Annotated in this window: 60 protein-coding genes (2 of these 60 running past the window's edge); 26 read left to right on the forward strand and 34 right to left on the reverse strand. The window is 51.7% G+C overall.

Annotated features, from left to right (window positions below):
• The 12 genes from Abin_RS10790 to Abin_RS10845 form a co-directional block, all read left to right on the forward strand.
• Nucleotides 1–476 carry the 3' portion of a phosphoadenylyl-sulfate reductase gene (locus Abin_RS10790; protein WP_048847073.1) on the forward strand. Its footprint begins 211 nt before the window's first position, so only the last 476 of its 687 coding nucleotides appear in the window; its start codon lies off the left edge, out of view; its stop codon occupies nt 474–476.
• 63 nt (nt 477–539) lie between these two features.
• Nucleotides 540–1,334 (forward strand): sulfate adenylyltransferase subunit CysD, encoded by a 795-nt coding sequence (gene cysD / locus Abin_RS10795; protein ID WP_048846767.1) that lies wholly within the window; start codon nt 540–542, stop codon nt 1,332–1,334.
• Between the two features lie 27 nt (nt 1,335–1,361).
• Entirely contained in the window at nt 1,362–3,242 is a 1,881-nt protein-coding gene (gene cysC / locus Abin_RS10800; protein ID WP_048846769.1) for an adenylyl-sulfate kinase, read from the forward strand.
• Between the two features lie 196 nt (nt 3,243–3,438).
• A complete protein-coding gene (gene cysT / locus Abin_RS10805; RefSeq protein ID WP_048846771.1) occupies nt 3,439–4,290 on the forward strand; it encodes a sulfate ABC transporter permease subunit CysT in 852 nt (283 codons plus the stop codon).
• Nucleotides 4,287–5,090, forward strand: coding sequence for a sulfate ABC transporter permease (locus Abin_RS10810; protein ID WP_048846772.1), 804 nt, complete (start codon nt 4,287–4,289; stop codon nt 5,088–5,090). Before cysT ends, Abin_RS10810 begins: the two co-directional genes overlap by 4 nt.
• Nucleotides 5,087–6,160, forward strand: a complete 1,074-nt coding sequence (locus Abin_RS10815; RefSeq protein WP_048846774.1) for a sulfate/molybdate ABC transporter ATP-binding protein — start codon at nt 5,087–5,089, stop codon at nt 6,158–6,160. The genes Abin_RS10810 and Abin_RS10815 overlap by 4 nt, the downstream gene beginning before the upstream one ends.
• A 150-nt stretch (nt 6,161–6,310) precedes the next feature.
• Nucleotides 6,311–6,646 (forward strand): DUF2849 domain-containing protein, encoded by a 336-nt coding sequence (locus Abin_RS10820; protein WP_048846777.1) that lies wholly within the window; start codon nt 6,311–6,313, stop codon nt 6,644–6,646.
• 30 nt (nt 6,647–6,676) lie between these two features.
• On the forward strand, nt 6,677–8,371 hold the full coding sequence (locus Abin_RS10825; protein WP_048846779.1) for a nitrite/sulfite reductase: 1,695 nt from the start codon (nt 6,677–6,679) through the stop codon (nt 8,369–8,371).
• Nucleotides 8,358–8,846 carry a DUF934 domain-containing protein gene (locus Abin_RS10830; protein WP_048846781.1) on the forward strand — a complete coding sequence of 163 codons (489 nt, stop codon included), beginning with the start codon at nt 8,358–8,360 and terminating at the stop codon, nt 8,844–8,846. The genes Abin_RS10825 and Abin_RS10830 overlap by 14 nt, the downstream gene beginning before the upstream one ends.
• A 50-nt stretch (nt 8,847–8,896) precedes the next feature.
• Nucleotides 8,897–10,882: a glycosyltransferase N-terminal domain-containing protein gene (locus Abin_RS10835; protein ID WP_255319268.1), complete on the forward strand. Its 1,986-nt coding sequence runs from the start codon at nt 8,897–8,899 to the stop codon at nt 10,880–10,882.
• On the forward strand, nt 10,882–11,880 hold the full coding sequence (gene lpxK / locus Abin_RS10840) for a tetraacyldisaccharide 4'-kinase (protein ID WP_048846785.1): 999 nt from the start codon (nt 10,882–10,884) through the stop codon (nt 11,878–11,880). Before Abin_RS10835 ends, lpxK begins: the two co-directional genes overlap by 1 nt.
• Nucleotides 11,877–12,788, forward strand: a complete 912-nt coding sequence (locus Abin_RS10845) for a lysophospholipid acyltransferase family protein (RefSeq protein ID WP_048846786.1) — start codon at nt 11,877–11,879, stop codon at nt 12,786–12,788. The genes lpxK and Abin_RS10845 overlap by 4 nt, the downstream gene beginning before the upstream one ends.
• Nucleotides 12,789–12,801: 13 nt before the next feature.
• Here Abin_RS10845 and Abin_RS10850 read toward each other — a convergent pair whose 3' ends face one another.
• Complete coding sequence (locus Abin_RS10850; protein WP_255319269.1) at nt 12,802–13,695, reverse strand: glucosamine inositolphosphorylceramide transferase family protein; 894 nt, start codon at nt 13,693–13,695, stop codon at nt 12,802–12,804.
• Between the two features lie 141 nt (nt 13,696–13,836).
• Here Abin_RS10850 and Abin_RS10855 point away from each other — a divergent pair, with 141 nt between their 5' ends.
• Nucleotides 13,837–14,634: an inositol monophosphatase family protein gene (locus Abin_RS10855; protein ID WP_048846789.1), complete on the forward strand. Its 798-nt coding sequence runs from the start codon at nt 13,837–13,839 to the stop codon at nt 14,632–14,634.
• A gap of 95 nt (nt 14,635–14,729) precedes the next feature.
• Complete coding sequence (locus tag Abin_RS10860; RefSeq protein WP_048847075.1) at nt 14,730–15,599, forward strand: lipid-binding SYLF domain-containing protein; 870 nt, start codon at nt 14,730–14,732, stop codon at nt 15,597–15,599.
• 64 nt (nt 15,600–15,663) lie between these two features.
• On the opposite strand, the gene mltG is transcribed toward Abin_RS10860, so the two are convergent.
• The 10 genes from mltG to Abin_RS10910 all read right to left on the reverse strand — a co-directional run bounded on the left by mltG (nt 15,664) and on the right by Abin_RS10910 (nt 24,931).
• A complete protein-coding gene (gene mltG, locus Abin_RS10865) occupies nt 15,664–16,665 on the reverse strand; it encodes an endolytic transglycosylase MltG (protein WP_084593594.1) in 1,002 nt (333 codons plus the stop codon).
• 42 nt (nt 16,666–16,707) lie between these two features.
• Nucleotides 16,708–17,994 (reverse strand): beta-ketoacyl-ACP synthase II, encoded by a 1,287-nt coding sequence (gene fabF / locus Abin_RS10870; protein WP_084593607.1) that lies wholly within the window; start codon nt 17,992–17,994, stop codon nt 16,708–16,710.
• Nucleotides 17,995–18,072: 78 nt separating this feature from the next.
• Nucleotides 18,073–18,312, reverse strand: a complete 240-nt coding sequence (locus tag Abin_RS10875) for an acyl carrier protein (RefSeq protein WP_006557907.1) — start codon at nt 18,310–18,312, stop codon at nt 18,073–18,075.
• A 269-nt stretch (nt 18,313–18,581) separates the two neighbouring features.
• Entirely contained in the window at nt 18,582–19,325 is a 744-nt protein-coding gene (gene fabG, locus Abin_RS10880; protein WP_048846792.1) for a 3-oxoacyl-[acyl-carrier-protein] reductase, read from the reverse strand.
• Nucleotides 19,326–19,344: 19 nt separating this feature from the next.
• Entirely contained in the window at nt 19,345–20,289 is a 945-nt protein-coding gene (gene fabD, locus Abin_RS10885; protein ID WP_048846794.1) for an ACP S-malonyltransferase, read from the reverse strand.
• A 164-nt stretch (nt 20,290–20,453) separates the two neighbouring features.
• Complete coding sequence (locus Abin_RS10890) at nt 20,454–20,975, reverse strand: YdcF family protein (protein WP_048846796.1); 522 nt, start codon at nt 20,973–20,975, stop codon at nt 20,454–20,456.
• 26 nt (nt 20,976–21,001) lie between these two features.
• A complete protein-coding gene (locus Abin_RS10895) occupies nt 21,002–22,255 on the reverse strand; it encodes a class I SAM-dependent methyltransferase (protein ID WP_048846798.1) in 1,254 nt (417 codons plus the stop codon).
• A gap of 18 nt (nt 22,256–22,273) precedes the next feature.
• Entirely contained in the window at nt 22,274–23,023 is a 750-nt protein-coding gene (locus tag Abin_RS10900; RefSeq protein ID WP_048847079.1) for a glycine betaine ABC transporter substrate-binding protein, read from the reverse strand.
• A 278-nt stretch (nt 23,024–23,301) separates the two neighbouring features.
• Nucleotides 23,302–23,658: a hypothetical protein gene (locus Abin_RS10905; RefSeq protein ID WP_048847081.1), complete on the reverse strand. Its 357-nt coding sequence runs from the start codon at nt 23,656–23,658 to the stop codon at nt 23,302–23,304.
• Nucleotides 23,659–23,869: 211 nt separating this feature from the next.
• Nucleotides 23,870–24,931 carry a lipid A deacylase LpxR family protein gene (locus tag Abin_RS10910; protein ID WP_048846800.1) on the reverse strand — a complete coding sequence of 354 codons (1,062 nt, stop codon included), beginning with the start codon at nt 24,929–24,931 and terminating at the stop codon, nt 23,870–23,872.
• A gap of 371 nt (nt 24,932–25,302) precedes the next feature.
• Here Abin_RS10910 and Abin_RS16060 point away from each other — a divergent pair, with 371 nt between their 5' ends.
• Complete coding sequence (locus Abin_RS16060; RefSeq protein ID WP_084593595.1) at nt 25,303–26,019, forward strand: cold-shock protein; 717 nt, start codon at nt 25,303–25,305, stop codon at nt 26,017–26,019.
• A 126-nt stretch (nt 26,020–26,145) separates the two neighbouring features.
• Here the strand turns inward: Abin_RS16060 and smpB are convergent, their stop codons facing one another.
• From smpB to Abin_RS10935, 4 genes are read right to left on the reverse strand one after another with little or no spacing between them, the layout of a single operon-like run.
• Complete coding sequence (smpB, locus tag Abin_RS10920; RefSeq protein WP_048846802.1) at nt 26,146–26,643, reverse strand: SsrA-binding protein SmpB; 498 nt, start codon at nt 26,641–26,643, stop codon at nt 26,146–26,148.
• A complete protein-coding gene (dapA, locus tag Abin_RS10925) occupies nt 26,643–27,533 on the reverse strand; it encodes a 4-hydroxy-tetrahydrodipicolinate synthase (RefSeq protein WP_048846803.1) in 891 nt (296 codons plus the stop codon). Before dapA ends, smpB begins: the two co-directional genes overlap by 1 nt.
• Before the next feature lie 10 nt (nt 27,534–27,543).
• Nucleotides 27,544–28,440 carry a prephenate dehydratase gene (locus Abin_RS10930; RefSeq protein ID WP_048846805.1) on the reverse strand — a complete coding sequence of 299 codons (897 nt, stop codon included), beginning with the start codon at nt 28,438–28,440 and terminating at the stop codon, nt 27,544–27,546.
• A 4-nt stretch (nt 28,441–28,444) separates the two neighbouring features.
• On the reverse strand, nt 28,445–29,179 hold the full coding sequence (locus Abin_RS10935; protein WP_048846807.1) for a 3-deoxy-manno-octulosonate cytidylyltransferase: 735 nt from the start codon (nt 29,177–29,179) through the stop codon (nt 28,445–28,447).
• Between the two features lie 150 nt (nt 29,180–29,329).
• On the opposite strand from Abin_RS10935, the gene Abin_RS10940 reads away from it, so the two are divergent.
• From Abin_RS10940 to Abin_RS10955, 4 genes are all read left to right on the forward strand, one after another.
• A complete protein-coding gene (locus Abin_RS10940; protein WP_048846809.1) occupies nt 29,330–29,857 on the forward strand; it encodes a c-type cytochrome in 528 nt (175 codons plus the stop codon).
• Nucleotides 29,854–30,648 carry an inositol monophosphatase family protein gene (locus Abin_RS10945; protein ID WP_048846810.1) on the forward strand — a complete coding sequence of 265 codons (795 nt, stop codon included), beginning with the start codon at nt 29,854–29,856 and terminating at the stop codon, nt 30,646–30,648. The genes Abin_RS10940 and Abin_RS10945 overlap by 4 nt, the downstream gene beginning before the upstream one ends.
• Nucleotides 30,649–30,748: 100 nt before the next feature.
• Entirely contained in the window at nt 30,749–32,002 is a 1,254-nt protein-coding gene (serA, locus tag Abin_RS10950) for a phosphoglycerate dehydrogenase (protein ID WP_048846812.1), read from the forward strand.
• A gap of 22 nt (nt 32,003–32,024) precedes the next feature.
• Nucleotides 32,025–33,521, forward strand: coding sequence for a YifB family Mg chelatase-like AAA ATPase (locus Abin_RS10955; protein WP_048846814.1), 1,497 nt, complete (start codon nt 32,025–32,027; stop codon nt 33,519–33,521).
• Nucleotides 33,522–33,524: 3 nt separating this feature from the next.
• Here the strand turns inward: Abin_RS10955 and metC are convergent, their stop codons facing one another.
• Both metC and Abin_RS10965 read right to left on the reverse strand, forming a co-directional pair.
• On the reverse strand, nt 33,525–34,739 hold the full coding sequence (metC, locus tag Abin_RS10960) for a cystathionine beta-lyase (protein WP_048846815.1): 1,215 nt from the start codon (nt 34,737–34,739) through the stop codon (nt 33,525–33,527).
• 4 nt (nt 34,740–34,743) lie between these two features.
• Entirely contained in the window at nt 34,744–35,586 is an 843-nt protein-coding gene (locus tag Abin_RS10965) for a sulfurtransferase (RefSeq protein ID WP_174766821.1), read from the reverse strand.
• A 306-nt stretch (nt 35,587–35,892) separates the two neighbouring features.
• On the opposite strand from Abin_RS10965, the gene Abin_RS10970 reads away from it, so the two are divergent.
• Nucleotides 35,893–36,981 carry an AI-2E family transporter gene (locus Abin_RS10970; protein ID WP_048846819.1) on the forward strand — a complete coding sequence of 363 codons (1,089 nt, stop codon included), beginning with the start codon at nt 35,893–35,895 and terminating at the stop codon, nt 36,979–36,981.
• A 1-nt stretch (nt 36,982) separates the two neighbouring features.
• A complete protein-coding gene (locus tag Abin_RS10975; protein ID WP_048846821.1) occupies nt 36,983–37,690 on the forward strand; it encodes an endonuclease/exonuclease/phosphatase family protein in 708 nt (235 codons plus the stop codon).
• Here the strand turns inward: Abin_RS10975 and cls are convergent.
• Entirely contained in the window at nt 37,681–39,108 is a 1,428-nt protein-coding gene (cls, locus tag Abin_RS10980) for a cardiolipin synthase (protein WP_048846823.1), read from the reverse strand. The two genes, Abin_RS10975 and cls, sit on opposite strands and share 10 nt — an antisense overlap.
• Nucleotides 39,109–39,189: 81 nt before the next feature.
• Between cls and Abin_RS10985 the strand changes: the two genes are divergently transcribed.
• Nucleotides 39,190–39,558 carry a YraN family protein gene (locus Abin_RS10985; protein WP_258027425.1) on the forward strand — a complete coding sequence of 123 codons (369 nt, stop codon included), beginning with the start codon at nt 39,190–39,192 and terminating at the stop codon, nt 39,556–39,558.
• A 78-nt stretch (nt 39,559–39,636) separates the two neighbouring features.
• Here the strand turns inward: Abin_RS10985 and Abin_RS10990 are convergent, their stop codons facing one another.
• The 9 genes from Abin_RS10990 to purB all read right to left on the reverse strand — a co-directional run bounded on the left by Abin_RS10990 (nt 39,637) and on the right by purB (nt 46,424).
• Nucleotides 39,637–39,939: a hypothetical protein gene (locus Abin_RS10990; RefSeq protein WP_048846827.1), complete on the reverse strand. Its 303-nt coding sequence runs from the start codon at nt 39,937–39,939 to the stop codon at nt 39,637–39,639.
• Between the two features lie 74 nt (nt 39,940–40,013).
• On the reverse strand, nt 40,014–40,352 hold the full coding sequence (grxD, locus tag Abin_RS10995) for a Grx4 family monothiol glutaredoxin (protein WP_048846828.1): 339 nt from the start codon (nt 40,350–40,352) through the stop codon (nt 40,014–40,016).
• 36 nt (nt 40,353–40,388) lie between these two features.
• Complete coding sequence (locus Abin_RS11000) at nt 40,389–40,619, reverse strand: BolA family protein (protein WP_048846830.1); 231 nt, start codon at nt 40,617–40,619, stop codon at nt 40,389–40,391.
• Between the two features lie 24 nt (nt 40,620–40,643).
• Nucleotides 40,644–42,842, reverse strand: coding sequence for a phosphoribosylformylglycinamidine synthase subunit PurL (gene purL, locus Abin_RS11005; RefSeq protein WP_048846833.1), 2,199 nt, complete (start codon nt 42,840–42,842; stop codon nt 40,644–40,646).
• Entirely contained in the window at nt 42,839–43,540 is a 702-nt protein-coding gene (gene purQ, locus Abin_RS11010; protein WP_048846834.1) for a phosphoribosylformylglycinamidine synthase subunit PurQ, read from the reverse strand. The genes purL and purQ overlap by 4 nt, the downstream gene beginning before the upstream one ends.
• Nucleotides 43,537–43,908: a Rap1a/Tai family immunity protein gene (locus Abin_RS11015; protein WP_048846836.1), complete on the reverse strand. Its 372-nt coding sequence runs from the start codon at nt 43,906–43,908 to the stop codon at nt 43,537–43,539. Before Abin_RS11015 ends, purQ begins: the two co-directional genes overlap by 4 nt.
• Complete coding sequence (gene purS / locus Abin_RS11020; protein ID WP_048846838.1) at nt 43,908–44,147, reverse strand: phosphoribosylformylglycinamidine synthase subunit PurS; 240 nt, start codon at nt 44,145–44,147, stop codon at nt 43,908–43,910. Before purS ends, Abin_RS11015 begins: the two co-directional genes overlap by 1 nt.
• 29 nt (nt 44,148–44,176) lie before the next feature.
• Nucleotides 44,177–44,944 (reverse strand): phosphoribosylaminoimidazolesuccinocarboxamide synthase, encoded by a 768-nt coding sequence (gene purC, locus Abin_RS11025; RefSeq protein WP_048847085.1) that lies wholly within the window; start codon nt 44,942–44,944, stop codon nt 44,177–44,179.
• A gap of 130 nt (nt 44,945–45,074) precedes the next feature.
• Complete coding sequence (gene purB, locus Abin_RS11030; RefSeq protein ID WP_048846840.1) at nt 45,075–46,424, reverse strand: adenylosuccinate lyase; 1,350 nt, start codon at nt 46,422–46,424, stop codon at nt 45,075–45,077.
• A gap of 164 nt (nt 46,425–46,588) precedes the next feature.
• Between purB and Abin_RS11035 the strand changes: the two genes are divergently transcribed.
• From Abin_RS11035 to Abin_RS11050, 4 genes are all read left to right on the forward strand, one after another.
• On the forward strand, nt 46,589–47,200 hold the full coding sequence (locus Abin_RS11035) for a YjbE family putative metal transport protein (RefSeq protein ID WP_048846842.1): 612 nt from the start codon (nt 46,589–46,591) through the stop codon (nt 47,198–47,200).
• Nucleotides 47,201–47,272: 72 nt separating this feature from the next.
• The gene (locus tag Abin_RS11040; protein ID WP_048847086.1) at nt 47,273–49,237 is read left to right on the forward strand and encodes a lytic transglycosylase domain-containing protein; all 1,965 of its coding nucleotides are present in this window, start codon (nt 47,273–47,275) and stop codon (nt 49,235–49,237) included.
• The gene (locus tag Abin_RS11045) at nt 49,234–49,722 is read left to right on the forward strand and encodes a phosphatidylglycerophosphatase A family protein (protein ID WP_048846845.1); all 489 of its coding nucleotides are present in this window, start codon (nt 49,234–49,236) and stop codon (nt 49,720–49,722) included. Before Abin_RS11040 ends, Abin_RS11045 begins: the two co-directional genes overlap by 4 nt.
• Before the next feature lie 6 nt (nt 49,723–49,728).
• Nucleotides 49,729–50,253, forward strand: a complete 525-nt coding sequence (locus Abin_RS11050) for a CinA family protein (protein ID WP_048846847.1) — start codon at nt 49,729–49,731, stop codon at nt 50,251–50,253.
• 78 nt (nt 50,254–50,331) lie between these two features.
• Here the strand turns inward: Abin_RS11050 and Abin_RS11055 are convergent, their stop codons facing one another.
• The 7 genes from Abin_RS11055 to pdhA form a co-directional block, all read right to left on the reverse strand.
• Nucleotides 50,332–50,691 (reverse strand): hypothetical protein, encoded by a 360-nt coding sequence (locus Abin_RS11055; RefSeq protein WP_052948214.1) that lies wholly within the window; start codon nt 50,689–50,691, stop codon nt 50,332–50,334.
• A 134-nt stretch (nt 50,692–50,825) separates the two neighbouring features.
• Nucleotides 50,826–51,299: a type II toxin-antitoxin system RatA family toxin gene (locus tag Abin_RS11060; protein ID WP_048846849.1), complete on the reverse strand. Its 474-nt coding sequence runs from the start codon at nt 51,297–51,299 to the stop codon at nt 50,826–50,828.
• A complete protein-coding gene (gene lipA / locus Abin_RS11065) occupies nt 51,299–52,273 on the reverse strand; it encodes a lipoyl synthase (protein WP_048847090.1) in 975 nt (324 codons plus the stop codon). Before lipA ends, Abin_RS11060 begins: the two co-directional genes overlap by 1 nt.
• A gap of 137 nt (nt 52,274–52,410) precedes the next feature.
• Entirely contained in the window at nt 52,411–53,823 is a 1,413-nt protein-coding gene (lpdA, locus tag Abin_RS11070) for a dihydrolipoyl dehydrogenase (protein ID WP_048846851.1), read from the reverse strand.
• A gap of 13 nt (nt 53,824–53,836) precedes the next feature.
• The gene (locus Abin_RS11075) at nt 53,837–55,093 is read right to left on the reverse strand and encodes a pyruvate dehydrogenase complex dihydrolipoamide acetyltransferase (protein WP_048847092.1); all 1,257 of its coding nucleotides are present in this window, start codon (nt 55,091–55,093) and stop codon (nt 53,837–53,839) included.
• A 10-nt stretch (nt 55,094–55,103) separates the two neighbouring features.
• Nucleotides 55,104–56,477: a pyruvate dehydrogenase complex E1 component subunit beta gene (locus tag Abin_RS11080; protein ID WP_048846853.1), complete on the reverse strand. Its 1,374-nt coding sequence runs from the start codon at nt 56,475–56,477 to the stop codon at nt 55,104–55,106.
• A gap of 6 nt (nt 56,478–56,483) precedes the next feature.
• Nucleotides 56,484–56,666 carry the end of a pyruvate dehydrogenase (acetyl-transferring) E1 component subunit alpha gene (gene pdhA, locus Abin_RS11085; RefSeq protein ID WP_048846854.1) on the reverse strand. Its footprint extends 828 nt past the window's final position, so the window shows 183 of its 1,011 coding nt (coding positions 829–1,011); its start codon lies off the right edge, out of view; the stop codon is at nt 56,484–56,486.

The following is a 56,666-nucleotide window of genomic DNA, read 5'->3' on the forward strand; positions in this document are numbered from 1 at the left end:
CACTTGCTTACCGCTCGGAGTTGGCGCGCTTTCTCGGACTGACAAATGTGCAGGATATCAAGCCATATCTTGCTCAGGTGAAGGACCGTGACCCTACTGGTGAGTTGTGGGCTTTTGACCCGGATGCCTGCTGCCAGTTGCGTAAAGTAGAGCCGCTTGATGCAGCCACCCTCTCCTTTCCTGTGTTGGTTACAGGGCGTAAGCGGGGGCAGGCCTCCACTCGGGCCGCTTTGCCTGTGGTTGAGGAAAAACCTGATGGGCAGGTTCGTTTAAACCCGCTGGCGTCTTGGTCTGCTGATGAAATTACGGATGAAATGAAGCGTCGCGGGCTGCCGCCTCATCCTCTTGTCTCAAAAGGTTACCCTTCTATCGGGTGTGCTCCGTGCACGCGGCCGGTGGGAGAAAATCAGGATGCACGTTCGGGGCGCTGGGCCGGTCTGTCAAAGACCGAATGCGGCATCCATACGGCCAGCTAGCAAAGCGCTGGATATTCCACCATGAAAAACAGTAATTCCCCACAGACAGGTTTTGAGAGCACTATGGACCATCTTGATCAGCTTGAAGCGCAAAGCGTCTTTATCCTTCGCGAGGCCTATCGCAAGCTTCGTCCTCTGGCCATGCTATGGTCATTGGGGAAAGATTCAAATGTAATGGTCTGGCTGGCCAAGAAAGCATTTTTGGGCCGGGTTCCCTTCCCTGTCATGCATGTTGATACAGGTAAAAAATTCCCTGAAATGTACAATTTTCGGGATGAATATACCAAAAGATGGGATCTGGATCTTCTGTTGGGTACATGCCCGCCCGTAGAAGAAATGGACCCGTCGCTTCCGCCTGCAGCCCGGTCAGCGGCACGGAAGACCGCTGGTCTGGCAGCTATGATTGAGAAGCACAAACTTCAGGGGGTTATTGCCGGTATTCGCCGTGATGAGCAGGGTACGCGTGCGAAAGAACGCGTTTTCAGTCCGCGTGGTGCCAGCCATAAGTGGGATATCCGTAATCAGCCGCCCGAATTCTGGGATCAATACGCGACCCCTCATGAAGAAGGTATGCATATCCGTGTGCATCCTCTGCTGGCTTGGCGTGAAATTGACATCTGGCGCTATATTGAGCGCGAAGGTATCCCGCTGGTTGACCTCTATTTTGCCAAAAACGGCAAAAGATACCGGTCGCTTGGCGATCAGGATATTACCAATCCGGTAGAAAGCAACGCGTCCACGCTGGCGGAAGTCATTGCTGAACTGGAAACTACCCGCACATCTGAACGCTCAGGCCGCGCTATGGACCATGAGTCTGAAGACGCTTTCGAGCGTCTGCGTGTTGCTGGCTATCTCTGATCATTTGGTGCGGACGGGAATATATTCATGAGCAAATCTGTTACCGCATCTCAGGATGCAGCAACCCCAATTGTTATTGTCGGTCACGTTGATCACGGTAAGTCCACGCTTATCGGCCGCCTGTTGCATGACACCGATAATCTGCAAGACGGCAAAGTGGCCCAGATTATTGAGTCCTCTAAAAAGCGTGGCCTGAAAATAGAGTGGAGCTTTTTGCTCGACTCTCTTCAGATCGAGCGTGACCAAGGTGTGACGGTTGATTCTACACGGATCCCGTTTCTGCTGAATGGCCGCGAATTTGTTATTGTCGATGCGCCGGGACATCGCCAGTTTTTGCGGAATATGATTACAGGTGCCGCAGATGCTGAAGCTGCTGTGCTGGTGGTTGATGCGGCAGAAGGTGCGCGTGAACAAACCCGCCGACATGCAATGCTGCTGCATCTTATTGGTATTCGGCATGTTATTGTTCTGCTGAACAAGGTTGACCTCCTTGATTTCGATCAAGAGCAGGTCAGGCAGGTTGAGCAGTCTGTGTCGGAACTACTGGCAAAGCTTGATCTTGAGGCCGCTTTGTTCGTTCCTGCCTCGGCCCGTGATGGTGACAATATCGCTGCACGTTCGGAACGTATGCCGTGGTATGATGGCCCAACCCTGACCGAAGCGCTGGCACAGGTTCCTTCACCCGCATCCCGTGCCAATCTGCCCCTGCGCCTGCCGGTTCAGGATGTTTATCGTTTCAATGATAAGCGTTACGTTGCAGGTCGCATTGAGCGTGGGCGTGTCCGTGTTGGCGATACTGTCATTATCGGCACACAAAAGACACCTGCTCGCATTGCTTCCATAGAAAGCTGGCATACTGCGCCGCAACTGTCGGCTATTGCAGGTCAGTCTGTTGCGGTCACACTTGAACCAGACGTGATACCAGACCGTGGGGACCTTCTGCACTTACCCGATGCAGCACCAGTTGAAGCGTCCCGTATTCGTACGCGTCTTTTCTGGCTGCGGCAGGAGCCGTTACGTGTCGGGGAAAGCTTCAAGCTACGCCTTGCCACAGCCGAGCATGCCGTAACCGTCACATCCATTGAATCTGTGTTGAATCTGGATGATCTGACTGAGCAGCCTGGCGAGGAAGTTCCGGCCGAAGGCTTTGCGGAAATTACGCTTTCTGCCTCTGAAAATGTCCAATTTGATCCGTTTGCCCCTGGCACAGCGGATGGACGGGGTGTTCTGGTTGACCGGCAGCAGAGGATTGTTGGTGGGGCGCCGTTAATTGGCCCAGCCGAAATTGCAGTCGGTGAGAAGGTAATTCACCCCAGCGCCAGCACCGTTACCGTGCAGGATCGGGAGCGGCAGAAAGGCCAGCGTGGAACAGTCTTCTGGCTGACTGGATTATCTGGCGCAGGCAAAAGCACCTTGGCACGCGGAGCGGAAGCCGCCCTGTTCTCTGCTGGGCTGGACGTGACCGTTCTTGATGGCGACACATTACGCACTGGCCTTTGCAAAGACCTTGGTTTTTCTGAAGCTGACCGGACAGAAAATGTCAGGCGCGCTGCTGAGGTTGCTCGGATTTTGCGTGATGCGGGTCAAATCGTCCTCGTTGCTCTGATTTCTCCTTTGCAGTCAGACCGTGCATTGGCGCGGCAGATTGTTGGTGATGGCTTTGAAGAAATCTTTGTGGATGCTGATTTAAGCATTTGTGAGAAAAGAGACCCCAAAGGGCTGTATGCTGCGGCGCGGTCTGGTAAAATTAGTGGCTTCACAGGAATTGATGCGCCTTACGAAGCGCCACAATCCCCTGCCCTCCATCTGAAAACCGATGCTGGGAGTGCTGACAGTGCCGTAAAAACCCTTGCCTCTTTTGTAAAAGATACGGCCAAATTGACAGGGGCGGCTCGCGCGTCGTCCTGATCTGAACAAAAGACCCATTTCGGCAAGCGTATCTGGCATTCATCCTGTGTTGAGTGCCAGATGCGCTGCGCGGTAAGGAATTAAAGCCATGTCTGCTAGCGGGACGAAGCAGGGAGTGACGGTCCGTATGTGCAGTATAGGTCAACGGACCGAAAGCCATCTGGAATGGCAAAATAGCCAAGGCTTAGACTAGGCTATGCAACGTGCTTTTTCCAGTTTCGTCAGGGGCGGCAACTCGGCACTGCCGGGTTATAAGCTTTCTCTGGCCGCGACCCTGTTATGGACGGGGTTTTTCATAATCCTTCCCCTCATTGCTCTGACACTCCGCCCTTGGCAGGATGGTATTGGGGCTGTCGTGAATGAATTGCACGATACCCGGATGTTCGCGGCGCTATGGACCAGCTTTTCCAGCGCGGCTTTGGCCGCGTTATTCAACATCCCACTGGGAATGTTGCTGGCATGGGCGTTAGTGCGCGGAAATTTGCCAGGTAGCGGGCTTGCAAACGCATTGGTTGACCTGCCTTTGGCTCTCCCAACCGCCGTGTCAGGTATCACGCTGGCAACTTTATATGGTCCGCAGGGGTGGCTGGGCGCGCCATTGGCAAAACTTGGGATTGTCGTGGCCTACAGTAAACCCGGCATTGTTATCGCACTTATGTTTGTTGGCTTGCCCTTCGTAGTCCGAACCGTTGAGCCGGTCTTGAAAAATCTTCCACGAGATTTGGAGGAAGCTGCTGCTCTGCTGGGTGCCAGACCGTGGCAGATTATCACGCGGGTGGTTATTGCCCCTCTGGTGCCTGCGCTGATTACAGGATTTGGTCTGGCTTTCGCACGGGGCGTGGGTGAGTACGGGTCTGTGATTTTTATTGCGGGAAACCAGCCATTTCATAGTGAAATTGCGCCATTGCTGGTTGTCGTTCGGCTTCAGGAATTTGATTATTCTGGTGCCACGGCCATAGCCCTTATCCTGTTGCTCACATCTTTGCTGGCATTGGCGCTGGTTGGTCTGGCCCGGCGGAAATTCTCTGTCTGGGGAGACGGAGCATGAAGAAATATCTGCTCTGGGCTATAACGTGGGGGCTAATCGGCATCGTATTGCTTATGCCGCCAGCAGTCGTGGTGGTGGAGGCCCTGAAAAACGGTTTAGGTCCTGCTCTTGAGACGCTGAAAGATCCTGACGGTATTGCTGCAATCTGGCTGACGCTGGAAGTCAGTCTTGTCTCAATTAGCGTGAACACGATTTTTGGCGTTCTGGCTGCATGGTTGCTCACAAAATATCGTTTCCCTGGCCGTTCTGCATTGCTGGTTCTGGTTGAACTGCCTTTGAGTATATCTCCAGTGGTGTCTGGTCTGGTCTGGTTGCTGCTGTTTGGTGCACAGGGGTGGTGGGGGCCGTCGCTCGAGGCCGCGGGCATTCATATTGCTTTCGCTGTGCCCGGCATCATGCTTGCAACCCTGTTTGTCACCCTACCCTATGTTGTCAGGACGCTGGTTCCGTTGATGGAACAGCAAGGATGCGATGCCGAAGAAGCGGCCATGTTAGCGGGTGCCAATTTCTGGCAGATTTTGTGGCATGTCACATTACCAGGGGCTCGTGTTGCCCTGTTTTCAGGAATTCTGCTGACCACAGCGCGCGCTATGGGGGAGTTCGGGGCTGTGTCAGTAGTGTCAGGCCATATTCCGGGCCTGACGGAAACAATGCCTTTGCATATTGAAAGTCTTTATAATGGCTATCAGACCGTTGCTGCGTTCACCATGGCAACACTTTTGGCGGCAATGGCCATGAGCGCGGTTTTGCTGCGCTCTGCACCGGAATGGATTGCCCGGCGGCGGGGGGCACAGGCATGAGTGTTACGGTTCAGAAACTTGTCAGAACTGCTCCGGGTTCAGACCGCCAGTTGCTGAAATCGGTTTCTCTGGATGTGCCCACAGGGCATTTTGTTGCTCTGGTTGGTCCTTCTGGGGCGGGTAAAACAACATTGCTGCGCGCTATTGCGGGTTTGGATGTCTGTGATAGCGGCACACTGCTTCTGGATGGTCAGAAAGTAGAAACCATGCAGGACAGAGCCCGAAAAATAGGCTTTGTCTTCCAGAACTATGCTCTTTTTCCGCATATGACGGTGGCCCGCAATATCAGTTTCGGGCTGGATGTGCAGCCGCGTGGTTCTCGCCTTTCACGTCAGGACAGAGCAGCACGAGTGCAGGAACTGCTTGACCTCATGCAATTGCCGGATATGGGAGCGGCCTACCCTGCCCGTTTGTCTGGTGGTCAGAGACAACGTGTTGCTCTAGCGCGCGCATTGGCTTCTGGTCCGGGAGTCTTATTGCTGGATGAACCATTCGGCGCGCTGGACCCAATTGTCAGACGCACCATTCGAAGCTGGTTGAGATCTCTTCATGATCGCCTTGGGCTGACGACCATCCTGGTTACCCATGATCAGGAAGAGGCGCTGGAAGTTGCGGACCGTATTGTGGTGATGCAGCAAGGGTTAATCGTGCAGGATGCTGCGCCCGATATTCTGGATCAGTCCCCGGAAACAGCTTTTGTGATGGAGTTCATGGGAGAGGCCATCACATTTCGTGGCACACTCAACAACGGACAGTTTGTTCCTGATGAAGGTGGTGTTTTGCCATTTCCGGTTGCGGCACATCTAGAAAGCGGGCCGATTGACGCAATGATCCGGCCTTTTGAAATCGGAATAGTGTCCGCGGGGAATGCTGAAAAAATGCTGTCCCCCGTGTCGGTTGTGTCACATGGCGCACGTAACGGATACCGTCATTACCTTGCGCGGCTGACTGACCGTACCATTTCTGTTTCTGCTCCGGATTGGGGAAACGATAGCATAAATTTTGCAGAGGCTGGCGTGCTTGATATTAGCCGTGCCCGGCTTTTCAAAAACGGTCTTCGCGTGGTTTAGGTTATGATGCTGTTCCTCAAACGCATGTCGTGCCCGTAGATATACGCGTGGTCGGAGATTAAATCTCTATCAGGATTCGTGTTATCTTGTTATTGTCTTTTCCCGCATGTAAAATGCTGTTGCTTCGATTGTACGAAAAAGGTGCGTGCCATGGACCGCAGAAATAACCGCCGAGATGCAGAAGGATCGAGCGTTATCACCGCCAATCGCCTGCTTGATGGTCGGATTGTGTGGTTAGGCGAAGATGGAACGTGGGAGCCGCTTATCAGAAATGCCCGAATCTATTCTAATGCTGACATTGAAAATGCGTTGAAAGTTCAGGCAGATCGTGCCCAGCAGGATGAACTTGTGGGTGTTTATGGTGTTCAGGTGACACGTTCGCCCTCAGGTATCGTGCCTGTGACCAGTCGGGAGCGTATCCGCGCAGTCGGCCCCAGTGTTCACCCGGAATTTACGCCAGAATGGCAAGCTGTTGAAGCCGCCTGATTGTAGACGATTAACAAGGTCACTTTGAGAATGTCTCACGCCCCCCAGTCCGCCCTGCCCGTTGGCCATTATGCTTATGATGACGTTGACCGCACGTTTCTCAAGCAGCGTGTGGCGCAGTTTCGCGATCAGGTTGAGCGGCGTATTTCTGGCGCATTGACCGAAGATGAATTCAAGCCGCTACGGCTGATGAATGGCCTTTATCTTCAGTTGCACGCTTATATGCTCCGTGTGGCTATTCCCTATGGCGTGTTAAGTTCCAGCCAGATGCGTGCGCTGGCCCAGATTGCGCAACGGTATGACCGTGACTATGGGCATTTTACCACGCGTCAGAACATACAGTTTAACTGGATAAAACTGGAAGAAACCCCTGATATTCTGGGCCTTTTGGCGGACGCAGACATGCACGCCATTCAAACTAGCGGTAACTGCATCCGTAATGTCACAGCAGATCAGTTTGCGGGTGCTGCGGCCGATGAGGTGCTTGACCCGCGGGTCTATGCAGAAATTCTGCGACAATGGTCTACCCTGCACCCTGAATTTACGTTTTTGCCTCGTAAATTTAAGATTGCAATCTCCGGCAGTAGTCAGGACCGTGTTGCCGCCCGCTTTCACGATATTGGCCTGATGGCGCGTGAGGGCGAAAATGGCCGCCCTGTTTTTGAGGTTTATGTTGGAGGTGGTTTGGGCCGCACACCGGTTGTCGGCGTCAAATTGCGGGATGATCTGCCTGAAGAAGATCTGATCGCTTATCTGGAAGCGATCTTACGCGTTTATAATGAATACGGTCGGCGCGATAATATGTATAAAGCGCGGATCAAGATATTGGTGCAAGCCCTTGGTGTTGATGGATTCCGCGATCGTGTGAATGCCGAATTCTCTGCTATGGATAAGGCGCGTTACAAGTTACCTGAAACGATTGTTGAAGCCATTCGGTCCCGTTTTGGCGTTCCTGACTTTGAAGAAGCAGGAAACGGGCCGGAGAAACTTGTCCAGCAGCGTAAGGCTGACCGTGCATTTGATTTCTGGGTGCAGACCAACACCCATAAGCACAAACAGGCAGGATACGCGTCGGTTACGATTTCATGCAAACCTGCGGGTGGTATTCCGGGCGATGTTACATCCGCACAGATGAATCTGTTGGCTGATCTGGCCGATCAGCTGAGCTTTGGTGAACTTCGGATAACCCATTTGCAGAATGTTGTTCTGGGGCATGTCCGGCAGGATAAGCTTTATGATTTGTGGCAGGTGCTTGAACAGAACGGCCTAGGCACAGCCAATGTTGGTTTCATTACTGATATCATCGCCTGCCCCGGTTTGGATTACTGCGCTCTTGCGAATGCACGGTCTATCCCCATTGCGCAGAAATTGAGTGAACGGTTTGCAAGCCCGGACTTACAGCGTGAAATTGGCCCGTTGCGGTTGAATATTTCTGGCTGCATCAATGCCTGCGGTCATCATCATGCTGGCCATATTGGTATTCTGGGTGTCGATAAACGCGGACAGGAAGCCTTCCAGATTACATTGGGTGGTGCTGCTGATCAGGCTGAAGTGTCTATCGGTCAGATTATAGGGTCCGCTATGTCGGAAGATGAAACAGTCGATGCCATTGCCCGGATCATTGATACCTATCTTACCGTAAGGACAGCAGGTGAATCCTTCATCGAAACTTGCCGCCGTGTCGGCACGACATCATTCAAGGACGCAGCCTATGCCACTGCTTGAAAACGGCCAGCTTAAAGACGATAACTGGCAGAGTGTTGCGGACGGCGCAGCCCTTCCCTCTGGCGATATTCTGGTGCCTCTGTCACGCTTAGCGGAAGGGCTGGGACGAAATAATGAGGGCCGATTGGGTGTGGTTCTGCAAAGCGGAGACAGCGTAGATGCGCTGCGACAGGCTCTGCCACGTTTGGACTGTGTTCAACTGATTTTTCCCATTTTTCGTGATGGTAGGCCGTTCACACAGGCGCGTGCATTGCGAGAACATCTGCAGTTCAAAGGCGAAATCCGGGTCGGTGGTCACGTTCTGCCAGACCAGTATGAATTCCTGTTACGATGTGGGGTCAGCGCAGTCTTGTTGCGGGAAGATAGTGATCTTGCAGTTTGGCAAAAAGCGCATGATGCCTTTACCGTTGCCTATCAGCCTTCCGTTTTAGAGGAGCAGCCAGAAGGTTTTGCGTTGAGACGTAGGTTGTTCTAACGCGTAAAGCATGGTGAAAGAACGTAGTATCGTCTTTCATCAGGCTTGTTTTGCGTAATATTCTCATTTCCTGCATTCGTGCTTATCTAGGCTTCACGTTACGGACCACGCGCTGGACGCTTACTGTGGAGCCTGAGGCCCGGAAGCTGTTGACTGTGCAGGATGGCCATCCAGCCATTGTGGCCTTTTGGCACGAAGTGTTGCCTTTAACCCCAGCATTATGGTGGTGGGCGGAGCCTCAAAACCCTAGTTTACGGCTCAATGTTCTTATCAGCAAAAATCGGGATGGCAGACTGATAGCAGATGTCGTTTCACGGTGGCGTATATGGTCGATAGCAGGGTCTTCTGACGCACGCGGTAAGAACAAAGGTGGTGCAGCTGCTGTTCGGCGTATGCGCGCAAAACTGCGTGCGGGTGAACTTGTTGCGATTACGCCTGATGGCCCCAGAGGCCCCCGCAGAGAAGCGCAGCAAGGTGCCGTTGCTTTAGCCAAAATGGTTAAGATGCCGGTGGTTCCGATAGGGGCTGCGTGTTCAGGCATCCGATTGAAGTCTTGGGATAGAATGATTTTCCCGCTTCCTTTCGGTAAGGGTGAATTTGTCTGTGGCGCTCCGGTGTCTGCCCTTATGTCCGCAGATATTCCGATTGAGGAAGCCGCCGCCCAACTCTCTGACGCCATTACCAAAACTATGGATGCTGCTGAAAATGCGCTCTCTGAAAACTCAAATTCAATAAGATCTGCGCAAGAGACGGCTTTCTTCAAAACTCTTGATTTAAAACCGTCACGCATATGGGCGGGAACGTCGTCTTTCTTGGCACCAGTCCTTCCTTTTTTTCTGCGCTGGCGTCAGACCAGAGGGAAAGAAAACCCTGTTCGTGTTCGCGAGAAAATGGGCTTTGCATCGCTTGCTCGTCCCGCAGGGCCTCTTATCTGGTTTCATGCGGCCAGTGTTGGAGAAGTCATTTCCATTCTTCCCTTGGTCGAACAGTGTCAGGAAGACAATCGTTCTGTCACGGTGCTTATTACAACCGGCACACTGACTGCGGCGCAAACTGTGGCGCAACGGCTGCAGACACCGCGAGTGCTTCACCAGTTTCTGCCGTTAGATGTGCCGCGTTGGGGAAAAAGGTTTCTTGAGCACTGGCAGCCACAAGCCGCTGTATTTACAGAAAGTGAGCTCTGGCCCAACCTTATAGGCCTTTGTCACAGGCGCAACTTGCCCGTCATGTTAGTAAATGGGCGAATGTCAGCGTCTTCCTTGGCGGGCTGGCAGCGTGTGCCGCAGATTGCGCGCCGGATGCTGGAGCGTTTTGCATGGGTTGCTCCGCGCACCCAAGAAGATGCAGAACGTTTTGCGTTATTGGGTGCACGTACCATTTTGCCAGCGGGTGATATTAAGACAGCCGCTGCGGCGTTGCCGGTTGATCAGGCTATGTTGGACACCCTACGCACAAAACTGGCGGGGCGTTCGATTTTTCTCGCTGCGAGCACGCATGAAGGGGAAGAGGAAAAAATCCGGCAAACAGTTGAAAATCTGTCTGCTGATTATCCAGAAATATTAACGATTATTGTACCGCGCCACCCAGAGCGAGGTCATGCCATTGCTCAATTTTTCCCGCACGCTGCGCAGCGATCACAAGGACAGTTTCCAACAGGGAAAGACACAGTCTGGATATGTGACACGCTGGGAGAACTTGGCCTGTTTTATCGGCTGGCGGACTATGTGTTTATCGGAAATAGTTTGCCGGGTGTAAAAGGCGGAGGCGGAGGCCATAATCCTTTCGAGCCTGCCCGTCTGCACTGTGCCATCTCAACCGGTCCTTTAACGCAGAATTTTACAGATGCTTTCGCGCTTTTGGGGCCGAGCGTTGCAACAGTTACGAATGGGAATGAATTGGCAGCTTGGGTAAAGCGTATGCACACAAATACGGACCTTAAGCATGATGCAATGGACCATGCAAAAAAGGCAGCCTCTGTCAGCATGCAGCTTATTGTCACTCTGGCTGCACGTATTCTTCATGCGTTAAAAACATGATGTATGCTCCTCGCTTCTGGCAAAATTCAAACGTAACAGTTCTTTCGCAACTTTTGGCTCCTGCTTCGGCTTTTGTGGCGTTCTGCGCTGCCAGACGTCAGAAACAGAGTGGCTGGAAAGCACCCGTGCCCGTTCTATGCTGCGGCAATATAACCGTTGGCGGCACAGGAAAAACGACGGTAGCACTCGATATAATCCAGCGACTGCAAAAAAGGGGTGTTGCAGTCCATGCTCTTATTCGTGGCTACGGGGGAAACGTTAAAAATACGACGCGGGTCGATACAGCCAGGCATACCGCACAGGATGTGGGCGATGAAGCCCTTTTGCTGGCAGCCAAATGCCTCACATGGGTAGGTGGAGACCGCGTTGCTTCTGCTAAAGCAGCAATACAAGCTGGAGCACAATTTCTGGTTATGGATGACGGGTTTCAGAACCCGGGTTTGTCTAAAGACGTTTCTCTGGTGATTATAGATGGAGCCGTAGGGTTGGGAAATGGCTCTGTTTTACCGGCAGGACCTCTTCGTGAAACGTCGCAAAATGCTTTTGAACGCGCTTCTGCCTTCCTTCTTGTTGGGGAAGATCAGGCGGGGTTTATTCGTCATTACGGGGAACAGCTTTCACCAAAGGCGGTTTTGAGAGCAGACCTTCAGCCGATAAGTGCAGACATTAATGGCTTGAAAAACAGCCCTTGTGTCGCTTTTGCTGGACTGGGTCGGCCATCGAAATTTTTTGATGGGTTAAAAAAAGCTGGTGTTCGAGTGGTAGCGGCTGTCGCTTTCCCTGACCATTATTTTTATAAAACCAAGGATATGAACAAACTTCTTGCGCTTTCTACTCAGTATCACGGACAGCTTATCACAACACCTAAAGATGCCGCACGGCTTCCGCCTTCAACGCGTGCGCACATAAAAACAGTGGGGGTTGGTCTGGAGTGGGAAAATAGCGCAGAAATAGAGAATATGCTGAGCGAATTATTAACGAAGTATCATATTCTATGAGCTACTCGACTGTTTCTTTTGCAATGCAGATTGAGGCCGGATTGGCCAAAGGTTTGCTTGCTGCGTTCAAAAAAATGGGGCCAGTTAGGGCATCAGATTTTGCGGGGTGCGCCAGCCGTTTCGTTGGCCCACTTCTTCCTGTTTCGCGTATAGCTGATAAAAATCTTCAACTGGCTATGCCCGAACTAAATGCCACGCAACGAAAACGTATTGTTCGCGGTGTTTGGGAAAATCTTGGCCGCACAGTGGGCGAGCTCCCTCATCTTTCGACGCTTAAAGAGAATACACATTCCGGCCCAGGCTTCGAAGTTGTCGGTGCAAAGTATCTTGAGGAACAGGCGCGCAACGGTGGGTCCGTTCTTTTTATGTCCGGTCACATTGGAAATTGGGAAATGCTTCCGCCTGGGGTGGCACGGCACGGCACGCCATTTGCATCTTTCTATCGCGCAGCTGCTAATCCGCTAATTGACCAGATGATCCGCTCCCTACGTGATGCGGCCATGCAGCCTACCCCTACCCCGCTTTTTGCAAAGGGGGCTCGTGGTGCACGTGAAGCGCTCGCCTATGTATCTAAAGGTGGCAGACTGGGGATGCTTGTTGATCAGAAAATGAATGATGGTGTTGAAGCATCATTTTTTGGTCGTCCGGCTATGACAGCCCCTGCCCTTGCCGCAATGGCTCTGCGTTACCGTTGCCCCGTTATTCCTGGTTATGTGGAACGTCTCGGGCCTGCTCGGCTACGCATTATTGTTGAGGCGCCGCTCCAACTGCCAGATACGGGGGATAAAAAGCAGGATCTGACGCTGTTGGTTCAGATGATCAATGACCGGCTGGAACAGTGGATAAGGAAAAAGCCGGAAAGCTGGCTTTGGTTACATCGGCGCTGGCCAAAAGAGCTTTATCGCTAATTTCTTATCCCCCTTATTTACGCAATTTTTTGCGCAGCCAGCGAAAAGCATCATGGAAATGCCGTTCAGGCGAATGGCTGATACGCTTTGCATCCACTAACGTAACAGAACCCGCAGCGGAAAGTGTATGCAGACCGTCCGTCCACGGTGCGAAGCTTGGGGGGGCTTTCAGCGTGCTCTCAAGCGAGGTTTCACACCGTTGAGTGTCCAGCCCGGAAATTCGAACCAGTGAGATGCCGCCGCCGTAAGTCTGGGTACAGTCCTGTGTTGGTAGCAGAATGGTATCGCCGTCGATAATGGGCGTCCCACCAGGCCGCGCGCTCGCAACATCCACGCGAATAGGGTTTTGAGGATGCAGATGCCATTTACCGGTTAAACTATCGGCAAAGGCACAATGGAGTTCCGATTTTTTCTGCAAGGCTGTTCCGGGGGGGCTGAAAAACATCCACCACCGTCCCTGAAAATAGAGCGGCGAGGCATCAATAGCAGCCACGGGAAAAGAAAAAAGATCGTCCTTTTTCCATTCATCGGGGAAATTGGTTGCGCGATATAAACTTAATTTTCCAGAGCGATGGGCTTCTGGCAGCATCCAGAAATGACCTTCATGCTCCCCCACGACTGGGTAAGACAGATGCCAAGGCTCTGAAATTACCCGTTTTCTGTGCTTGAACGTTAACTCTGAATCGTAAACTAATACATCAATTTTGCCGCACTTGGTGCGATAGTCATAAGCTTCAGCAAATACATATAAATGATTTTGATGCCATATCCCGAACGGGTCGGCCAGAAAACGCATGCCATGATCGTTTCCTATCCATTGTACAGACAGACCATCGAGTGAGCCTGCCTGCAATATGGTAGAAAGCGGCGCACGGATAATGCCGCTCTGCCATTGATCTGTCCGCATGAATGGCAAAATTACGTGTCCTTGTTCTGAAACAGTGCGTCTTTATAAAACTGTAAGGGGAATACGCACAGGGGGTGTCGCCTCTTGGGCGTGTTCTGATTATGGTGCCTATCATTGTATTTGTTTCTGCCGGAGTTACTCATGTCGTCACCTAGCCCTGCTCTTGCCTATCGTCTGGAAGCCGCACGGGCTGTGGTTCATGATGCATCCCGTCTTGCCATGTCCATGCGTCCACCGCCGGGTGGCCCCGTGGCAACGCAGAAATCGGCGCAGGATTGGCTAACTGAAACTGATGGTGCGGTTGAGGCTTTTATTGCCTCCCGCATGAAGACGCTTTTCCCAGAAGATGGATTCCAGGGTGAAGAAGGCGGGGTCGCGCGCTCTGGCCAACTGCGGTGGGTGGTTGATCCGATTGATGGAACGTCCAATTATGCGCGGGGCCGTAGCCGGTGGTGCGTCTCCCTCGGTTTGCTGGATGGTGATGAACCGGTGGCAGGTGTTATTGAAGCTCCTGCTTTGAATGAAGTCTATACTGCACTACGGGGGGCTGGAGCCTTTTTGAACGGTAAGCCTATCCATGCATCTCCGGTAAAAGATCCGGCTAGTGCCATGATCGAAATGGGTTGGAGTAACAGAGTGCCAAAACCTGTTTTTATGGAGAAAATTGATGCCATTATGAAACTCGGCGCCATGCCGCGCTCCGGTGGTTCAGGGGCTTTAGCTTTAGCGGATGTGGCCTGTGGCCGTCTGGATGGCTACATTGAAATCGTCATCAACCTGTGGGACGTCGCGGCCGCTTTGCCTTTGCTGGCAGAAGCTGGTGCAAGGGTTTCACCTTTTCTGCGCGATGGAGGCCTGACAGGGGCGGCAACTATTTTGGCTGCAAACCCACACATTGCAGAAACACTGTCGCAGGCCGTCAATATTCCGCTTGCCTGACAAAATTCATGAACGGCAGGCGGGCCATTCTGCCGCCATAAAATCCTGCTTATTTTTCAGGCCTGTCTTTTCGGCCCATAATGGAGACCACCAGCATGCGGTCAGGTTACCGTTTTAGATTGTTTTCTTTCGCTTTGGGGGCTGCGACGGCTTTGGCCGGACTTTCGGTAAAAGCTGAAGCCGCAGACACGTCCCAGACACTTGTCGATAAAGCAGCGTTGACAGTGCAGGATATTTTTGTCGGGGCAACGGCGGAAAGTGCGGTTGCTGTGAATTTGTCCAAAGCCCGCGCTGTCATGGTCTGCCCATCCATTTTTCGCATGTCCATTGCGTTTGGTGGCGCAGGTGGTGGATGCGTACTGCTGGCTCGAGATGCTAGGGGCTCGTGGTCTGACCCGGCCTTCTATACGCTAAGCACTGCCTCCTTTGGTATTCAACTCGGTGTGCAGAATTCTCAGGCAATGTTCTTCGTTATGACAGATCGTGGCTTGCAGGCTCTTCTGGATAGCCAGTTTCAGTTTGGTGCAAATGCAGGGGTTTCTTTTGCAACCTTGAGCAGCAATGTGGAACGCGGAAACGCTGGCGCAAGAAATACGGATATTCTCGTTTCACAAAAATCCCAGGGATTGTTTGCGGGCGCAGCGCTGGGGGGCACAAAGCTGACCGTCAATAGCGATGCCAACCGTAAATATTATGGTCAAAGTGTTGGCCCAGAAGACATTGTCGTATCAATGCGTGTCAATAATTCTGGTGCAGATCCTTTGCGTAGCGTGTTGATGCGTTACGGTAAGTTGGCATCATCTGGTAACGCTTCTTCTAAAACGGGTTCAACGGCTGCGTTTCAACCAACAACGGCAGTTGATACCGTCCCAAACTATTCGGCTAGCAGTGCAACAAGCAGCGCTGGGACGGTAAAGCATGAAACGCTTGCGCCGCTGAAACCCACCAGCACAGCCCGCCATTAAAAATCGAAAAGGATGGAAGGTTATACCCTTCCATCCTTTTTCTTATGTCGGGATGTTTATAGTTTTAGCGCGCGATTGGGTTTTCTGTTTCTGAAGAATGAATTTGCTTCTGTCTGTATAAGCTCACATTCTTATTATGGTCAGCTAAGGTGTTGGCAAAATTATGCCCACCCACTCCATTTGCAACAAAGTAAAGTGCGTCTCCTGCGGCTGGATGCGCCACAGCCTGTAAAGATGACACGCTGGGAGAACAAATTGGGCCGGGTGGCAAACCGATTTGCATGTAAGTGTTATAAGGGCTGGGTGTCTGTAAATCAGCATGGGTCAAAGGCCGACCCAAAGGAGGATTCCCGTTTGTCACAGCATAAATAACCGTCGGGTCCGTCTGCAATTTCATGCCTTTTTGAAGTCGATTAATAAAAACCCGAGCAACAAGAGGACGTTCAGACGCTACGGCTGTTTCTTTTTCTACCAGAGACGCCAATGTAAGAAAGGCTTCCTGATTAGGGATTTCTTCAACTACGTCTCTACTCGTCCAGATTTTCTCAAGCTGATCATGCATCGCAGTCTGCGCCCGGCTGACAATTGCCGCACGCTTACTATTGCGCAGATAGCTGTAAGTTTCAGGCATGATGCTGCCTTCAGGCGTTAAAGGCGCATCCCCCGTCAAGAAGGGGGCCGATAGCAGCAAAGATTGAATTTGGCGAGCAGACAGTCCTTCTGGAATGGTAATTTTATGCAGTACGGGGCGACCGTGGCGTAATATTCCTAAAATACCCCGAATAGATATGTGTGCAGGAAAGTGTAACTCAGCGGCATGAAGCTGACCTTGATGCTTGGTGGCAAAAATGAGCCCAAGCGTTACACGTTCAGTCCACCAGCCAGCCGGTAAAACATCAGAATTTTGGAGGGTGTGAATTGTGCTCAGATAATCGCCATGTGGAATAACCACATCGGCGTCCTGAGGCAAAGGACCTGCTTGCGTGTAGTCCTGCCAAATCTTTAGTCCTGTTCCCCCTGCCCCGATAAGAAGCAGAAAGAACAGGATAACAAGAAGCTTGCGCATATCGTCTTCTCTTTCCCTTTTTAAAGGGAATGACTCGTTTTATCAGACGCCGCGCACAACCAAGCTGGCGTTCGTGCCGCCAAAGCCAAAGCTGTTGGAGAGAGCAACATTGATTTGGCGTTGCTGCGCTGTGTGCGCGACGCGATCAATAACACTTTCACGAGAAGGATTATCCAGATTCAGTGTGGGCGGTGCCACATTGTCCCGGATCGCCAGCATACAGAAAATAGCCTCAACTGCACCGGCCGCGCCCAGTAGGTGCCCTGTTGCAGATTTAGTGGAAGACATAGCCAGCTTGTTGGCATCAGCCCCAAAGAGACGTTCTACAGCTTCAAGCTCAAGATCATCCGCCATTGTGGATGTGCCATGAGCATTTACATAGTTGACGTCTGCCGGAGTAATACCAGCGCTTTTCAATGCAGACCGCATAGCGCGGAACGCACCGTAATGCCCCTCTGCTGGTGCGGTGATGTGATAGGCATCGCCTGACATCCCGTAGCCAACAATCTCGGCGTAGATTTTCGCACCGCGGGCTTTAGCGTGTTCGTACTCTTCCAGCACAACCACACCAGCACCTTCCCCCATGACAAAACCATCACGGTCTTTGTCCCAAGGACGAGATGCTTTGTCAGGCGTGTCATTGAAGCCGGTTGAAAGCGCGCGGGCAGAACAGAAGCCTGCAATCCCCAATGGGCAGACTGTCGCTTCAGCACCGCCTGCAACCATCACATCTGCATCACCAAACATGATAAGACGGGCTGCATCCCCAATAGCGTGAACGCCGGTTGCGCAGGCTGTTACCACAGAATGGTTCGGGCCCTGGAAACCATATTTAATGGAGACGTGACCGGAAACAAGGTTGATCAGCGCTGATGGAATGAAGAAGGGGGAAAGACGTTTGGCACGTCCTTCATGAACCGTGATCGAGGCATCGTAAATGGTCTGAAGACCGCCGATTCCCGAACCAATCATGACGCCAGTTGCGCATTTGTCTTCTTCAGTCTGTGGTTTCCAGCCGGAATCTTCCACAGCTTCAGTCGCAGCGACCAGCCCCATATGAATAAAGCGGTCCATCTTGCGCTGGTCTTTGACCGGCACCCATTCAGAAAGCGTCAGCTTTCCGTCTGATGCAGGGCCTTCTGGCACCTGACCGGCTACCTGCGCAGGTAGATCACTTGGGTCAAAATGCGTGATTCGACCAATCCCGCTTTCACCTGAAATCAGGCGTGACCATACATTTTCGACACCGAGGCCAAGCGGCCCCACCATGCCCATTCCGGTGACGACAACGCGTCTCCGGCCCGAATTTGCTCCGGCCGACTGCAACAAACCAGCCTGCTCCCCGCTTGAATCTGTTTGGTCCCTCAAGGAGCGAGGGACCTTGATACGAATGCTAAAAGGCCTGAATCAGGCAGCTTTCTGCTTTTCGATGTAATCAATCGCGTCTTTAACCGTAGCGATTTTTTCAGCAGCGTCTTCCGGAATCTCGACATTGAAGGCTTCTTCAAAAGCCATCACGAGTTCAACGGTATCAAGGCTGTCTGCGCCCAGATCGTCGATGAACGACGCTTCCGGTGTGACCTTGCTTTCCTCGACGCCGAGATGCTCGACCACAATTTTCTTAACCTTATCAGCGATTTCGCTCATCTGTCTCTGCTTCCTATATGCCCGGAATGAAATGGGGCAAGTTGTCTAGGCGCTTAATTTGCCAGCTTCCCGACTGCAGGGGAGAAGATGCAGAACGCATCTTCTTTGCAATCAAGGCTGCGGGCGCATAGCACGTTTCTTTGGTTCAAGCCAAGACGAACCGTATGAAGGTTCTTCCAGAATGGCAGATTGCACCAATTGCGGAGCCTGTCTGCCACATCTGAAAGTGTTTTGCACGACCTGTTGTGCGTTATACTTCAAGGCCGCCTTCAGATCATAGCCATACCACCATTAACATGCAGTGTAGAACCTGTAACCCAGCCGGCTTCGTCTGAACACAAATAAAGAACAGCCGCCGCGATGTCTTCCGGTTTGCCTAAGCGGCCCAAAGGAATTTGGCTTTGCAGCTTCTCTTTCTGGGCGTCAGGAAGAACATCGGTCATAGGAGTTACAATAAAGCCCGGAGCAACAACATTAACCGTTACACCGCGTGACCCGACTTCCTGAGCCAAAGACTTGCTCATGCCCACCATGCCGGCTTTAGCTGCTGAATAGTTTGCTTGACCAGCATTGCCTGTAGCCCCGACGACGGAGGCAATGTTGACAATACGTCCAGCACGTCGGCGCAGCATCCCTTTTAATGCGGCGCGGCAGAGGCGGAATGGGGAAGACAGGTCAACATTCAGAACCTGATTCCATTCATCATCTTTCATTCGCAACGCAAGGTTATCACGGGTTAGGCCTGCGTTATTGATCAGAATATCAACCGGTGCCCCAGCCTTTTCTTCGGCTTTGCCAATGAGAGCGTCTGCTTCAGCCGCGTCTGAAAGGTTGGCGACGACATATTCCGCACGAACGCCGCCCAGTGCGGCTACCTGCTCTTTAAGGGCTTCTTCACGTGTGCCAGACAGCACAACGGTTGCGCCTTGGGCATGCAGGGTCGCTGCAATCGCACTTCCGATGCCGCCAGATGCACCTGTTACCAGGGCGACTTTTCCATCAAGTTTGAACATAAACTGGTATTCCGTTGTTTTAGAAAGATTTTAAAAATTCTTCGATGTCTGCTGGTGTGCTAATTGAAAGGCTGCTGACTTCCGGATCAATACGACGGACCAAGCCAGAAAGAACTTTTCCTGCCCCAATTTCAACAAATGTATCAATGCCCATGCTGCCCATGGCTTCGACGCTTTCACGCCACCGTACACGACCTGTGACCTGCTTGATCAGATTATCGCGAATGGTATCTGCGTCAGTCGCTTTAGAAGCGGTGACGTTGGCAATGATAGAGACGATTGGCGCAGCAATTTCCGCCTTATGCAAAGCTTCGGCCATGACATCTTCTGCCGGACGCATCAGAGAGGAATGAAACGGAGCAGAAACAGGAAGCTTCAGAGCCCGCTTGATTTTCATTTCTTTTGCAAGAGCTACCGCTTTGTCGATAGCGTCCATTGCTCCAGAAATAACAATCTGGCCACCGCCGTTATCATTGGCAATTTCCAGAATGCTGCCTTTACCGGCTTCGGCGCAGATTTCCTGCACTTGCGCTAATGTGCCCCCAATAATGGCTGCCATTCCCCCCTCGCCCGCTGGGACGGCTTTCTGCATTGCCTGTCCACGCAGGCGCAGAAGGCGTGCGGCATCGGTCAAGCCGAAAGAGCGCCCTGCGGCTAGGGCCGCGTATTCACCCAAAGAGTGCCCAGCCAAAAGGGAGACTTTGCCTGCAAGGTCTAGCCCTCCCTCTGTTTCAAGCACGCGAATAACGGCCATTGAAACTGCCATAAGGGCTGGCTGGGTATTTTCAGTGCTGGTTAGTTCGTCGGATGGTCCTTCAAAAATAATTTTTGAAAGACGCTCACCGAGCGCATCATCGACTTCTTCAAAGACTGCACGTGCTGCGGGAAATGCCTGAGCAAGGTCGGCCCCCATACCAACAGACTGGCTTCCCTGTCCTGGGAAAACAAAAGCGTAAACTGCCATCTTACCTACTGTTTCTAAAGAATTTTCAGCGCAAATCGCGGTTGAAAATCATGAGACGCGCGAATGAGGAAAACAACAAAAAGAGCGTGCTAATTTAAGCACTTAAACTCTTGTGCGGTCAGGCATCCTCAAGCGAAAGAACTGTTAGGATACTCTTCCGGTTTCTAACGCACAATACGCCACAGCAGCACCAGTAGGGCGTCCCATGCGCAGGCAAGTGCTTCATGCGTAAGAATATAAAATTTCTGAAAAGCAGTTTTGCCTTGCAGGGATGCATAAGGAAAAGGAATTGCCTTGGTTTCCCATCCTGCAATTTTCATGAGAAGTAAGCAGCGAGGCATATGATACGGGCTTGTTGCAAGCATAATACTTTGGTTTTTAATGTTTTGTTTTTGAAGTATTTTTGAGCATGCAACAATGGAATCAAATGTGTCTGTAGCCGTTTGTTCGGCTATAATTTGACCGTCGGAAATGCCAGCGTTTTTGAGAAGTTCAGACATGACATCTGCTTCGGTTCGCCCCGCCTGAGGAACAGCGCCTGTCGGGATGTATAGTGCGTTAGGGCTGTTTTGGCCGAAAGACAAAGCTGCGTTAACGCGGTTTACAAGTGCAGGTGATGGCGACCCGTCAGGCCGTAAAGCTGCGCCAAAAATAATGATTGGTACACCTTTTCGGCGAGGGTTCATGGGGTGTTAAGGCCTTTAAGCTTTGCTCAAGCGGGTGATTGAAGCAGGACGCGGTTAAGGCTTAGCAAAATGGTAAACGTTTCTTGCCAGATTGCTTTGAATTTTTCGACAGCGACGCCTCTTGTTTCCAGAATGGCAGCAAGTTGCCTCACAGAGCGTTCGCCATCTATCAGTGGGAGAAGCCCTCTGGCTTGCGGAGGCAGAGGCACAGGGACAATCAAGGTGCCAAATGCAAAAGGAAGCGTATTGTCGGTTTGCATTTGCTTTGCCAGTTCTACGCCTGGGATTTCACGCATGACAGGGATTGCATCGAAATCCATATGGTCTGGCGGAGATTTTTTTTCTCCTTTTTTAACCACATACGCCACATGGGTGGCCATATTGCCAGTAAGCGCTTCAGCAACAATCGCTTTTTCGCGCCAAGTCAGTGTTTCAACGCGCTTGCGGAGCTTGGGGTCCGGCAAAAACAGTGCGGGATCATAGCGTGCTGGCTCCATCAGGCACGTCGGCTCAAGCTCTGCTCCCTGCAAAAGGTCTAGAAAGCTGCCTATAGAATAAGCATGGTCGCGTGGGTTGAGAAGTAGGTCATAAAGGCCGGCATCTCCACCGCTAAGGTGATCCCCAAAGTTACCGTTCTGCCGTAGCCATGCTGTCGCTGGCAGGGTCCGCATAATACGCTTGGCTACATCCAACCTGACTGAAGGGGTCTCTGTAAAAGGAGTCAGGTTCTCCAAAGCGTCCTGTAGCATGTAGACACCCGTTCGACCGTAGGGAGCATAAACCATCAGCCCCATTCCCCCTTCAGGGGCGAGATGATGTGTCAGGTTCTTCAGTGTTTCGGCAGGATTGGGGAGGTGATGGAGCACTCCGCAACAGTCAATGTAATCGAAAAGACCTAAGTTAAGCGGGCCAAGATCAGTTAGTGATCCTTCAATAAATCGTATGTTGGTTAACTGACGTGTTTCTGCCCGTGCTTGTGCAATAGCTAAGGCATGCTTTGATCTGTCTATGCACACTACTTCCCCGGCCCGTTTGGCACGGTCAAGTTGAGTGGCCAGCATAATTGCCCCGTCTCCCGTCCCACACCCAGCAACGAGAACACGGAGCGCTTTGCTGCGCGAACGACATGCAGCAAAGACCCAATAATCTATTTCTCGCAGATGGCTTGGGCTGCCAATAAGCAACCGACGTGTTTCATCCTGAGGGTTGCGTTCAGGATAAGGATAAGCCTCGTACTGGGCGGCGAGTTCGTTGTCTCGAGGGTCGTTGCTGGTGGGCATGGGCTTTCGTCTCTCGGATCAGCGTGGCAGCAATTTGCCTCGTTGCCAGGACTCTGCCGCTTCGTCAGCGGTTAGCCCTTCCGAACGCATGGCAAAATCCATTGCGTTTATGACTTTTGTGCTGAGCATAAGTTCGTCCAGCTCGTCCTGAAGGTCTCGGTCGAGTTCATCGGACAGGCCAGGACGAAGCAGCATCCGGGCATCCATTTCTGGTCCCATCCCGGCTTTCGGGTCCGTTAAGATACGGAAGCCGCCTTGATGGAAAAGAAAACATGGCTGCATCAGCGGCATAAGGACGCAGTCATTATTGCTCAAGGCATGAGAAAAAAAGGCAAGAGCAGCCTCATCTTCCAGAACGTTGATTGAAAACCCGACATCAAGGAGACCATAGGTTGAGGTCATGTGCTCAACCTGATCTTTCAAGGAAAGAGGAGTCGTGATCACGCGTGATAGCTGTGACCCAGCCTGCGCAACATCAGCAAGCGATGTTATGGAACTGTCTTCCTGAGAGATGCAGCAGCAGGCAGATGGGTTAAAAAGATGCCCCAGAGGCTGCACGCCATCAGACAAAAGGTCTGCATCCAGATCAGGCAGCCATGCGGAAATATAGAGATCTACTTCCCCATTTTTCAGCATTTCGCTTAAGGCAGATTTAGGGCCAACAACAATTTCTGGCTCGACATCATTTGCTTCCAGAACTCGGATGATTGCAGCCGCCGTTGCCTCATGCACGGTTGAGTCGGGATGGGCTAGCGTTAAAGTGGTCATATCATCTTCCTTCTGATCAGGCCGCATACCATGTAGTCAGACCTTGCAGCAGGAGAAAGACGCAGGCGCAATCCCTGAAATCAGGATGCTGCCACTTAAAGTGAAAAAATTATGGAAAAATTGATCGAAATTTTATCGATATAATTCGGCCTGCTTTATGTGGCAGATCAGCTAAAATTTTTCGGTGTTTTTGCGGCTCTCTTGAAACGCGAGGTTCTGCGCGAACTTAATCGATTTCAAGAGAGAGTTTAGTCGGAAGACGTTATGCGTGTGCGTGATTAGGCAGCAACAATTTTTTCAGGAAGAGGCAGAACTGGCCGGACCATATTTAATGCGTCAGCAAAAGACGCGAATTGGCCCAGTTGATGTTCCCGGATGGCGTCAACGAGGATCCATTTATTGCCACGAGAAAAGATCTTGTAAGCCGGATCGGCCGTTTCCCGAACCCAGATGACAATATATTCAGAAGAGTGACCCGGTTCGCGATCTGATGATCCAAAAACATCTGCATCGCATACGCCCATAGGCAACCCTGCTTCTACCCAGCGAGACAGATATTCCCGATGGCGAGACAGAATTTCCATCTGAAACGGAATAATTTTACAGGTCGAAGGTGTTTCGGTCATGCGCAGCATCAGATCTTCCATTCCCTTCAAATGCCAGAAGGCTCTCACTGGAATTGACTGTAAAATGCTCGTTTTCGCTGCGCCAATATAAAATGGGTTTAGACGCCTCAGAAAGAGGCAGAAACTTTATTCAGTGACGAAAAAACCACAAAAACTGAATGTCTGCACAAAAAATAAGTCTATTTTTTGTGCAGACGATTAAATTATATGCGACTTCAAGTTAAAACTTTGCTGAAACCATAAGCGATCCATAGTTGAAGAGACCAGACTTGGCGCCTTCAAACTGCTGAGTCTGCCAGACCTGACTATAGGAAACGCGCAGGCCATAGAACATGACGGCTAGGCCTGCATGAATTTCGCCAACATCCCATTTTTTGTTCACATGCAGAGAATTACTCCGCATCGTATTGCCTTGCAGGCTGGCGTCATACCCAACGGCTTCACCGGTTACGCCACCAAAGAAGTACCAAGCGAACCCGCGAGTTGCTTTGTAGGCGTCTGAGCCGTCAGTGCCAGCTGCCTGAATGGTTGGGACACCAAAATCACTATCGAGTCCCTGACCAATACGGATCATGTCGCCAATGCGACCATAAATTTGATAGTCACCAATTGCGGCGGCGGCAGATGGCAGCATGTCCAGTTCAATGCCAGCAACCTTGGCGAGCGGGAGTCGCCAGGTACGGCCGCCCTGCACCTGGAAAATGGGCTGGTTCTGAAGCTGGTGGCTCCATCCTTGGTTTTTGGTATCACCAATTGCGCCATGAAAGCCATTTTGAAGCTGGCGGCCTAGGCCAGCAGGTCCCATAACACCCACTTGAATGCCAAAAATACTGCGCGACGTATCTGTGTCATTAATAAGATTGATCGTGCCTAGCAAAACGCTGGCATAAGGGCGGTCACGTAATAAGCTTGTCTGTGGCTTGCCCGCCCCCCAAGGGTCAGGCGATTGGGTGTCACGCGGTGTAAAAATCATCTGCTGCAGGCCCATGCTGATACGCTGCACCCCTTCCCCCCAAATGGCTTTGTTAATTGCGGCTATGGGAGTCGGAAGAGTATCAGTGCCAGATGTCCAGTTCAGGCGTAGACCACTTGTATAGTATTGGTCTGACGTTCCATTGAGTGTGGAAACTGCATCATTTTCGCCTTGCAGCGTCCATGTGCCCTGCTTGTCCTGCAACGGGGTGGCTTTGGCGTCAGAAAAAGAGGCAAGAGCGCTACCTGCCATCAAGAGGGTCGTGACAGCGACATACCGTATGGAATACGGCTTCAGGGCAGCAAACATGATTTTCCTCTCACTCTGCGCAGGCAGGCGTCATTTTGTTTTTCTTTAGTTGATTGCGCAGCAACAAGAAACCCTGTTTCACGTATGTGCACTTTTGTGAGGATCCTGTGATCACTTCCTGACGTCATTCATGCGTCGGTCACAAGATTGTTATAAGCAGAAAAAGAGATGAAACAGAGGTTAGTTTCATGCTTTTCTATAGCGACACTACAGCCGGTATGCTACGGATTTTATCGGGTGTGGTTGCAGTGCTCAGGAAAGGGTGGGGTTTTGCTCAGAATTGAGTGGTTCGTCAACCCATTCCAACCACTTGCCCATTTTTCAATATCTGGAGAAGGCTAGGCCCTCTCCATGCTCCAGGATCAAGACCGTTGAGAAGTAACAGGACCGACCGCAGCTCTCGTTCTCCGCGCCGCGGCGGATTTGACGATGATTTTATGTCAACACCTTCCTATGGCGAACGCCCGGCCTTTGGCGGCGGTGACCGTGGTGGATTCGCTCCGCGTCGGCCTGCTGGCGGCGGCGCAGGTGGCCCTCAGGTTATCGCTTCCGGTCCGGAAATCGGTGCGACTGTCAAATGGTTCAACAGTGAAAAAGGCTACGGCTTTGTTGAACTGGCAGATGGTTCAGGCGATGTGTTCCTGCACGCAAATGCTCTCTCCCAGATCGGTCAGGATGGCGTAAGCCCCGGCGCGACGCTGGTTGTGCGCATTGGTCAGGGCCCGAAAGGCCGTCAGGTTGCAGAAGTTATTTCTGTTGACGAAAGCACAGCTCAGCCAGAACGTCCTCGTTCAGGTGGCGCAGGTGGTTTCGGTGGCGGCGCTCCGCGTGGTGGCTTTGCTCCGCGTGCACCTCGCCCTGCTCCGGACATGTCTTTTGCAGAAGAAATTCGTGGTACCGTAAAATGGTATAACGCAACGAAGGGCTTTGGCTTCATCACGCCAGATGGTGGTGGCAAGGACATTTTTGTTCACGCTTCTGCCCTTGAACGCTCAGGTCTTACGAGCCTCAATGAAGGCCAGACGGCAAATGTAAAAGTTGTTCAGGGTCAGAAAGGCCCAGAAGCAGCTTCTGTCGATCCGGCCTAAGTTTTTCACTATACTGAAAAACGAGAAAACCCCGCATATGCGGGGTTTTTTTTGTTTTAGTCAGAATTACATTAAATACTTTGGTGGAAAGGCCGGATAAAAGGGTGCGCTTCCCTCGCCTTTTAATTAGTAATCGCCTTTGCCCTTATTACGCAGCAGCCGCGCTTTGTCTCGTTGCCAATCACGTTCTGCTATCGAGTGGCGTTTATCCACATTCTTCTTGCCTTCGCCCAGCCCCAAAGTGACTTTTGCTACACCACGAGTATTGAAGTGGATATCGAGTGGCACAAGCGTAGCCCCTTCACGTGCAATCGCACCCAGATATTTTTCAATCTGTTTCCCGTGCATGAGCAGCTTGCGGGGCGCACGGGTATCGAAACGGGAGAGTACGCCGCCCTGATATTCAGGGATATAACTATTGAATAGCCACAGTTCTCCGTTTCGTTCTGCCGCATACGCTTCGGTAATCATTGCACGACCAAGGCGTAAGCTTTTAACTTCGGCACCCTTTAGAACCAAGCCAGCTTCAACGGTTTCCTTAATGAAGTAATTAAAGCGGCCTTTCCTGTTCTGGGCAGCAATACCATGAGAGATCATGGTATTTTTCTTCGGTTTTTGGGCCATTAATTTAACAATCCTACATCAACCAAAGCAGACCGAACGAGTTGACGTGAGGCTTCTGTCAGCGGTGCAAGCGGTAAACGCGTTGTCTCACCAGCGATGCCAAGCAGGCTTGCTGCATATTTTGCGGGCGCAGGATTACTTTCGCAGAACAATGCATCATGCAGAGGTAAAAGTTTGTCCTGTATGGCCACTGCATCAGCGGCTCGGCCTTCCTGCCACGCTTTCTGCACCTCTGCACACAATGCAGGGGCTATATTAGCGGTGACGCTAATGCACCCATCTCCGCCGGATGCCAAAAATGCAACAGCGGTGCCATCTTCACCTGAAAGTTGATTAAAGCGCTTTGTAACAGCCCGCCGCACTTGTAGCGGACGCAGCAGGTTGGCTGTGGCATCTTTAACGCCAGTGATATTACCGTGTTTTGCAAGCCGAGCCATTGTCTCGACCGTGATATCAACTACCGACCGACCGGGAATATTATACAGAATAACTGGAATGGAAATTGCATCTGCAACAGCCATAAAATGGCGGTACAAACCTTCCTGTGTCGGTTTGTTGTAGTAAGGGGTAACGACCAAAGCGGCTGATGCCCCAGCTTTTTCAGCATGTTTTGCCAGATCAATCGCTTCAGACGTACTGTTCGACCCTGCCCCCGCAATCACGGGTACACGGCCAGCTGATACCTTGATGGTTCGTTCAACAACGGCATGGTGTTCGTCATGCGACAGAGTGGGGCTTTCACCAGTTGTGCCCATAGCGCACAGACCTGATGTCCCTTCCTCAATCTGCCAATTCACCAGATTTTCGAACGCGTTAAAATCCAGACTCCCATCGCGATTCATTGGGGTAATAAGCGCAGTAATGGAGCCTGTGAATACTGTATCTAACATGAGCCGTCGTCTATCCTGCAATAGCGTCTGCACATCCTGAAGGCTGACCTTCAAGGGAAACGCCGATCATTTGCCGCCGGAAGGGCGACTGCTTGTAAACACCAAGAATCTTGGCATCTTCCGAGAAAAAATCAAGTTCAGCCAAAGCTTTGCCTAAAGCTTCTTCCTGTGGGTGGCCGTCAACATCCATTAGAAAGCGTGTGGCGGCAAACGTGCCTCCTGTCATATAGCTTTCCAGTCGCGTCATATTGACGCCGTTTGTCGCAAAGCCCCCTAACACCTTGTAGAGCGCTCCAGGGATGTTTTTGACGCTGAAGATAACGGTCGTCATGACATCGGGTATGCTAGGTTCGGGCCGATCAGCCGAAGAGGATGCAATATAGAAGCGTGTTGTGTTGTGCTTTGCATCCTCAACATTTCGCTGAAGAATTTCCAGCCCGTTTAACTGGGCTGCCAGTTCAGATGCAACAGCAGCTTCTTCTGGTTTGTTCCACAATGCGACAAGCTCAGCTGCGCCCGCGGTGTCAAATTCTACAACTGGCGTAAAATTGTGACTATTCAGCAAGTTGCAGATTTGGCCCATTGCAACGGGGTGAGTGTGGACCCGCTTTATATTCTCAATGCGGGCACCCGGAACGCCCAGTAAGCAATGTTCCACACGCTGAAAATGCTCCCCGACGATATACAGCCCGGAATTAGGGAGGAGTGTATGGATATCCGGTACCCGGCCGGCGAGACTGTTTTCGCACGCCAGCATGGCCAAGCTAGCCCTACCCTTGTGAACGGCCTCAATGGCTTCGGCAAATGTTTTGCAGGGCAAGGTTTTCCAGCCCGGCTTTGCCTGACGGCAGGCAAGGTCAGAATACGCTCCCGGGCGACCTTGGAAGGCAATTACCTTATTTGTCATCTCACTATGCTCCGAAAGCCTGACGGGCGCGTTCAAGATCTGCCGGAGTATCAACGCCGAACGGAGCAGACGCTATTTGTGCGCAGCCAATACGCATTCCAGCTTCTAGCGCGCGTAACTGCTCCAGCTTTTCGCGCTTTTCCAGGCCCGATTCTGGAAGGCTCACGAATTTCTTCAAAGCGTTTCTACGCCATCCGTAAACACCAACATGGTGCCAGATTGGCCCTTCACCCCACGGAATTGCATTGCGCGAGAAATAAAGTGCTGGCGCGCAGTCTGCCGCGCTTGAAAAGTGACAGGCAACTTTCACAACTGATTCAGCCTCTTTTTCTTCCTCTGACGAAACAGGAGCAACCAGAGTACCGACATCAAAAGACGCACCCTGCATCGCCCGCATAACGGCATGAAGGTGTTCTGGTGGGAATGTCGGCAAATCCCCCTGCAAATTGATGATGATGTCATGGTGTCCATCAGCATCCAGTTTCTCGGCAGCTTGCCAGACTCTGTCGGAACCCGAAGGCAAATTCGGGTCTGTCAAAATTGCAGTGCCACCAGCATGCAGAATAATATCGCAAATAGCTTGATCTGCCGCGGCTACAGCAACAGGCCCTATATCGGCCTTCATGGCGGCTTCCATGACCCTTACAATCATGGGTTTTCCGGCAATATCCGCAAGAGGTTTACCGGGAAGGCGTGTTGACGCCATACGGGCGGGGATGATGACAAGCGGGGAAACCATCAGCTTGCTCTGCAATTCGGCACGGAATATAGCCTTGAAACGCTGTGAAAACGTTGCCGTATACGGGCAAAGGGACAAGCTTCACACGAAGCGGCGCGTAGTTTAGGTAAGGCGCGAGCCAAACGCAACTGGAGGAACCAGGGGCCGCACATGGATAGCACGTTTCTTAATAAAGCGGCTTTTGCGGCTTTGCTCAGTTTTGGCGCTGTTTTTCTCTCATGGACGGTTGCTCAGGGAGTTATCCCTCATACGGAGCCGCTGCACCCAACGTTTTCCGTGCCGGATACAGAAAAAATCGCGATTGCTCCTTATATGGCGCAGGCCAACGCTATTCGCGGGGCTGATCTGGCGCAGCAAATCTGTTCCAGTTGTCACGCTTTTGTTGAGGGAGCATCCGATGGAGTTGGCCCAAATCTGTCAGGCGTTTCCGGACGGCATATCGCATCAGCTAAAGGATATGCGTATTCTGCGGCGCTTAGTGGACAAAACGCTCATATCTGGTCTGATCAGGCGTTGTCAGATTGGCTCAGCTCCCCTGCCCGCTTTGCTGCCGGAACCAAAATGTCTTTGATGGGGATATCGTCCCCTGCCCAACGCGCTGATATTATTGCGTATCTTCATTCATTAGGAGATAGCGGGTTACCGTCCTCTGTTTCCCCCCAGCAAGGTCCATCATGAGCACACAAGATCTGTCCGTTTTTCTGGATGTTGCCAACATGATGGCTGATGCGGCCCGATGTGTCATACGGCCATGGTTTCGCACATCCATTGGAGTGGTGGATAAATTAGATCAAAGCCCAGTCACGATTGCTGATCGGACCGCAGAGCGGGTCATGCGGGCTATTCTGGCAGAAAGACTGCCAGATCATGGTGTATTCGGGGAAGAATTTGGGCTTGAAAATGAGGTAGCCCAGTATCGCTGGTTGTTGGATCCGGTTGATGGCACCCGTTCTTTTGTAACAGGTCGCCCCCTGTTTGGTACTTTGATTGCATTGCTAAAAGATGGCGTACCTGTGCTTGGCCTTATTGATCAGGCTGTCACGGAAGAACGCTGGATTGGTGTATCCGGTCAGCCGACGCAGTTTGTTTCGCGCTTGGGTGGAAAAGCAGGCACACGGCGATGCAAAGAACTGGGTTTGGCTGAACTTTCCTGCACATCTCCCGAAATGCTGGAAATCGCGCCGCATCAGGGGTGGAAGACTCTGAAGAAGAGCGTCAAGCGCATGACGTGGGGGGGGGACTGCTATGCGTATGGGCTTCTGGCGCTGGGGCAAATTGATATCATTGCTGAATGTGACATGAACCCGTGGGACTGGGCTGCCCTGGTGCCCATAATAGAAGGGGCTGGGGGCAGAATAACAGCGTGGGACGGCACACCGCTCCATGCGGATGGAGATAGAACTGTGCTGGCAGTTGGGGATGTCTTGCTGCACGAAAAAGCTGTTCAGGCTTTGGCTCACATGCCCTGATTGCGGGTTAGTCTAACGAGATTATAACGCGGCACACCTAGGAATTTTCTGCATTTTGGGATAGGCCTGCGCATCGGCACAACAGGTATGGTCATTCCGCATGAGCACGCAACTATCCCTTCCCAAGGATAAGATCCGCATTCTGCTGCTTGAAGGCATTCACGACAGTGCCGTCGCACTGCTTAAAGCCAGTGGGTATGAAAACGTCACCCGTCACAAAGGGGCGCTTGAAGGCGATGCCCTGAAAAAGGCGCTTGAAGGTGTTCATATTGTGGGCATCCGGTCACGCACCCAACTGACGAAAGAAGTCATTGATGGGGCTGATCGTCTGGTGGCTATCGGGTGCTTCTGCATCGGTACCAATCAGGTTGACCTAGATGCGGCCCGTATGAACGGTATTCCCGTTTTTAATGCTCCTTACAGCAACACGCGTTCCGTGGCCGAACTGGTTATGGGCGAAGTTGTCATGCTCATGCGTCGTATTTTCCCGCGTTCGAATGAATGCCATGTGGGAACATGGAACAAATCTGCCAGCAATAGCTGGGAAGTGCGCGGCAAAACGCTGGGTATTGTCGGTTACGGTTCCATTGGGTCGCAGTTGTCTGTGTTGGCGGAAGCCTTTGGTATGCGCGTCATCTATTTTGACGTGGTGGACAAGCTGGGCCACGGTAACGCGGGTTCTGTTGACACACTGGAAGAACTGCTGGCTGAAAGTGATGTGGTCAGCCTGCATGTGCCGCAACTGCCGACAACAAAGAACCTGATGGGGGCGGCGCAGATCCGTGCCATGAAAAAAGGTTCTTTCCTGATCAATAATGCACGCGGCAATGTGGTTGATCTGGATGCTCTGGCAGAAGCTCTGAAAGACGGGCATTTGCTTGGTGCGGCTATTGATGTGTTCCCCAAAGAACCCAAAGGCCCGAATGATCAGTTGGAAACACCACTGAAAGGCCTTGATAACGTTATTCTGACCCCACATATCGGCGGCTCCACCGCTGAGGCTCAGGAGCGGATTGGCGTTGAGGTTGCACGGAAGCTGGTTGAATACTCGGACGTGGGTTCAACCTTCGGTTCCGTAAACTTCCCTGGTGTACAGTTGCCCCAGAGCCCTCGGGGAACGCGTTTCATGCACGTGCATCACAATGTGCCGGGTATGATGATGCGGTTAAACGAAATTTTTCTGCGTGAAACCTGCAATGTCACGGCCCAGTTTCTTCAGACAGATGGTGAAATCGGCTACGTGGTTGTTGAAGCAGATACGGGGCACAATACAGACCTTGATGACCGTATTCTTCAGGCATTGCGTGAGCTTGACGGCACCATCCGTGCTCGCCTGATTTACAAAGGTCGGTGATTTTTAATGTTGGGATGCGAGAATGATTAATTCTCGCATCCGTAGTTTTGCTTTTTCAGGCATCGAGGCGCGCCCTGTCTGGGTTGAAGTTCAGATTGCTTCCGGGCTGCCTGCTTTTCTGATTGTCGGCTTGCCAGACAAAGCCGTGGCAGAAGCACGCGAACGGGTCCGGGCTTCCTTTACCTCCATAGGGCTGGCGCTGCCTGCAAAGCGTATTGTTGTTAATCTGGTGCCAGCCGATATTCCTAAGGAAGGCTCTCATTTCGACCTTCCCGTCGCTTTGGCGTTGCTGTGTGCCATGGACGTTATTCCGTTTGAAGAAGTCTCCCGGTTTGCTGCTGTAGGAGAGCTTTCTCTGGATGGACGCCTGAACCCGGTTGCAGGGGTTCTATCCGCTTCAATCGAATCCGCGTCCCTTGAACTCGGTCTGGTCTGCCCGGGCTCTCAAGCTGAAGAGGCGCTTTGCGGAGGCGATATTGCCATTCTGGGAGCAGCCAACCTTCTGGCGTTGATTAATCATTTTAACGGCCTGCAAGTTCTTACTCCGCCTGTTTTTTCTGCCGCGGAGTCCGAACCAGAAGACTTGTTGCCTGATCTTGCTGACGTAAAAGGTATGGAGACGGCGCGCCGAGCCTTGGAAATTGCAGCGGCTGGTGGCCATTCCCTGCTCTTATCCGGCCCGCCAGGTGCCGGGAAGTCAATGTTGGCGGCGCGACTGCCAGGCTTGTTGCCAGAACTTGGGATGAGGGAAAGTCTCGACGTCTCTCGCATCTACAGTGCTGCGGGTTTGTTAAAAAATGGCCGTCCAATCAGGCGGCCGCCTTATCGTGATCCTCATCATTCCGCCAGTTTGCCTGCTTTGATTGGTGGTGGCTCTCGTGCGCGTCCCGGCGAAATAAGTCTGGCGCACAACGGCGTGCTCTTTCTGGACGAATTACCCGAGTTTTCGCGCTCAGCGCTTGAGGCTTTGCGGCAGCCGCTGGAAACAGGCCGTGTCAGTATTGCCCGAGCCGCAGCGCATATTACCTACCCTGCCCGTTTTCAGTTAATTGCAGCCATGAACCCCTGTCGGTGTGGGTATCTAGGCGACGCAGAGCGGGAGTGCCGGAAAGCCCCTCAATGCGGTGATGATTATATGGCGCGTTTATCCGGGCCTCTCCTTGATCGGATTGATATGCATGTGGCGATGCAGCCCTTCACCCCGCTTGATTACATGACGCAAGCAGGAGGCGAGCCCAGCGCCCCGGTCGCGGCACGCGTCAAGGATGCAAGACAAAGACAGTATGATCGGCAGGATGGTCTCAAAAATGCGGAAACCTCTCTAGACCACCTCCATTTATCAGACGCTGCCCAACAGCTTGCCCAGACAATAGCAACACGATTTCGTTTTTCAGCGCGAGGATACACGCGACTGTTGCGGGTCGCGCGAACAATCGCGGATTTAAGCGGTGAGATGTCTGTTCAGTCCGCGCATGTTGCGGAAGCCGCTACCTATCGTGTGCGTAGCGGCTCTGCCTGATTGTTATGTCTGTCCGTTCAGGGCAGCAAATGCCTGAGCTAGATCAGCTGTTAGATCATCCGGGTTTTCAAGGCCAATTTGAAGACGGAATGATGGCCCTGCACCGTCAGCAGCGCAAGGATGATTACGGGTAATCCCGCCGGAGGTTGGAAGCACCAGACTTTCATAGCCACCCCATGATGCCCCGATTCCAAATAAAGTAAGGGAATCGATCATCGCTTCCATGGCTTTCTGACTGATACCTTCTTTTAAAATTATGCCAAATAAACTGCCGGCTCCGGTAAAATCACGCTTCCAGAGGTCATGGCCGGGACAATCGGAAAGTGCCGGGTGCAGAACATGCTCGACTTCCGGTCTGGTCTGGAGCCACTGTGCAACCTGTAAAGCAGAGCGTGACTGGGCCGCTAGTCTGACACCCATTGTGCGTAAGCCGCGTAACGTCAACCAGCAGTCATCCGGGCTGGCAAGTTGCCCCAGTTGAATGGAGGCATCCCTTAAAATATGCCAGTCTTCTTGCGTGTTTACAGTCACGGCCCCAGCTATCACATCCGAATGACCAGATGGATATTTGGTCAAAGCCTGAATGGAAATATCGACCCCATGCTTGAAAGGCGCAAAAATCCCAAAACCCCACGTGTTATCGAGCATAAGTTTAGCGCCCACTGCATGGGCAATATCTGCTAACTGCGGGATATCCTGTATTTCGAACGTGTGGCTGCCCGGACTTTCGGTGAAAAGAATACGCGTATTAGGCTTAAAGAGGTTTTTTACAGTGTCTGGTGAGGCACACGGTGGGTAATAGGTTGTTTCTACCCCAAAGCGTTTTAGAATTGTTTCAGCAAAGCGACGTGTTGGGCTGTAAACACTATCGGGCATCAAACAATGGTCGCCTGAAGCCAGAAAAGCCAGCAACGGTGTGGTGCAGGCCGCAAGGCCTGAACTCACCAGTTGGCAATCAGAGCCCCCTTCAATTTCAGCAACGATTTTTTCCAGCTCATGCTGAACTGGTGTGCCCATTGCTCCATAAATATATTCATGTTCAAAGCGTCGTTGGCCCTGCTTACGCATATCGTCAAGTGAAGGGAACACAACGGTTGACCCACGTGTCAGCGGCAGATTGACCGAAGTACCTTCTTTCTGCGGTGCGGGGCGTGCCTGATGTGTCAGGGCAGAGGAAAGTTTCTGCCAGCCTTGGCTGACCTGATTTTCTAAAGTCATTATTTTAATTATCTTTCACCACTGGTGCATCTGGTGTTGATCCCCATTCAGCCCATGACCCATCATATAGAGCTGCTTCTGGGAAGCCCGCACGACATAACGCTATATTCAAAACGCTTGCAGTCATGCCTGAGCCACAGGTGGTAATAGCCTGTTGGTCTTCCCGCATCCCTAATTCGATAAAAATCTGATGGAGTTTGTCTGGTGCAAGAAAGTGTCCACTTTCATCAAGCACCCGTTTGAACGGAAGATTCAAAGCACCTGGCATATGCCCCGATGCTACGCCGGGACGAGGCTCAGGCGCACGACCAAAAAAACGCTCAGCCGAGCGAGCGTCTAGGATGGGGTGCAGATTTTGTTCAATATTGATCAGCATATCCCCCAGCCCTTTCAGACGCTCATAATGTGTCTTGCATCTGTATGATGTGTTCGACTGTTTGGAAGCCGCCCCCCGTTCAAGGGGAAACTCTTGTGAGCGCCATGCCGGTAATCCTCCATCCAGCACGAAGACGTTTTTGTGCCCGAATAAGCGCGCAAGCCACCATCCACGACAGGCGGAAGCGACATTTCCCTGATCATAAAAGACAACGGTGTCCTCCGCACTGATCCCGAGGCTACCGAACAAGGAGGCAAAACGCGCCGGGGTTGGCACGGTGTGTGGCAGAGTGCTGTCAGGGTCGGAAAACTCTTCAATATCAAAATAGAGGCTGCCAGCAATGTGACCGTCTACAAAGTGTTGACGCGGATTAAAGTTTTCACCCGGAAGACAGGCTGTGGCGTCAAGAATTCGAACGGATGAAGTTGAAATTGTATGCTTCAATTCTTCAGCGCAGATGAGAGGAAACATCAATCATTCCCGGTTGGAGGAAACACTTCAGAGGAAAAGCCTACCGGAAGACCCAGAAAAGGAACATTCCTCATTCAGGATTTTACTCATCTTTATCCGGTTCAAGTTGCAGCGCAGAAGCCACGAACTGAGCGGATATCCCCACAGATAACGTCTCTTGTCTGACAGGAAAGAGGCTCTATCCCCGTCCAAATATGAAGACCCAAGAAGAGTAATGGTAATTATTAAAATTATGTAATTTATGAGATGTGCATTAGAAGTAAGTCGCTACCAGACAGGACGTAATTTCCGTGTTTTACTCACTTCATGATTAATCGGGCAGGCATCACTTCAGAACGGATCATGTTGGGGCTCCTGCTTGGTGGCATTGCCTATGGCTGTGTCATTGTTCTGGCTCCGTTTTCTTCCGCGTTGCTCTGGGCTGCTGTGCTCACTTACGCGACATGGCCTGTTTTCCAGCATTTACGGCGACGTATGCGGCCAGTGCCAGCCAGTATGCTTATGGCGGGATTATGTGCTTTCTGCTTTGTTATCCCTTTGGCTTTTCTGGCATCGGCAACGGTCTCGGCAGGGCCGCGCTGGGCCTACCGTTTGAATGCTCTGTTTAGTGCCTCACATGAATTGCCTCCCCCGCCCCACTGGCTGGTTGACCTACCCATGTTTGGTCAGGAACTAGCCGTCAAATGGGAACGTCTGGCGCATAATGTGGACCACGTAGGAACAGAACTGCGGCCCTATGCCGGGGATATTGTGCAATCCCTGCTTGTTCTGCTGATGCAGGTTGCCAATGGTGCGTTGCACCTGGTTATGGCGTTGTTTATCGCCTTCTTCTTTTGGCTGAGTGGCACCTCGCTTGTTGATACACTCAAGGCCGTTATTACCCGTATAGCCGGTCCTCATGCAGACAGGCACCTCCACATTATCGGAGGTACGGTCAGAGGCACTGTATATGGCATTTTGGGAACCGCCATTATTCAGGGGTTTCTGACAGGACTTGGGTTCTGGTTCATGCATCTGTCAGAGCCCGTGATGTTTGGCGTCATTGCGTCCTTTCTCGCCGTGTTACCTATTGGCGCACCTCTGGTATGGGTTCCGGCCGGCATATGGCTGATGGTCGAGCATCATTTATGGCGCGGCATTTTTCTTCTACTTTATGGTGTGATTTTTATTTCCGGCGCTGACCATATAATTCGTCCGCTGTTTATTGCCCGTGGAACCAAGCTTCCCTATCTCCTTACAGTGCTTGGAGTGATTGGTGGTGTAATGGCGTTTGGCGGTTTGGGAATTTTCCTTGGCCCCATTCTGCTGGCCGTCGGTTTTACTCTGACTGTTGAATTTGCAGGGCGGGAGCAATCTCCGCTTCTTCCTGCTGATGATAAAAGGGGTATGCCTTAATATGAGGCGCCATTTCCTTCGTCTTGTTGAACGTCGTCCGCGTCATCGTGTGCCAGTACAGACGTCTTTGCGAGAGATAGAAAGTACCAAGATTATCAGTTGGAACCTGCTTCGTCGGACAGGAGCAACCATTCACGATGTGGTTGGGTTGATAGAGGCCGAGCAACCAGACATATTGCTAATGCAGGAAGCCACGGAAGAAATCGATCTGCTGCCTGATCTTATCGGTGGCCATTATGCACGAGCCCCCCTGCCCGGCCGCATCCACGGTGTTGCCTGTTGGAGCCGTCAGGCATTTGCACGTCCCCCGCGCGCCTGCACTATTCCTTCGGGTGCCGTCGTAAAACGTCATGCCCAAATTATTGAGTATAATTCATTTTCTTTGGCGAATGTTCATTTGTCGCATGGGCAAATGCTCAACCGCAGACAGTTGCGTCGTATTGCAGCCTTAATGCCTGCCCCTTGTGCCATTCTCGGTGACTTTAACCTTGTCGGTCCCACATTGGTGCCAGGTTTTCACGATGTTGGGCCAAAAGCCCCTACGCACCGAATGGTCGATCTTCTGCCTATTCGTATTGATCGTTGCTTGGTAGATGGCATGAGTTGCCTGAGTGCCCGTGTATTGCCGGTCTTTGCATCTGACCACAGGCCAATAGCGGTCAGGTTGAAACCAACGGTAAGCAGTCTGGTCGCCGCATCTTATAGATAAGGCATGCCGAGACGTGCTGCTGCGTCCCTAACTTTTATAAGATAATTTCGTTTATCAAGATCATGATGTGTCAGGCGCACATTGCGATGCCGTGTCATAAAATCATCCAGCACACCTGCCAGAGTGATGTCATAGATTTCCAAATTGATCTCGAAATTGAGTCGCAAACTACGGATATCAAGATTGGAACTGCCCACGCATGACCATGCCCTATCAACCACCATCAGTTTTGAATGATTAAAAGGCGGCTTGACCCGCCAAACCCGAACACCAGCATCCAGAAGTGGCGAGATATTGGCGGCACAAGCCCAGTCAAGTGGCGGATGGTTACTTGTAAGCGGTATAATGACATCAACCTGCACACCGCGAAGGGCAGCTAACGCCAATTCAGACATCAGGCGTGACCCCGGTAAAAAATAGGGTGTCATCAGACGGACCTGCTTCCTGGCCAGCGTTATGGCCTGAAGCATGGTATATTCTATTTTTTCAAGATCCGTATCTGGCCCTGCTGTTACAATGCGGGCAACAGATTCCCCATTGGCTGTGTGTTCCTGAAAATAGATATCGCCGGCCAAAACTTCCTGCGTAGCGAAGTACCAGTCCCATGCCATGGCTTCTGAAAGCTGGCGAACAATTGGGCCTTCCAGCTTGAAGTGAGTATCAGAAACAGGGTGGCGCGGTTTGAGGGCCAGCAAATTTTCATTTGCAATATTAAGGCCTCCCATGAACCCTACTTTGCCATCAACAACCAAAATTTTGCGATGGTTCCGTAAATTCAAAAATGGCATTCGCCATGGCAGTATGGAGTGCATGAAGCGGGCGCAAGGCACGCCAGCTTTTTTTAATCGCCAGTAAACCCCGGAAAAAAAATAGCCACTACCAATGCCATCAACCAGAACGCGAACTTCAACTCCTCGTTTGCGAGCGGCAACCAGTTTTTCCATGAAGTCTCCACCCACATTATCATTCCGAAAAATGTAGGAGCAGAGCAAAATGCTTTTTTCAGCCTCATCTATGGCAGAAAGCATATGTGGATAAGCTCCATCTCCATCATGCAGGCAGGAAATGCAGTTGCCGCCAACCAACGGGCGGCTTGTTAATTTGCTAACCATAAGGGCAAGAGGCGCAAATTGCCCGTCAAGCTCCCTGTTCCATGAAGAGTTCTGCGTTGCCTGAAACCGATGAGCCGAGCGTCCACTAACAAGTTTTTTTGCAAGGCGCCGGACGCGGTTGATACCAAACATCAGATACAGAACAGTACCTAATGCTGGCATCAGAACACAAATGCCTATCCAACCAATAGCGGAAGACGTATTGCGTTTTGTAAGTAAGATATGAAGAGAAACAGATATAACCAGCACAAACCGGATGAGTGTCACTGTTAACAAAGGTAACGGCGGCAGAATATCAAACGGCATGGTGCAAGGTGTATCCTGTTAAGGATGAGTGTTGTGCGAAGTATAATGCATAGACAGAAGCCAAAACAGAAACAAAGCTCCTTGATCAGGCAACAACGAGGACTTGTTGCGTATACAGATGGCCTGACAGCGGAGGGCATCGTCAAGGCTGCGTGCTTGCAAGACGGATGGAGTATTTTGCTGGAAAGAGCCAAGACTTTACGTGGCGAAATTGATCTTGTGGTCCGTAAAGATAAGATAATTTGTTTTATTGAAGTAAAAAAGCGAAAAACACTTACAGCGGCGGCTGAATGTCTCACGCAGAAACAACAGACACGCCTGTATCAGGCTGCAGAATGTCTTTTGGCCCAGCATCCAGAATGGATTTATGACGAATTACGCTTTGATCTTTTTATGATTGATCAACAGCAGGAAATAGCTTGGATAAAGGACATTATCCGTCAAATGTAAAATTTTCTAAAAATATTAGAAGTAAGAAGTTTTTGTTTTTCAAAGTCTGAAAAGCGAAAACTTCTTATAAAGTATTAATCAGGTGCGGTGACGGCGTACTGAATGAGCAACAACATGCTTGGGGTGATAAGACACCAGATGAACCATGTTGTGAGAGGCCGCATGATGGTTTGCAGCAACCTGATGGCTTGCATATGAAACCCGGCTGACATGATGAACATGCACAACAGGGGGTGCCGCCGTCAGAGAAGCAAAAGTCAGTTTGCTTGCTTCAAGGTCAGAAATGATACGTTCTGCATGTGCTGAAGAACTGACGGCAACTACGCCAGCGCTCAGGCCTACAAATGCAAAAGCGCAACGCACAAACGGAAGACGCATCATTAAAAAGCTTCCTCACTCATATTGAACTCTTTGGCAGACTACACACGCTGCCAAAGAGCTGACAACTTAAAAAATCAGGATTCAGCAGAACAGGCGATATTTTTTTCTTTCAGAAGGTTCTGCAGTTCACCTGACTGGAACATTTCCATGACAATATCGCAGCCGCCAATAAATTCCCCTTTGACATAAAGCTGAGGAATTGTGGGCCAGTTAGAGTAGTCTTTGATGCCCTGACGGATAGCCGGGTCAGCTAGCACATTGATTGCTTTGAATGGTGCGCCAAGATGAGACAGGATCTGCACTACGCGGGCAGAAAAGCCACACTGGGGAAAGTCTGCATCACCCTTCATGAACAGCACGACAGGATTGGTGTCGATTTCGTTCTGGATATGCTGCTTGACTGTTTCAGACATGATGATTGTCCTTATATAGAAAAGAAATGTGAGGCTTCAGGGGGTAGAAGTTTGCAAAGCCAGAGCATGCAACTTGCCGCCCATATGCCCCTGCAATGCCTGATAAACGAGCTGATGCTGCTTCACGCGTGACAGACCTTGGAATGCCTCACTGATCACAGAGCAGGAATAATGGTCTCCATCCCCGGCCAGATCATCAATTTTGATCTGGGCATCGGGGAAGGCCTGACGGATGTATGATTCAAGTTCTGCGGCGGACATCGCCATAGAGGAAAACTCCTGTTCTTTACTTCAGCTTGCCATCAAGGCTGGAAAAAAAGCCTCATGCGCAACGGTAAGGCGAGCAGCAGATATTGTGACGCCATTTGGCAAAATCAATTCATTTCCACCTGATCGGCCAATCAATCGAGCCGGAACGCCTGCTTTTTCAGCTTTCTGACAGAAACCGTCAGCATCTTTTACGCACACCAGATAGCGGGCTTGATCTTCCCCAAACCAGAAGGCTTCCGGACGAATGCCAGAATCTGGGCTTTCAAGTTCACAGCCAATTCCACTCGCCATGACCATTTCGGCTGCGGCAACAAGAATGCCTCCATCAGCAATATCATGACAGGCAGTTACGGTACCGTTCAGAATCTCATTCCGAACAAAATCGCCATTTCGCTTTTCTGCAACCAGATCAACCTGTGGCGGTGGCCCTTCTTCACGCCCCAGAATTTCACGCAGCCAGATGGATTGACCAAGTTCGCCCTTTGTTTCGCCAATGAGCACAAGCGCACTCTCTGACGCCATACCTAAGCCAACAGCTTTAGACACATCTTCAAACACACCAAGCGCGCCAATGGCTGGTGTAGGAAGGATTGCCATGGTCGAGCCGTCAGGCTGGCGTGTCTCGTTATAGAGGGATACGTTACCGCTTACGACCGGGAAATCGAGCGCACGACACGCCTCGCCCATGCCTTCAATAGCGGCAACAAATTGCCCCATAATTTCAGGCTTTTCCGGGTTGCCGAAGTTCAGGTTATCCGTCACGGCCAGAGGGCGTGCGCCGGTGGCCGTAATGTTTCGCCAAGCTTCAGCAACAGCTTGAGCACCACCGGATTTCGGGTCTGCCTGACAATAACGAGGAGTGCAGTCCGTTGTCAGAGCCAGGCCCAGAGTCGTGTCTTCAATTTTGACAATTGCAGCATCTGCTGCGCCCGGACGCCTTACGGTCTGCCCACCTACTGTGCTGTCATACTGATTCCAGACCCATGCGCGTGAAGCAAGATCAGGCGAACCGACAAGCTTCAGCAACATGGCGTCCAAGGAAAGTGGCGCGTGAACAGCTTCGAGCGGCGCAGGAGCCTGTGGCGTTGCGGCTGGCCGGTCGTAAATCGGGGCTTCTTCCGCCAAAGGATCAAGCGGAATATCAGCTTCGACCTGCCCTTTGTGTTTAACCACAATATGACCTGTATCAGTCAGATGACCGATAACGGCGAAATCGAGCTCCCACTTTTCAAAAATCTTGCGGGCAATTTCTGTGCGGTCAGGACGCAGCACAATCAGCATGCGTTCCTGACTTTCTGACAGCATCATTTCATACGCAGTCATGCCAGGTTCGCGCTGTGGCACTGCATCAAGATCAAGCTCAATCCCGACGCCGCCTTTGCCTGCCATTTCGACAGAGGAAGACGTAAGGCCTGCGGCACCCATATCCTGAATGGCGACAATGGCGTCAGTTGCCATCAGTTCCAGACAGGCTTCAATCAGTAGTTTTTCAATGAAAGGATCGCCGACCTGCACGGTTGGCCGCTTGGCAAGGGCGTTTTCATCGAACTCGGCGGAAGACATGGTGGCACCATGAATCCCATCGCGGCCTGTGCGTGACCCAACATATACAACAGGATTGCCGACCCCGGCAGCAGCAGACAGGAAGATACGGTCTTTCCGCGCAATGCCCACGGTCATGGCATTAACTAATGGGTTGCCGTCATAAGCAGGATGGAAATTGATTTCCCCCCCCACGGTCGGCACACCAACGCAGTTACCGTAGCCACCGATGCCGCGCACAACGCCATCAATAATCTGACGGGTTCGGGGCGTATCCGGGCTACCGAAACGCAGAGCGTTCAGGTTAGCGACGGGGCGAGCCCCCATGGTAAAGACATCGCGCAAAATGCCGCCAACACCTGTCGCAGCACCCTGATAAGGTTCAATGAACGACGGGTGGTTATGGCTTTCCATTTTGAAGATGGCTGCATAGCCTTCCCCAATATCAACCACCCCAGCATTTTCACCCGGTCCATGAATAACCCAAGGAGCCGTAGTGGGAAGTGTACGCAGCCATTTACGGGAGGATTTATAGGAACAATGTTCTGACCACATGACGGAAAACACGCCCAGCTCTGTCAGACTGGGTGTACGGCCCATAATTTTCAGAACGCGGTCATATTCTTCAGATGTCAGGCCGAATTCACGGGCCAGAGCAAGATCGACGGTCTTTTTCACCGGACAAAAGCCTCCACAAGACCTTCAAACAGCGGCAGACCATCTTCCCCGCCCATTAGCGGGTCAACAAGGTCTTCCGGGTGAGGCATCATGCCGCAGATACGCGTATTTTCACTGAGAATACCTGCGATACTGTTTATGCTGCCATTGGGGTTGGTTTCAGCATCATCTGCCTGCACATCACCTTTGGCGTTGGCATAACGGAAAGCGACCAGGCCTTCCCCTTCCAGCTTTTCCAGAGTCTGGCTATCGGCAGTATAATTACCATCACCATGAGCTAGAGGGGTGCGGAAAACAGCATCTTTGGCCCATTTATGGGTGAATGGCGTATCATTACGTTCCACACGAAGGTGACAGTCTTGTGACAGGAAACGCAGGTTGGCATTGCGCAGCAGGGCGCCCGGAAGCATGCCTGTTTCAGTCAGAATCTGAAAACCATTGCAGACGCCCAGAATGTGGCCACCTTTTTGCGCGAACGCCCGGATTGCGGCCATAATGGGAGAATGGGCTGCCATAGCGCCGCAGCGCAAATAATCCCCGTAGCTAAAGCCGCCGGGCAGCACGACCAGATCAACATCCGGCAGGTCTGTATCGCGGTGCCAAAGCATGGTGGGGGCTTTGCCCGTTACACGTTTAAGCGCGATTGCCATATCGCGCTCACGGTTGGTGCCGGGAAAAACGACAATCGCTGATTTCATTTTGTGGCGCTACATGGGTAAGAGTCATGCAAAGCACGGAAGACGCTTTCGCCTACCGGCTTGGAGAGGCTATCTGAATGGCCTTTAAGCCAGCTTATGACCTTTGACCGCATGGAGGCTGCATTTTCAGAAGCGGGAATACAAAAACCGGCGGGTGCGTTAGCGTCGCCTTCATTTTTGTCGTTAATTTTTGCCAATGCACCAGCGTCTGCCATACCCGTTATGTAAGCGTCGCAGACGCTTGCACCGGCAGGTTTGGAGCATACGCGGGCAAAATTGCCTGCCTGCATAGGCGAAATCCGCTGGGCATGGGCTGCTGCCGGCACGAGCAGAACACCACCCAAAGCGATGAGAACGAAACGCTTCATTAAAGCACCTCGACCTTGAAATCTTCGATTACCAGATTGGCCAGCAGATCACGGGCCATGTCTTCAGCCTGCTTCTGCACCGCTGCCTGATCTGAACCTTCAACATCCAGTTCAATGACCTTGCCAACGTGCACCTCTGTCACGCCCGGAAAACCAAGTGTCTGCAAAGCGTGGCTGATGGCTTTCCCCTGTGGGTCCAGCACACCTTCTTTCAGCATCACGGTTACGCGCACCTTCATAGATAGAGCCCCTGTTCCTGTCGGCATGATTATTGCAGTGTCTCCGTGCCCTTCAGGTCACCGTTGTTGCCTGCTTCAGGCAGAATACCCAGACGACGGGCAACTTCCTGATAGGCTTCCTTTACGCTGCCAAGGTCACGACGGAAACGGTCTTTGTCGAGTTTTTCGTTGGTCTGGGTGTCCCACAGACGGCAGTTATCTGGCGAAATTTCATCGGCCAGAACAACGCTCATGTCGTCGCCTTCCCAGTGGCGGCCAAATTCAAGCTTGAAATCGACCAACTGGATGCCGATACCGCTGAACAACCCACACAAGAAGTCATTCACGCGCATGGCCATGCCCGTCATTTCTTCCAGTTCATGGGGGGCGGCCCAGCCAAACGCAATAATATGGTCTTCCGAGACCATGGGATCATTCAGCGCATCATTCTTGTAGTAAAATTCGATAATGCTGCGCGGTAGCCGCGTGCCTTCTTCGATGCCAAACCGCTTGGAAATGCTACCTGCTGCAATATTGCGGACAACAACTTCAAGCGGAATAATTTCGACTTCCTTCACCAACTGCTCACGCATGTTGATACGGCGAATGAAATGCGTCGGTATCCCGATTTCCTGTAACCGGAGCATCAGATGTTCGCTGATGCGGTTGTTCAGCACACCCTTGCCCGTGATAATACCGCTTTTAGCGCCATTACCGGCAGTCGCATCATCTTTGAAATACTGAACAACGGTGCCGGGTTCCGGCCCTTCGAAAAGGATCTTGGCTTTACCTTCGTAAAGCTGGCGGCGACGGGCCATGGTCATCCTTACCTGTCTTGACGAAAAACCGATCCCTGCAACCGGCTGACTAAAAGAGACAGATGCTCTTTTGGTATTCTGGTGCCGTAATAGCAGGGTTCGGAAAGGGAAGATATAGTGACGCCAGCCCTTACAGAGCCGGGCCGGGCTCTCCGAACACTTTCTCATAAAGTGCATCGATATTTTTCAGGTGCTGACGGCTGTTCATGGCTGCATCCAGAACGTCTGGAGCAATACGGCCTGAAATTTCCGGATCCGCATCAAGGTTTTCACGGAAAGTCCGGCATTCTGGTGTGCCAAGCTTTGTCCATGTTGCCATCGCGTTCCGTTGCACGATACGGTAAGCATCTTCGCGCGACAGGCCTGCACGGGCGAGTGCAAGAAGAACTTCCCCGGAATGAACGACGCCACCAAGGCTTTCGATATTGGCGGCCATGCGGTCTGGGTAGACCAGCAGTTTGTTCATCAGGCCAGATAGACGCGCTAGCGCGAAATCAAGCCCAATCGTTGCGTCTGGGCAGATATTCCGTTCTACGGAAGAATGGCTGATGTCGCGTTCATGCCACAAAGCAACGTTTTCAAGAGCCGGGATTGCAGCGGACCTGACAAGGCGTGCTAGTCCGGTCAGGTTTTCGGTCAGAACCGGGTTGCGTTTGTGTGGCATGGCAGAAGATCCCTTCTGCCCCGGGTGGAAAAATTCCTCGGCTTCACGCACTTCCGAGCGCTGCAAATGCCGTACTTCTATAGAGAGGCGCTCAATGCCGCTGGCAATAACAGCTAGTGTGCAGAAATATGCCGCATGGCGGTCACGGGGAATGACCTGTGTGGAAACCGGTTCAGGCTTCAGGCCCAGTCGTTCAGCAACATAGCTTTCAATGCGGGGGTCAAGATGCGCGTAAGTGCCAACTGCGCCGGAAATAGCGCATGTCGCGATTTCGGCACGGGCAGCTTCAAGTCGTTCCTTGTTGCGGACGAATTCAGCGTAATGCCCTGCCAGCTTCAACCCGAAAGATGTCGGTTCAGCATGGATACCGTGGCTACGGCCAATAGTTAACGTATGTTTATGCTCAAAAGCTCGCGCCCGAAGGGCTGCAAGAACATCGTCCAGATCTTTCAGCAGCAGGTCTGTTGCCTGAACAAGCTGAACAGCCAGACAGGTATCCAGCACGTCAGACGATGTCATGCCAAGGTGGACGAACCGGCTTTCCGGGCCAACTTTTTCTGCAAGCCAAGTCAGGAAGGCGATGACGTCATGACGGGTTTCAGCCTCGATTTCATCAATGCGAGCCAGATCAGCATCGGAGAACGCAGCCAGCGCGATGTCGCCTTTTTCGCGCACAACTTTAGCGGCCTCTTTTGGCACAGCGCCATATTCGGCCATGGCTTCACAGGCCAGTGCTTCAATCTCAAACCAGATGCGGTAGCGATTTTCAGGCGACCAGATAGCGGCCATGACAGGGCGGGTATAGCGCGGCACCATAACGCGGTGTTCCTCCTGAGAGCGGGATAATGCGCGCCTCTCTAACTGATTTCAGGCGCTACGTCTTCCTGTAATCAATAAAACTTTGACACCTTTCGTTCTTTGGGGAATTTCGGAGTTCGACACCCCACTGTCTGTAACACCTCGAACGAATCGGAATCTGCGTGCACGGTCTTCTTGATGCCATTAGCCTGAAAGCAGTTATCGCCTTTTTACAGGTTGTACTGATTGATGTGACATTGGCTGGCGATAACGCTGTTGTTATCGGGTTGGTCGTCCGCTCTTTGGCCCCAGCAGATCGTAAAAAGGCAATTTTTACCGGAATTGCAGCGGCAGCTATTATCCGCATTCTGATGGCGCTGGTTGCGGTCAAGCTTCTGGCAATCGTCGGGTTAACGCTGGCAGGTGGTTTGCTGCTGCTATGGGTTTGCTGGCGCATGTACCGTGAAATGCGTAGCGAACAGCCGGTAGATGAAAACGGAGCCCCTGCCCCGGGCAGTTTTGGCAAGGCCGTATTTCGTATTTTGATAGCCGATCTGTCCATGAGTCTGGACAATGTTTTGGCTGTCGCTGGGGCAGCTTCTGAACACCCCGGTATTCTGGTTATGGGGCTGGTGCTTTCAGTATTGTTGATGGGGGTTGCGGCAACCTACATCGCGCGTCTGCTTGACCGGTATAAGTGGATTTCGTGGGTTGGATTATTGATTGTTCTGGGTGTTGCCATTGAGTTGATTATCAAAGGCGGTGGCGAAATCTGGGGACATATCCCCCACTAACAACTGAGAGGCGGTCAGCCTGCCTGCGAGGGCTGACTTGTCAGAGAGCATGCAATGACTCATTCTCTGGCAATGATCGTCAAAAATTTATTTGTGCGCGGCACTCTCCCTTTGTTCGCCCTTCTTTTGAGTGGCTGCGCAACACAAACAGATGCTCCTGCGTCTAATGCAGAGCCTGCGTGGCCATCACCCCAGCAGGCGGCAAATGGTACGTCCCCGGTTGATCCGGTTGCCAGTCGTCTGACAATTTGGCTGAAACTGGTGGGGCCGGAGCATGGAACAGCCCAGCAATATGCTGATTTTTTACAGACGCGGCCTGTCTGGCCCCGGTGGCAACTTTTAAAGCTGCGGATGCAGCAGGCTTTGGCCGCTGAAACAGATTCTGCTGTTCTGAACAAACTTTGCGCTGATCAGACGCTGACATACGGCCCAGCCCTTGCGCAGTGTTCATCTCTGGCAGCGGCTGCCAATCCTCGCCTTCTGTCGCGACTGGAAACAGAAGCTCGACAAGCATGGATGAACGGAAACGATGCCGCCTCGGCCAGCACTGTCATTGTAACAACTTTTCCGCACGCTATAACGCCCGAGGCCTCATGGTTGCGTTTTGAGCGTGAAGAAAAGGCAGGATTACTTTCTGCCGCACGACAAACAATTCCTTATTTGAGCGCACAGCGTCAGGCGCTTGCTCAAGCGCGCTTGGCGTTTCGGTCGGGTGATAGCGCTGCGGAAACTAAACTGGCCAGTTTAAGCGCAGCCGATTCTGCAGACCCGTGGCTCACGCTTAACCGCATGAAATGGTTAAGAAGCCAGCAACGCTTTGATGATGCACTGGCTTTGTGGAAAAGTGCGGGGTTTGAAGCGGAAGCTGCCACTCGCTCTCCAGCCTTTTGGCGTGAACGTGATGCTCTTGCCCGCGACTTCTTACAAAACAACCGTATAGATGACGCTTATCTGCTTGCATCTGACACTGTCGTCAGTGGAACCAATCACTTGGATGCCGCATTTTTGAGCGGCTGGATAAGTCTTCAAAAACAGAACAATCCGGCTAAGGCGGAGCCTTTTTTCAAACCACTGGCAGAGTCCCCTGCCCTCATTACTAAAAGCCGGGGTTATTACTGGCTTGGGCGTGCTCGACTGGCGGCGCATGATCAAGCTTCAGCACAGGCGGACTTTGGAAGGGCTGCATCGTATCCGGGTACATTTTATGGACAGATGGCGGCTGCAGAGTTGGCGGGAACCAATGATTTTTTACGTGACCCGTCAAAAATACCGGATGATGTGTCACACCGCCTGAAAACGGAACGTGATCCGAGCACAGATACGGCAGAGTCCGTGCGTCTTTCTGGTAGTGATTTGGCTCAGGCTGCCCAAATTCTTGTCTCATGGGGTGATCGCCCTCATGCTCGGGACTTTCTGGCTTTGCTTCAGCAGCAAATTATCACTCCAACTGACCGGCTGGCGCTTTCAAACTTGGCTTTGCGGTTAAATCTACCAGACATAGCGGTGGCAGTTGCGCGCCAAGAAGGAAGTAAGGGGATTTTCCTCCTGCGGTCTGGATGGCCTATGCCATATACTGCGCCAGACAACTCTTTGCCAAAGGGGTTGGTTTTAGGTCTGATGCGGCAGGAAAGCAGCTTCAACTCCGACGCTATTAGCTCATCAAACGCTATTGGCCTGATGCAGCTAAAGCCGTCTACTGCGGGCGATATGGTCCGGCAGGCAGGTGTGCCAAGTTCGGCGGCAACAGCTTCAGGGTTGCATGATCCTGACAATAATATGAGACTCGGGACCGCGTATCTAACGCACTTGCAGGATCGTTTTGGAAGTGTGGTTCCCTACTTGGCTGCCGCATATAATGGTGGCCCAACACGTTTGTCTCGATGGCTGACTTCTGCGGGTGACCCGGGCAGAAATGGTGGCTCTCAAAGTGATATGATTGATTGGATTGAGACTATTCCGTTCTCTGAAACGCGGAACTACGTGCAACGTGTCTGGGAGAATATGATCATCTATGCCGCATTAGGGCAAAAAATATGAACATAGCGAAATGCATTGCGACTTTTGGCGGCTGTGGGTTGTCACGGAAGGCTCCTGGTACCGTTGGGTCTCTGGCCGCATTGGTCGTTGCGCTGCCATTGCTCAAGAAGCCACGTATTTTAGCCACGAGTGCCTTAGTCGCCGGCGTAGTTGGTTTGTGGGCATCAAAAAAAGCAGGCGATGGTGAAGATCACAGTTGGATTGTGATTGATGAGGTTGCTGGAATGTGGATTAGCCTGCTGGCTTGCGCCCCCTTACCCACCGACGCAAGAGTAGGCCGGTGGGGAAAAATGAAATGGCCCCTTCTCGCATTCGGATTATTTCGGCTTTTTGACATTAAAAAGCCGGGCCCTGTCGGCGTCCTTGACCGTCGCCATGATGCAATCGGTATCATGGGAGATGATATTGTCGCTGGCGTTATGGCCGCAGGTTGCATCCAGTTTTTGAGAGCTGTCGGCAAAACAGTGAAATTACATAGAGGGTGAAATAATATGGTTAGGGTCGAAACGCTGTTGCTGCCCGATCAATCAGATCACCTGCTATCATTGTCAAAAAGAATAGTGGACAGCTTAAGGCGTAAGCAAATACGGCTGATTACCGCCGAAAGTTGCACGGGCGGGCTGGTAGCCGCGGCGCTGACGCACCATGCGGGTTCTTCTGACGTGACAGAGGGAGGGTTCGTCACCTACTCAAATGCCATGAAAAGTCGGGTTTTGGGGGTAAGTGCCGAAACATTGGCTTCTTTTGGTGCGGTTAGTCAGGAAACCGTTAGAGAAATGGCAGAAGGCGCGTTACGGCAGGCACCAGAGGCATCGGTCGCCATATCGGTTTCCGGTATAGCGGGGCCGGGTGGTGGTTCAGACAGAAAACCAGTTGGAACGGTTTGGTTTGCCACCGCTGTCAAAGGAAAAGAAACTTATGCAGAAATGCGTTTGTTTCCCGGTGACCGCACGGCTGTCAGGACATCAGCAGCGGAACACGCCCTTTTATTAGTACAAAAACGGTTGGAAACATAAAAAATGGGCTGCGTCTTCAAACTTACGCAGCCCATTTTTTAAGTGATATTATTTTGTCAAAAAGGCCGAGAAAACTGCTTACTGGCCAGATGTCGGTGCATTCGTTGGTTCAGTAGCTGACGGCATTGTCGGAGCTGCCGGAGCCGCTGGAACAGTAACGCCTGTGCCTTCAGCCGGGACAGGTGCCGTTACACCGGGAGTTGTTGCCAACGGTGCAGTCGTAGTGGGAGCTGCAGGGGCACCCGGTGCTGCCTGACCACTTTGGGCTGCAGCAAGGCTCTTGCTGTTCAGGTCGTCTGTTGATGCGCTGCCCTGATCTGCTTTTGTAGCGTTATGTGTATGGCCCGCTTTGTGTGCGTGATGTGATTCGGCGTAAACAGGGCCAGCAGCCAGTGTGACAGAGGCAAGTGCAACAACTGCGGCAGAAAGCGTCTTCATGACAGTAGTCCTTTGTTCCTGTTGTTGAACCCTTTAAAAAAGGATTCTGACAATTTTGAAATGTATCGAAGTTATGTTCGTTCAACAACAACGCAGAACGGAATGAAATGTAACCGGAAAGATGCAATTTTCTGTTAAGTGATGGAATGCTCTTCTGATGGCGTCTGCCCGATTTGGGGTGGTCCGTAGACGTCTTTAGCTCTGCGTAGAAAGGCGGAGACCATTAGCCGGACGGCTTCACCAAACACGACACCGATTGCAGCCTGAAGTATTTTGGACCGAAATTCGAAATCGACAAAAAACTCGACAAGACAGCCTTTTTCGTTGGGTGTGAATTTCCAGATATTTTTCAGATAACGAAAGGGCCCTCTTTCATACTGGACAGTGATAAAAGTCGGGCGGTCAAGCGTCACGCGAGAGGTAAAACTTTCACGAAAAGGCCCAAAACCTACCGTTAGATCAGCCACCAATTCGGTAGCTGTACGTGACCGCACCTTTGCAGCGACACACCACGGCAAAAATTCAGGGTAATGACCGACATCAGCAACCAGATCGAAAATCTGTTCAGGACGATACGCGAGAACACGCTTCTCTGCGTGTTTAGGCATTAGAGAGCCCCTTTCAGTCGGGCTGCGCGGGCCTCACGCAGTTCAGCGAAGTCAGCGTCTGCGTGGTAAGATGAGCGTGTAAGAGGACTGGAACTTACCTGCAAAAAACCTTTGACGCGGGCCATGGTGCCGTATTCCTCAAACTCAACAGGGGTCACAAAGCGCGCTACAGCGGCATGTTTTACCGTTGGCTGAAGATACTGTCCCATTGTGATAAAATCTACATCAGCAATCCGCAGATCATCCATGACCTGTGCCATCTCCATTTTTTCTTCCCCTAGTCCCAGCATCAGACCGGATTTGGTGAAAATGGACGGATCAAGCTGCTTAACCCGATCAAGCAATCGAAGGGACTGATAATATCGTGCGCCGGGGCGAATGGTGGGATAAAGGCGCGGCACAGTTTCAAGATTATGATTGAAGACATCAGGTTTAGCTTCAACAACAACTTCTAATGCTTTGTTTTTTCGTAAAAAATCAGGGGTTAAAATCTCAATTGTTGTTTCGGGTGATGTGGCACGAATGGCGCTAATAACGCGGGCAAAATGCATCGCCCCTCCATCAGCCAGATCATCACGATCAACCGATGTTATTACGACATGCCGCAGACCGAGCTTGGCGACAGCTTCCGCTACACGCTGTGGTTCGTCGTCATCCAAGGCATGAGGCAGGCCAGTGGTGACATTGCAGAATGAACAGGCGCGCGTGCAAATCTCGCCCATAATCATCATGGTGGCATGACGCTGGGACCAGCATTCCCCAATGTTGGGACAAGCTGCTTCCTCACAGACTGTTACCAGCCGATTATCCCGCATAAGCTTGCGGGTCTCATGATAAATCGGATGGGATGGCGCTTTGACGCGGATCCATTCTGGTTTGCGGGCAATCGGATTGTCCGGCCGGTGCGCTTTCTCCGGGTGGCGGCTTTTGCTCGCCCCACCTTTTCGATGATCAATCAACACGCGTGTAGACATGATAATACCCGCTAACACTTAATCTGGTGATCAGAACTGGAATGCTCTTGTCTGCTCGTCAAGGCAGGATTCATCACAGTCCATATATCATGTCATCACAGCCACGAGATCATATGGCGTGTGATGACTAGTCGCTTCTAAAAGTGCAGAGCACCACCATATGCTGCCAGAACGGCTTCATGCATGGATTCAGAAATAGTCGGATGCGGGAAGATTGTTTCAGCAAGTTCGGCTTCAGTCAGTTCACCCGACCGCGCAATAACGTAACCTTGAATCATTTCGGTTACTTCTGCGCCAATCATATGAGCACCCAGCAATTCCCCAGTTTTTTCATCAAACACGGTTTTGATGAATCCTTCGGTTTCGCCCATGGCAAGGGCTTTCCCATTTGCAATCAAGGGGAATTTGCCAACACGCACCGTGTAGCCAGATTCCTTTGCTTTCGCTTCTGTATATCCAACCGAGGCGATTTGCGGACGACAGTAAGTGCAGCCGGGAATTTTTGTAATATCAATAGGATGCACAGTTTTGCCAGCAATAGCTTCTACGCACATAACAGCTTCATGGCTTGCTTTATGGGCTAACCAAGGAGCCCCAGCCAAATCGCCAATGGCATAGACACCAGGTTCACCAGTGCGACAGAGTGCGTCAGTAACCACGTGCGTCCGGTCAACTTTTATCTTGGTACCTTCAAGGCCAAGATTTTCGACATTGCCGACAATGCCAACCGCAGAGATAACACGATCAACGGTGAATGTTTGCGTTTTTCCGTTTACCTCTACCGGAACGGTTACTGAAGTCTCTGTTTTCTTAAGCTCACCAATTTTGGCATTCGTCAGAATTTTTATGCCTTGCTTTTCAAAGGCTTTCTGAGCCGCTGCACTGATTTCCTCGTCTTCAACAGGCAGTATGCGTGGGGCAACTTCCACTAATGTGACGTCTGCCCCCATATTCCTGTAGAAAGAGGCGAATTCCGTACCAATCGCGCCTGAACCAATGACCAGCAATTTGTTGGGCATGGCGTCTGGTACCAACGCTTCACGATAAGACCAGACCAGTTTTCCATCTGGCTCCAACCCCGGAATTGCTCGCGCACGGGCTCCAGTGGCCAGAATTACGTGTTTTGCTGTCAGCGTTATGGCTTCTTTTTTGTCTTTAGAAACCAGAGTTTTCCGTTTCCCGCCGGCTGCTACGCCATCCAGTTTTCCATAGCCGTCGAAAACAGGCACTTTAGCTTTCTTCAGAAGATGGGCGACCCCTGAAGAAAGCTGTTTTGAAACGGCACGAGAGCGAGCGACTACCTTGCCAAAATCGTAACTGACATTGTCAGCTTTGAAACCATAAGGCTCCAGATCGTGCAGAAGGTGATTGATTTCTGAAGCGCGAAGCAGGGCCTTGGTTGGAATACATCCCCAGTTTAGGCAAATACCACCCAAATGCTGGGCTTCGACCACCCCTACGGAAAGCCCCAGTTGCGATGCCCTTAGAGCAGCCACGTATCCGCCTGGGCCACCGCCGATAACAAGAATGTCAAAATCTGTCTGGCTCATGAATGTTCCTCCCTCAAATAACCAATGTCAGAGGGGATTCCACCACTGACCGGAACGCAGAAAGCCATTCAGCAGCAACAGATCCGTCCACAACACGATGATCAACCGAGAGCGTAACGGTCATTACCGTTGCAACAGCCAGTTCATTCCCTTTTACAACAGGCTGTTTACATCCTGCCGCAATAGCCAGAATGGCGGCCTGAGGTGGGTTGATAATGGCCGAGAAGTCTTTGACGCCATACATTCCCATATTGGAGATGGAGAACGTGCCGCCCTGAAACTCTTCCGGTTTCAACTTCCCTGCCCGCGCCCTCTTGACCAGATCCTTGGTCTCTTGGCTGATTTGGCGAAGACTTTTTTTGTCGGCCTGGCGAACAATCGGTGTAATCAGCCCGTCTGGTATCGAAACAGCAATCGAAATATCAACGTCGTCGTGCAGGATCATAGCCTCTTCAGTGAACGAGGCATTCACTGTGGGGATACGCTTCAACGCAACGGCTGCAGCCTTAACCAACATGTCGTTCACGGAGAGCTTGAAGGCCTCAGGCCCCTCTTCCGGGGAGGTTGCGTTTAGCTGAGAACGCAACGCCATTAGTGCATCAAGCTCAATGTCAACGGAAACGTAGAAGTGCGGAATGGTGCTTTTTGCTTCCGTCAGGCGGCGGGCAATAACCTTCCGCATTGTGCTGTGCGGCACCACTTGGCTGCCACCAGAGGGGGACGCTATGGTTGCGGAAGATGGTGCAGAAGCTACTTTTTGAGGTTTCCCGTTAGCGTTCTCTACATCCTTGCGTACAATACGCCCGTTAGGGCCAGAACCTGTAATCTGGGAGAGATCAAGGCCTTTCTGCTTCGCAATGCGCTTCGCCAGCGGAGATGCAAACACTTTATTCTGGGGCTTGTTCGCTGGCTTAGTCGGTTCTGCAGCTTGCGGCTTTGCAGATAGTACAGGCGAAGCCTCTGCACTCTGGGCCGCAGGTTGTGGCGGTTTTGCAGACGGAATATCCAATGTATCCGGAACGGACTCACCTTCTGCTACCAGTATCGCTATCGGTGTGTTTACCGCGACGCCTTGGGTTCCTTCGGGAATAAGGATACGGCCCAGAATACCCTCGTCTACGGCTTCGACTTCCATTGTGGCTTTGTCGGTTTCAATTTCAGCTAGAACATCACCGCTTGAAACTGCATCACCTTCTCTTTTTAGCCAACGTGCAAGCGCCCCTTCCGTCATAGTCGGGGAAAGTGCTGGCATTAGAACTTCAATCGCCATGATATTTTCCTCAGACCAACGCTTTGACAGCATCAACAATATGCTGGGGCTGCGGCAGGGCCAGTTTTTCCAGATTGGCGGCGAACGGCATTGGTACGTCTTCGCCAGCAATACGCACAGGTGGCGCGTCCAACCAGTCAAAGGCATGTTCAATAACCTGCATAGCGACTTCTGCCCCTATGCCGGCATAAGGCCAGCCTTCCTCAACCGTTACCAAACGGCTTGTTTTCTTGACGCTTTCAACAATTGTTGCGGTATCAAGAGGGCGTAGGGTGCGTAGGTTGATGACTTCTGCCTGGATACCTTGTTCTGCAAGCTGCTCAGCTGCCTGAAGTGCAGTGCCAACCATAATCGAGAATGAAACGATTGTTACGTCTGTGCCAGAGCGTTCGATCTTTGCCTTCCCAATGGGGAGTATGAAATCTTCGTCTGTTGGGCATTCGAATTTACGCCCATAAAGAATTTCATTTTCCAGAAAAATCACAGGGTTAGGGTCACGAATTGCGGCGCGAAGAAGGCCCTTGGCGTCTGCTGCAGACCATGGAGCAATGACTTTCAGGCCCGGAACATGGGCATACCAGCTGCCGTAACACTGCGAATGCTGTGCACCAACGCGGGCTGCCGCGCCGTTTGGTCCGCGGAATACGATGGGGCACCCCATCTGACCGCCAGACATATATAATGTTTTTGCCGCAGAATTTATTATATGATCAATGGCTTGCATAGAAAAGTTCATGGTCATGAACTCAACAATGGGTTTCAAGCCTGTGAGAGCCGCGCCAACTGCCATGCCGGTAAAACCGTGTTCGGTAATCGGCATATCAATGACACGATTTTCACCAAATTCTGCAAGAAGGCCCTGAGAAATTTTATAAGCGCCCTGATATTGGGCTACTTCTTCACCAATCAGAAACACATCCGGATCACGGCGTAACTCGGCAGCCATCGCCTGATTAAGCGCTTCACGGACGGTAATTTCAGACGTTTCGCCCCACTCTTTTTCAGGTTCAGACGAAACGCCTGTCACTAAAGGAGATGGGCGAACGTCTTTAGCCGAGGAGGTCTCTGCTGTTGTTTCAGAGTGCGAGATATTTTTGGCAACATCCGATTGTGCTGGTGCGACAGCATCAGGCACGTCTTCACCCTCGGCAACCAGAATAGCGATGGGGGTGTTGACTGCAACACCTTGGGCACCCTCTGCAACGAGCACTTTGCCGAGAATGCCTTCGTCTACAGCTTCGACTTCCATTGTGGCTTTATCGGTTTCGATTTCAGCCAGAACGTCTCCGCTGGAGATGGTATCGCCTTCTTTTTTTAGCCAACGTGCCAGAGTGCCTTCCGTCATGGTGGGGGAAAGGGCTGGCATTAAAACTTCAATAGCCATGATCCATTAAGCCTCTAGCAGAACGTCTGTATAAAGTTCGGCAGGATCAGGCTCTGGGCTTGTCTGCGCGAATTCGGCACTATCATTAACGACAGCCTTCACATCATTTTCGATGGATCGCAGGCTGGCTTCATCTACCCCGGAATCAAGCAGAATTTGTTTTACGTGCTCAATCGGGTCACGGGTTTT

It is taken from the genome of Acetobacter indonesiensis (assembly GCF_000963945.1).
GTDB classification, from domain to species: Bacteria; Pseudomonadota; Alphaproteobacteria; order Acetobacterales; family Acetobacteraceae; genus Acetobacter; species Acetobacter indonesiensis.

Coding starts and splice junctions, on each gene's coding strand:
- cysD (WP_048846767.1), top strand. CDS start 540: ATGGACCATCTTGATCAGCTTGAAGCGCAAAGCGTCTTTATCCTTCGC.
- cysC (WP_048846769.1), top strand. CDS start 1,362: ATGAGCAAATCTGTTACCGCATCTCAGGATGCAGCAACCCCAATTGTT.
- cysT (WP_048846771.1), top strand. CDS start 3,439: ATGCAACGTGCTTTTTCCAGTTTCGTCAGGGGCGGCAACTCGGCACTG.
- Abin_RS10810 (WP_048846772.1), top strand. CDS start 4,287: ATGAAGAAATATCTGCTCTGGGCTATAACGTGGGGGCTAATCGGCATC.
- Abin_RS10815 (WP_048846774.1), top strand. CDS start 5,087: ATGAGTGTTACGGTTCAGAAACTTGTCAGAACTGCTCCGGGTTCAGAC.
- Abin_RS10820 (WP_048846777.1), top strand. CDS start 6,311: ATGGACCGCAGAAATAACCGCCGAGATGCAGAAGGATCGAGCGTTATC.
- Abin_RS10825 (WP_048846779.1), top strand. CDS start 6,677: ATGTCTCACGCCCCCCAGTCCGCCCTGCCCGTTGGCCATTATGCTTAT.
- Abin_RS10830 (WP_048846781.1), top strand. CDS start 8,358: ATGCCACTGCTTGAAAACGGCCAGCTTAAAGACGATAACTGGCAGAGT.
- lpxK (WP_048846785.1), top strand. CDS start 10,882: ATGTATGCTCCTCGCTTCTGGCAAAATTCAAACGTAACAGTTCTTTCG.
- Abin_RS10845 (WP_048846786.1), top strand. CDS start 11,877: ATGAGCTACTCGACTGTTTCTTTTGCAATGCAGATTGAGGCCGGATTG.
- Abin_RS10850 (WP_255319269.1), bottom strand. CDS start 13,695: ATGCGGACAGATCAATGGCAGAGCGGCATTATCCGTGCGCCGCTTTCT.
- Abin_RS10855 (WP_048846789.1), top strand. CDS start 13,837: ATGTCGTCACCTAGCCCTGCTCTTGCCTATCGTCTGGAAGCCGCACGG.
- Abin_RS10860 (WP_048847075.1), top strand. CDS start 14,730: ATGCGGTCAGGTTACCGTTTTAGATTGTTTTCTTTCGCTTTGGGGGCT.
- mltG (WP_084593594.1), bottom strand. CDS start 16,665: ATGCGCAAGCTTCTTGTTATCCTGTTCTTTCTGCTTCTTATCGGGGCA.
- Abin_RS10875 (WP_006557907.1), bottom strand. CDS start 18,312: ATGAGCGAAATCGCTGATAAGGTTAAGAAAATTGTGGTCGAGCATCTC.
- fabG (WP_048846792.1), bottom strand. CDS start 19,325: ATGTTCAAACTTGATGGAAAAGTCGCCCTGGTAACAGGTGCATCTGGC.
- fabD (WP_048846794.1), bottom strand. CDS start 20,289: ATGGCAGTTTACGCTTTTGTTTTCCCAGGACAGGGAAGCCAGTCTGTT.
- Abin_RS10890 (WP_048846796.1), bottom strand. CDS start 20,975: ATGAACCCTCGCCGAAAAGGTGTACCAATCATTATTTTTGGCGCAGCT.
- Abin_RS10895 (WP_048846798.1), bottom strand. CDS start 22,255: ATGCCCACCAGCAACGACCCTCGAGACAACGAACTCGCCGCCCAGTAC.
- Abin_RS10900 (WP_048847079.1), bottom strand. CDS start 23,023: ATGACCACTTTAACGCTAGCCCATCCCGACTCAACCGTGCATGAGGCA.
- Abin_RS10905 (WP_048847081.1), bottom strand. CDS start 23,658: ATGCTGCGCATGACCGAAACACCTTCGACCTGTAAAATTATTCCGTTT.
- Abin_RS10910 (WP_048846800.1), bottom strand. CDS start 24,931: ATGTTTGCTGCCCTGAAGCCGTATTCCATACGGTATGTCGCTGTCACG.
- smpB (WP_048846802.1), bottom strand. CDS start 26,643: ATGGCCCAAAAACCGAAGAAAAATACCATGATCTCTCATGGTATTGCT.
- dapA (WP_048846803.1), bottom strand. CDS start 27,533: ATGTTAGATACAGTATTCACAGGCTCCATTACTGCGCTTATTACCCCA.
- Abin_RS10930 (WP_048846805.1), bottom strand. CDS start 28,440: ATGACAAATAAGGTAATTGCCTTCCAAGGTCGCCCGGGAGCGTATTCT.
- Abin_RS10935 (WP_048846807.1), bottom strand. CDS start 29,179: ATGGTTTCCCCGCTTGTCATCATCCCCGCCCGTATGGCGTCAACACGC.
- Abin_RS10940 (WP_048846809.1), top strand. CDS start 29,330: ATGGATAGCACGTTTCTTAATAAAGCGGCTTTTGCGGCTTTGCTCAGT.
- Abin_RS10945 (WP_048846810.1), top strand. CDS start 29,854: ATGAGCACACAAGATCTGTCCGTTTTTCTGGATGTTGCCAACATGATG.
- serA (WP_048846812.1), top strand. CDS start 30,749: ATGAGCACGCAACTATCCCTTCCCAAGGATAAGATCCGCATTCTGCTG.
- Abin_RS10955 (WP_048846814.1), top strand. CDS start 32,025: ATGATTAATTCTCGCATCCGTAGTTTTGCTTTTTCAGGCATCGAGGCG.
- metC (WP_048846815.1), bottom strand. CDS start 34,739: ATGACTTTAGAAAATCAGGTCAGCCAAGGCTGGCAGAAACTTTCCTCT.
- Abin_RS10965 (WP_174766821.1), bottom strand. CDS start 35,586: ATGTTTCCTCTCATCTGCGCTGAAGAATTGAAGCATACAATTTCAACT.
- Abin_RS10970 (WP_048846819.1), top strand. CDS start 35,893: ATGATTAATCGGGCAGGCATCACTTCAGAACGGATCATGTTGGGGCTC.
- Abin_RS10975 (WP_048846821.1), top strand. CDS start 36,983: ATGAGGCGCCATTTCCTTCGTCTTGTTGAACGTCGTCCGCGTCATCGT.
- cls (WP_048846823.1), bottom strand. CDS start 39,108: ATGCCGTTTGATATTCTGCCGCCGTTACCTTTGTTAACAGTGACACTC.
- Abin_RS10990 (WP_048846827.1), bottom strand. CDS start 39,939: ATGATGCGTCTTCCGTTTGTGCGTTGCGCTTTTGCATTTGTAGGCCTG.
- grxD (WP_048846828.1), bottom strand. CDS start 40,352: ATGTCTGAAACAGTCAAGCAGCATATCCAGAACGAAATCGACACCAAT.
- Abin_RS11000 (WP_048846830.1), bottom strand. CDS start 40,619: ATGGCGATGTCCGCCGCAGAACTTGAATCATACATCCGTCAGGCCTTC.
- purQ (WP_048846834.1), bottom strand. CDS start 43,540: ATGAAATCAGCGATTGTCGTTTTTCCCGGCACCAACCGTGAGCGCGAT.
- Abin_RS11015 (WP_048846836.1), bottom strand. CDS start 43,908: ATGAAGCGTTTCGTTCTCATCGCTTTGGGTGGTGTTCTGCTCGTGCCG.
- purS (WP_048846838.1), bottom strand. CDS start 44,147: ATGAAGGTGCGCGTAACCGTGATGCTGAAAGAAGGTGTGCTGGACCCA.
- purC (WP_048847085.1), bottom strand. CDS start 44,944: ATGGCCCGTCGCCGCCAGCTTTACGAAGGTAAAGCCAAGATCCTTTTC.
- purB (WP_048846840.1), bottom strand. CDS start 46,424: ATGGTGCCGCGCTATACCCGCCCTGTCATGGCCGCTATCTGGTCGCCT.
- Abin_RS11040 (WP_048847086.1), top strand. CDS start 47,273: ATGATCGTCAAAAATTTATTTGTGCGCGGCACTCTCCCTTTGTTCGCC.
- Abin_RS11045 (WP_048846845.1), top strand. CDS start 49,234: ATGAACATAGCGAAATGCATTGCGACTTTTGGCGGCTGTGGGTTGTCA.
- Abin_RS11050 (WP_048846847.1), top strand. CDS start 49,729: ATGGTTAGGGTCGAAACGCTGTTGCTGCCCGATCAATCAGATCACCTG.
- Abin_RS11055 (WP_052948214.1), bottom strand. CDS start 50,691: ATGAAGACGCTTTCTGCCGCAGTTGTTGCACTTGCCTCTGTCACACTG.
- Abin_RS11060 (WP_048846849.1), bottom strand. CDS start 51,299: ATGCCTAAACACGCAGAGAAGCGTGTTCTCGCGTATCGTCCTGAACAG.
- lipA (WP_048847090.1), bottom strand. CDS start 52,273: ATGTCTACACGCGTGTTGATTGATCATCGAAAAGGTGGGGCGAGCAAA.
- lpdA (WP_048846851.1), bottom strand. CDS start 53,823: ATGAGCCAGACAGATTTTGACATTCTTGTTATCGGCGGTGGCCCAGGC.
- Abin_RS11075 (WP_048847092.1), bottom strand. CDS start 55,093: ATGGCGATTGAAGTTCTAATGCCAGCACTTTCCCCGACTATGACGGAA.
- Abin_RS11080 (WP_048846853.1), bottom strand. CDS start 56,477: ATGGCTATTGAAGTTTTAATGCCAGCCCTTTCCCCCACCATGACGGAA.